Origin of the sequence: Rhodococcus mengyinensis, from assembly GCF_048381435.1 — a bacterium.
GTDB lineage: Bacteria > Actinomycetota > Actinomycetes > Mycobacteriales > Mycobacteriaceae > Rhodococcus_F > Rhodococcus_F opacus_D.
In genome coordinates this window covers 3,874-59,741 of the sequence record NZ_JBLWIT010000059.1, presented here as the reverse complement: position 1 = coordinate 59,741, position 55,868 = coordinate 3,874, and the positions used below count along the sequence as shown (strand labels likewise).

The following is a 55,868-nucleotide window of genomic DNA, read 5'->3' as shown; positions in this document are numbered from 1 at the left end:
GCGGCAACGACGACCCGGCCCTGCCTCTCGTCGCGTGCTCCACCGACGGTCAGGCCGTGTACCTGCTCGAACCGGCGATCATCGACGGACAGGAGATCGCCGACGCGACGTCCGGCTACAACTCCCAGCAGTCGCGGCACGAGGTGAGCCTGACGTTCAAGTCCGAGGGCAGCAACACCTGGGCCACGTTCACGTCGCAGAACATCGGCAAGCAGGCCGCGTTCACGCTCGACTCCAAGGTGGTGAGCGCACCGGTCGTCCAGGGCGCGACACCCGCAGGCAGTTCGACGTCGATCACCGGCTCGTTCACCGCGGAAAGCGCGAAGGAACTCGCGAACACCCTGAAGTACGGCTCGCTGCCGCTGTCGTTCGCGGCGTCGGAGGCGGAGACCGTGTCGGCGACGCTGGGTCTCGCCTCGCTGGAGGCCGGTCTCATCGCCGGACTGGTGGGTCTGGTCCTGGTGCTGCTCTACTGCCTGCTCTACTACCGCATGCTCGGCGTGCTGACGGCGCTGTCGCTGGTGCTGTCCGGTGTGATGGTCTACGCGATCATGGTGCTGCTCGGCCGGTACATCAATTTCACCCTCGACCTCGCGGGCATCGCCGGTCTGATCATCGGTATCGGTATGACCGCCGACTCGTTCGTGGTGTTCTTCGAGAGAATCAAGGACGAGATGCGGGAGGGACGCAGTTTCCGGTCCGCGGTTCCGCGCGGCTGGGCCCGTGCGCGCCGGACCATCCTGTCCGGCAACGCGGTCAGCTTCATCGCCGCCGCGGTGCTGTACATCCTCGCGGTCGGGCAGGTGCGCGGCTTCGCGTTCACCCTCGGCCTGACCACCATCCTCGATGTCGTCGTGGTGTTCCTGGTGACGTGGCCGCTGGTCCACCTGGCCTCGAAGTCGCCGTTCTGGTCGAAGCCCGGCGTCAACGGGCTGGGTGCCGTGCAGCAGATCGCCAAGGAACGCAAGGCTGCCGCAGCGTCGGCGAAGGAGTCACGAGTATGAGCGAATCGACCACGTCCCAGTCTGTGTCGCAGACGGACCCCGAGTCTTCGCTGTCCGATTCGGGCGTCAACCAGTCGTCGATGCCCCAGCACAGCCTGCTGTCGCGGCTGTACACCGGAACCGGCGCCTTCGAGGTCGTCGGGCGTCGCCGCTTCTACTACATCCTGACCGGCACGATCGTGCTGATCTCGTTGCTGAGCATCCTCGTCCGCGGGTTCACGCTCGGTATCGACTTCGAGGGTGGATCGCGGATCCAGTTCCCCGCCGGCGACGGGGTGGAGACCGCACAGGTGGAGGAGGTCTACTCCGAGGCGCTCGGCATGGACCCCGTCTCGGTGCAGACGGTGGGCTCGGGGTCGAGCGCGACCGTGCAGATCCGCTCCGAGGCACTCGACGCGGCGCAGGTGGTGACGCTTCAGGACGCGTTGTACGACGAGTTCCAGCCGAAGGACAGTGACGGCAACGTCAGCAAGAACGTGATCAGCGTCGCCGACGTCAGCGAGACGTGGGGCGGGCAGATCACCCAGAAGGCGCTGATCGCACTGCTTGTGTTCCTGGTGATCGTGAGCGTGTACATCGCCGTCCGGTTCGAGCGGGACATGGCCATCGCCGCGATCGTCGCGCTGTTCTTCGACATCGCGGTCACCGCCGGCGTGTATTCGCTGGTCGGCTTCGAGGTGACCCCGGCGACCGTCATCGGCCTGCTGACGATTCTCGGTTTCTCGCTCTACGACTCGGTGGTGGTGTTCGACAAGGTCGAGGAGAACACGCGCGGGATTCTGCACCTGACCCGTCGCACCTACGCGGAGCAGGCGAACCTGGCGATCAACCAGACGCTGATGCGGTCCATCAACACCACCCTGATCAGCGTGTTGCCGGTGCTCGCGCTGATGGTGGTCGCGGTCTGGATGCTCGGTGTCGGAACGCTGAAGGACCTGGCGCTGGTGCAGCTCGTGGGCATCATCGTCGGCGCCTACTCGTCGATCTTCTTCGCGACGCCCCTGCTGGTCACGCTGAAGGAGCGGTGGGGTCCGGTCGCCGCGCACACACGCAAGGTCCTCGCTCGCCGCGCGACCCTGGCACAGGGCGGTGCGCAGAAGGCCGGTACCCCGGCCGCCGAGGTCGCCGCGTCCACGGCGGACACCGCCGTCCCGCGCCGCCGGTCGGCGGCGACCGCACCCACACCGGGCTCACGTCCCACCGGGAAGCGCAACAAGAAGAGGCACTGACATGCCCGCATCGCACAGCACCCGGCGCGGTGCGCAGACCCGACACGGCCGTACGGCGGCCGTGTCGGGTGCCGGCCTTCTCGCGACCGTGCTCCTCGCCGGCTCGCTCGCCGGATGTTCCGAGGAAGGTGAGCAGATCCCGTCGATCGGGTACGCCATCGACAACACCGTCACCACCTACAACGCCAACAGCGTCGCGGGTGCGGTGTCGGGGGCGCGTCAGGCGTTCGCGCGGGTGTTGCCCGGGTTCAACTACACCGGACCGGAAGGCGGACCGGTGGCCGACACGGACATCGGCACCGCCAACGCGATGCCCGGGGATGCCCTGACGATCCAGTACAAGCTCAATCCCAACTCCGTCTACTCCGACGGTGTGCCGATGTCCTGCGACGATCTGGTGCTGACGTGGGCGGCGAACAGTGGCCGTTTCCCGATGTTCGATGCGGCGAGTACGGCCGGCTACTCGGACATCGACCGGATCGACTGCCAGACCGGCGCGAAGGATGCCGTCGTCACGTTCAAGGCGGGACGCAATGTCACCGACTGGAAGTCGCTGTTCGGCGCGACGTCGATGATGCCGGCGCACGTGGTCGCCGGCGCTGCCGGCGTGCCCGACGTCGTGGCCGCCGTGCAGAATTCGGACGCGGATGCATTGACGCGCGTCGCGGACTTCTGGAACAACGGATGGACGATGGCGCCCGGCGACCTCGACCTCGCCAAGTTCCCCGCGTCCGGCCCCTACAAGGTCGAATCGTTCTCCGAGGACGAGGGCCTCGTGCTGGTGGCCAACGACCGGTGGTGGGGGAATCGTCCCGCCACCTCGCGGATCGTGGTGTGGCCCAAGTCTTCCGACGTGAGCGCGCGGATCGGTGACGGTTCGGTCGAGGTGGTCGACGTCGCCGCGGGATCGGCGCCCGATCTGGACCTCGGCGGGTTCGACGTGACGGAGGTGCCGTCGCGCAGCGTCGAGCAGTTCGTCCTGTCCACCTCGGGCCTGTTCGAGAACGCAGCCGGACGGCGGGCGTTCGCAGCGTGCCTGCCCCGGGAGGAGCTGGCGTCGAAGTTCGGGATCGCCGCGGAGTCGGACGAGGCAGGTGCGGCGTCCGGTGGCCCGGTCGACACCCGGGTCACCGCCCCTGACAGCCTCGTTCACCAGTCGGTGGCCGGTGCCGTCGGCGGCCGGTACGAGACGGCGGACACCGCAGCGGCGGCGGACGCACTGGCCGACACCGGCAACACGTCCGCGACGGTCCGCGTCGGATATCTGGGACCGAACCCGCGCCGCGCCGAGATCGTGGCGGCCGTGGCGGCGGCGTGTGCCCCGGCCGGTATCACCGTGCAGGACGTCGCGTCGCCCGAGTTCACCCCGACCATGCTGCGCGACGGGCAGGTGGACGTGGTCCTCGCGGGCACGGCCTCCGCTCCCGGCGCCGCGGGCACCGCGGCGGCCACGACCGCGATGTACGCCCTCCGCAGCGGAATCCGATCGAACTTCGGGGACTACAGCAACGGCCGCGTCGACCAGATCGTCGACCAACTCGCGGTCGACAGCTCCACCGCCACCCAGCTGTCGCTGTCGACCGAGGCCGAGAACATCCTGTGGTCGGACGTGCCCACGGTGCCGCTGTTCGATCAGCCGCGGACCGTCGCGTTCGCAACAGGTTTGCAGGCGGGAGCAGTCAATCCGACGCGATCAGGCGCCGGCTGGAACATGGACAGGTGGGTTCTGCGCAGGTGATCGACCATTCTCCGGCCCGTGACGCCGTCACCCGGCTCACCCGATGGGCCGACGACTTTCCGCAACCCGGGGTGCGGTTCGCCGACCTGACGCCGGTCTTCTCCGACGCGGACGGTTTCCGTGTCGTCGTCGACGCGCTCGCCGCCTGCGCCCCGGAGGCGGATGTGATTGCCGCCGTCGACGCACGAGGGTTCCTCCTCGGTGGCGGCGTCGCCCGGGAACTGGGCTCCGGTGTGGTGGCCGTGCGGAAGTCGGGCAAATTGCCGCCGCCGGTGCTGTCGCAGTCGTACACCCTCGAGTACGGAACGGCCACGCTGGAGATTCCGGCCGGCTCGATCGGTCTGGACGGGCGCTCCGTGCTCGTCGTCGACGACGTCCTGGCCACCGGTGGAACCCTCGACGCCACGGCGCGACTGGTGGAATCCGCAGGTGCCCGGGTGATCGGTGTCGCCGTGGTCCTGGAGATCGCCGCGCTGGGCGGCCGAGAGCGGCTCGGAAAGTACCCGCTCACGTCCCTCGTCACGGTCTGAGTACTAAAGTTGTGCCTGGTGGTCGTCACGGCCACCGGGGCGCATGCCCGAGACCAACCAGGGCCGCACGGCCCGAGCCATTTCAGTGGTAGGAGGTGACGGCATGACTTCGAATCTTGATCGGTCGCAGAACACGGGATCAACCTCGTCTGCGCAATCCGATGCCGAGTCACCTGCAGCGAACCCGGCTTCCGGTAACAACCGTGGAGCACAGGGATTCGCCGTTCCGGCGTCCGCATCGCGCCGGGTACGAGCGCGACTCGCCCGGCGCATCACGGGTCAGCGGAACACGACCATCCGGCCGGTTCTCGAACCCCTCGTCAGCCTGCATCGCGAGCTGTATCCCAAGGCGGACCTGGCGCTTCTGCAGCGCGCCTACGACGTCGCGGAGGAGCGGCACGCCAGCCAGCGCCGCAAGTCGGGCGACCCGTACATCACGCATCCGCTCGCCGTCGCCAGCATCCTCGCGGAACTGGGAATGGACACGACCACGCTCGTGGCGGCCCTGCTCCACGACACCGTCGAAGACACCGGGTACTCCCTCGAGCAGTTGACCGACGAGTTCGGCGAAGAGGTAGCCCACCTCGTCGACGGCGTCACCAAACTCGACAAGGTGGTCCTCGGCAACGCCGCCGAGGGCGAGACCATCCGCAAGATGATCATCGCGATGGCCCGCGACCCCCGCGTGCTGGTGATCAAGGTGGCCGACCGGCTCCACAACATGCGGACCATGCGGTTCCTGCCGCCCGAGAAGCAGGCCCGCAAGGCCCGCGAAACCCTCGAGGTGATCGCGCCCCTGGCCCACCGGCTGGGCATGGCGACCGTGAAGTGGGAACTCGAGGACCTGTCCTTCGCGATCCTGCATCCCAAGAAGTACGACGAGATCGTGCGGCTCGTCGCCGACCGGGCGCCGTCCCGCGACACCTACCTCGCGAAGGTGCGTGCGGAGATCAACGCGACCCTGACGGCGTCCCGCATCAACGCCGTCGTCGAGGGCAGACCCAAGCACTACTGGTCGATCTACCAGAAGATGATCGTCAAGGGCCGCGACTTCGACGACATCCACGACCTGGTCGGCGTGCGGATTTTGTGCGACGAGGTCCGGGACTGTTACGCGGCCGTCGGCGTCGTCCACTCGCTGTGGCAGCCGATGGCGGGCCGGTTCAAGGACTACATCGCGCAGCCGCGTTACGGCGTGTACCAGTCGCTGCACACCACCGTGGTCGGACCGGAGGGCAAACCCCTCGAGGTGCAGATCCGCACCCACGACATGCACCGGACCGCCGAGTTCGGTATCGCCGCGCACTGGCGGTACAAGGAGACCAAGGGCAGGCACTCCGGTGACGTCGCCGAGGTCGACGACATGGCGTGGATGCGTCAGCTCCTCGACTGGCAGCGTGAGGCCGCCGACCCGGGGGAGTTCCTCGAGTCGCTCCGCTACGACCTCGCGGTCAAGGAGATCTTCGTCTTCACCCCCAAGGGCGACGTGGTGACGCTGCCCGCCGGGTCGACACCCGTCGACTTCGCGTACGCCGTGCACACGGAGGTCGGGCACCGATGTATCGGCGCCCGGGTCAACGGCAGGCTGGTGGCGCTCGAACGCAAGCTCGAGAACGGCGAGGTGGTGGAGGTCTTCACCTCCAAGGCCGTCAACGCCGGCCCGAGCCGCGACTGGCAGACGTTCGTCGTCTCCCCGCGCGCCAAGACGAAGATCCGGCAATGGTTCGCCAAGGAACGCCGTGAAGAGGCGCTCGAGACGGGCAAGGACGCCATCGCGAAGGAGGTGCGGCGGGTCGGCCTGCCGCTGCAGCGCCTGATGAACGCCGAATCGATGGCGTCCATCGCGCACGAACTGCACTACACCGACGTGTCGATGCTGTACACGGCCGTCGGCGAGAGCCACGTGTCGGCGCAGCACGTCGTCCAGCGTCTGGTGGCACATCTGGGCGGCGTCGGCGACGTCGAGGAGGAGCTGGCCGAGCGGTCGACTCCGTCCACGATGCCGATGCGGCCGAGGAGCACCGGCGACGCAGGTGTGCTGGTACCCGGCGCGGAGGGCACGGTCGCCAAGCTGGCCAAATGCTGCACACCGGTACCCGGCGACGAGATCATGGGCTTCGTGACCCGGGGCGGCGCGGTCAGCGTGCACCGCACCGACTGCACCAACGCGGGCTCCCTGCAGGAGCAGTCCGAGCGCATCATCGAGGTCAAGTGGGCGCCGTCGCCGTCGTCGGTGTTCCTGGTGGCCATCCAGATCGAGGCGCTCGATCGGCACCGGCTGCTGTCGGACGTGACGAAGGCGCTCGCCGACGAGAAGGTCAACATCCTGTCGGCGTCCGTGACGACGTCCGGTGACCGGGTGGCGATCAGCAAGTTCACGTTCGAGATGGGCGACCCGAAGCACCTCGGGCACGTGCTCAACGTGGTCCGCAACGTCGAGGGTGTGTACGACGTGTACCGGGTGACGTCCGCCGCGTAGCACCGACGAACGGGACGGTCGCTCGATCTGTTCGAACGACCGTCCCGTTCGTGTAGCCGGGGGAGTGAGGTCAGCCGACCTTCGCGGTCTCGATCTGCACCGGGGTGTTGGGCTTGCCGCCGCCCGCGGACATGGATCCGTCGTCGCCGTCCGCCGCGATCTTCTCGACCGTCGCGAGGCCCTCCTCGGAGATCGTCCCGAACACGGTGTAGTTGGGCGGGAGCACCGAGTCGGCGTACACGAGGAAGAACTGGCTGCCGTTACTGCCGGGTGTCCCGCTGTTCGCCATCGCGACCGTGCCGCGCGGGTAGACCACCGGATTCGCGAGTGCCGGATCGTTCGGCGCGAACGCGGTCTCCGGGTACTCGGTGGTGAAGCCGTAGCCCGGTCCGCCGGTGCCCTTCCCGCTGGGATCGCCGCACTGCAGGACCTGCAGACCCAGCTCCGTCGTCAGCCGGTGGCAGGGCGTGTCGTCGAAGTAGCCCTGCTGGGCCAGGCTCGTGAAGCTGTTGACCGTGCACGGGGCCTCGGCGCGGTCGAGGACCAGGCCGATCGGTCCGGCGCTCGTCTGGAGGTCGACCGGGACGGTGCCCTCGGTGGAGACCCCGGACGTGGGCGGTGGGGTGACGTCCTTGGCAGCGGGCTGCCCTGCCGGATAGGTGCAGTCCACGGTGGCCGCGGCCGGTGCGGGGACCGGCGGCAGCGTGCCGAATTTGGACAGATCGAGCGACTGTTCCGCCGCGCTCGTGGGGGCCGCCTTCGACGAGGTGCCGGTCGACGAGCCGCCGGAGTCGGACGAATCCGAACAGCCGGCGAGGAGGACCGCGAGGCTCACGCCTGCGACGAGGATCGAGGTGCGTTTCATCGGTCCATCCTCACACGAGACCTCAGTCCATCCGGACGGATGTGATGTCGATGGGCAGGTTGGGCTTGCCGCCGCCCGCCTGCATCGATCCGTCGTCGCCGGCAACCGCCACCTTCTCGATGGTCGCCAGACCCGTCTCGTCGACCTTCCCGAACGCGGTGTACTGCGGGGGCAGCTGCGAATCGGCGTAGACGAGGAAGAACTGGCTGCCGTTGCTGTCGGGCTGGCCGCTGTTGGCCATCGCGATGGTGCCGCGCGGGTACGTCACCGGCACCTGCAGCGACGGATCCGACGCCTCGTACTGGTCGGTGGGGAATTCGTTCGCGAAGCCGTAACCGGGGCCGCCGGTGCCTGCGCCCGTGGGATCACCGCACTGCAGGACCTTCAACCCCTCGGACGTGACCAGCCGGTGGCACGGGGTGTTGTCGAAGTAGTTCTGGCTCGCCAGGCTCAGGAAGTTGTTGACGGTGCACGGGGAGTCGGCGTTGTCCAGGATCAGGCCGATGTTGCCCTGCGTCGTCTGCATGCTGACGCTGACTTCCTGGAGCGTGGTGTCGATGTCGTCGGTGCGCGGCGGGTTCACCTGCTTCGCCGGCGGCTGAGTGCTGGGGGTGTACGTGCAGGACACCTTCTCGGGCAGCGGTTCGGACCGGCCCGCCGGCATCACACCGGGCGACTGCGGCGACGCCGACACCGACTCGGCCGCCGACGCTTCCGTCGCGTCGTCGTCGCCGCTGGTGAGGGCGAAGACGACGGCGCCCGCCGTCACCACGAGCACGACACCGAGCACCGAACCGGCGATCGTCAGCTGCTTACGCTTGCGTGCTCTGTCGGCGCGGCGTTCGAGCTGACGCTCGAGCTTTCGTTTGGCTGCTTCCCGGCGCTGCTCGTTGCTCGGCACTGCGGTGGTCCTCCCGTATCGGTCTGTCTGGCAGTCGGTCGATATAGCAGTTGGCCGGTGCGAACTACCCCCGGCACACGACCTCCAGAGTCTGCCATCCGAACCTGAGAACATCCTGGCGGGGCGGCGGCTTAGGCTGTAGCGACTGCAATGTCCACTCGAACAGGAGCCTCACAGGTGCTCGTCACAGGATTCCCGGCCGGGATGTTTCAGACCAACTGCTACATCCTCGCGCAGGACGATGCCCAGGAATGCGTCGTCGTCGACCCAGGACAGGACGCCGCCGAACCGCTGTTCGAGTTCCTGGACCAGTCGAATCTCACGCCGACCGCGGTGCTCCTGACCCACGGTCACCTCGACCACGTCTGGAACGCCTACGACGTCTGCGAGAAGTTCGGGATCCCCGCGTACATCCATCCCGAGGACCGGTACATGCTGTCGGATCCCGGCCGCGGCATCGGCCCGACGATGAAGCCGTTCATCGAGGGCATGACGTTCGTCGAGCCCGGCGAGGTGATCGCGCTGGCCGACGGCGACGTGATCGAGCAGGCCGGGATGTCGTTCGCCGTCGACCACACCCCGGGCCACACACAGGGGTCCGTGGTCTTCCGGACCCGGGTCGCCACCGAGAACGGTCCCGTCGAGATCGCCCTCACCGGTGACACCCTGTTCCAGGGGTCGATCGGTCGCAGCGACCTGCCCGGCGGCAACCACGAACAGCTGTTGCAGTCCATCGCCGACAAGCTTCTGATCCTCGCCGACGACACGGCGGTCCTCCCCGGGCACGGCGGGTCGAGCACCGTCGGCGCCGAACGTGGGTCGAACCCGTTCCTCGTTGGACTCTCGGGATCGAAATAAGGAAAAGTAACGACAGTGAGCAAAGCCAGCACCTTCTCCGCCCCCAAGGGCGTCCCCGATTACGTCCCGCCGCAGTCGTCCGAGTTCGTCGCGGTCCGTGACGGACTCACGCGCGCTGCGCGACTGGCCGGATACGGCCACATCGAACTTCCCATCTTCGAGGACACCGGGCTGTTCGCCCGCGGTGTCGGCGAGTCCACCGACGTCGTCAGCAAGGAGATGTACACGTTCGCCGACCGCGGTGATCGTTCGGTGACCCTGCGGCCCGAGGGCACGGCGGGCGTCATGCGGGCCGTGATCGAACACGGCCTGGACCGCGGCCAGTTGCCGGTGAAGCTGAGCTACGCCGGACCGTTCTTCCGCTACGAGCGACCGCAGGCTGGTCGTTACCGCCAGCTGCAGCAAGTCGGGGTGGAGGCCATCGGCGTCGACGACCCCGCCCTCGACGCCGAGGTCATCGCCATCGCCGACGCCGGGTTCCGCGGCCTCGGCCTCGACGGGTTCCGGTTGGAGATCACCTCCCTCGGTGACGACACGTGCCGGCCGCAGTACCGGGAACGGTTGCAGGAGTTCCTGTTCGCCCTTCCCCTCGACGAAGAGACGCGCCGGCGGGCGGAGATCAACCCGCTGCGGGTTCTCGACGACAAGCGCAAGGAGGTGCGCGAGATGACGGCGGACGCACCGCTCATGCTCGACCACCTCTCGGACACGGCGAAGGCGCACTTCGACGAGGTCCTCGCACACCTCGACGCACTGGGTGTGCCGTACGTGGTGAACCCGCGAATGGTCCGCGGCCTCGACTACTACACGAAGACGACGTTCGAATTCGTCCACGACGGTCTCGGCGCCCAGTCGGGTATCGGCGGCGGCGGACGGTACGACGGTCTGATGGCGCAGCTCGGCGGTCAGCCGTTGTCCGGCATCGGTTTCGGGCTCGGTGTCGACCGGACCGTCCTGGCGCTCGCTGCCGAGGGCAAGACCGCAGGCTCGACTGCGCGCTGTGAGGTCTTCGGCGTTCCGCTGGGCGACGAGGCGAAGGCGAAGCTGGTGGTGATCGCTCAGCAGTTGCGCGCCGAGGGGATTCGAGTCGACCTCGCGTACGGCAACCGCGGGGTGAAGGGCGCGATGAAGGCCGCGGACCGATCCGGCGCCGCGCTGGCACTTGTGCTCGGCGACCGCGACATCGCCGACGGGACGGTGGGAATCAAGAATCTCGCCACCGGAGACCAGGAATCGGTCTCCTCGGCGGATGTCGTCGCACGCGTCGGAGCCATCCTTGGCGCGTGACGACACCGCGCCGGTGTCACTCGACCTCGTTCCGATCGAGTTGATCGCACCGCGGCTCAAGCGGGTCGCGGCGATCGCCGTGCTGATCGGTGTGGTGGTCGGCGTCATCGTCGGGTTCTTCGGTCCCGTGTGGGTCGGTGTGACGGTCGGGGCCGTGATCGCGGTCCCGACCGCCGCCTCCGCGCTCCTCACGTTGCGGCGACGAATCGCACTGCAGACCGGGCGAATCCGGTCGACGGGGGGACTGCGCAGCAGGCACGTCGACGTCACGAGGGCGGTCGCGGCGGAATTGGTGGTCCGTTCGGCTCGCGTCAGCGAGGTGAGCGTCCGGATCACGGACCCCGACGGGAGCCTCGCGATACCGCTCGCCCTCTACACGACCGACGGCGGCCGTGAACTCGAGATCCTCGGGCTCCGCAGGCTGGCCGACGCCCTGACGACGAGCGAACTGGTGCCGGCCGCCGCGATCGCGTCGGTGCTCATCGAGCAGCTACGTGCGGAGGCCCGCGGCGCGGCCCTTCCCGAACGCCCCCTGTTCCGGGCCGTGGAACTGGTGCGTTCGGAAGGCCGCGTGCCCACCACCACGCTCACCGATCACGAGGTGGCAGCGCTCCTCGACTGAGCGATCAGCTCTGGTCGCCGAACGGAGTGTCGTCGAGATCCTCGCCGCCGATCACGGCGGGCGCGACCATCGGGAGGTCGCCGGCGAACGCGTTGTTCTCGCCGGCGTTGACGAGGTAGCTGGGTGTGGACCGGCCGCTCAGCTGGTCGTCGCCCCCGCGCCCGGCACCCGCCATCCCGGCGCCGCCCATCCCGCCCATCCCGCCCATGGCTCCGCCGGGTGCGAGAGGGGACGAGGCAGCGGCCGGAGCGGCGCCGGGTGTGGGAGTGGTCCCCGGTGTCGCCGGGGGAACCACCGGCCCGTTGACCGTTCCGCGGGGTACGGAACCGCTACCCGCGGAGACGCTTCCGCCCGCGCCGCCGCCGTACATGCCCGTGCCCGCGCCGCCGGCGATGCCCACTGCACCCGGAACTCCGCCCGACGCCCCGTGTGCGGGGGTGACGGCGGATTTCGCCGACAGGGCGTCGGCAGGCAGATCGGACGAGGAGACACTCGCCGCCTGGGTGCTCGCCGACACCAGGTCGCCGACACTGTCGGTGACGGTGGAGATCATCGGTTTGCCCACACCCTCGATCACGGTGGACGCGATGGCGAACGGTGACGCCGGTGCGGCTCCCGACACGGCTCCGGGCGCCGGGGGCGGCGGTACCGGAACCGGCGCGGCCAGACCGTTCATCGTGAGGGTCTGTTCGTTGAGTTCGGTGCGCGTCTGCGTCACGACCCCGAGGGCCGCCTTCAGGTGCTCGGCGGCGGACGCGAGCAGCATCGCCTGCCCGGGCGGCGTCATCACCATCGGCGCGGCAGCGACCGCGGTGGCCGCGAACGACTCCGAAATCGTCATGAGGTTCGCGTTGCCCCGCGCCACGGACGCCGCGGCGGTCTGCGTGGTCGCCGAGATCTCCGTGCCGCGTTCGCTCAGTTCCGTGCCGCTCGTCTGAGCCTGCAGGCCCTGCGACTGCGCTGCCTGCGCTGCCTGGCTCTGCCAGATCTGGTCGAGCACCTTCAGCCCCGACAGGCTCATCGACATCGCCTGGTCGACCATGCCCGAGGACATGTCGAGCAGCGACGTCGGATCGAATGAGCCGAACGTGCCGGTGCCGAAACTCCCGGCGAGATCGGTGAGCGGCTTGAACAATTCGTCCACACCCGGCAGTCCGGGCAGCCCGTGCCCCTGCAGCAGCGCCTCCACCGGGTTCGGCGGCAGTGGAGGCAGCGGCGGAAGGGCCGGTAGCGGCGGCAGGTCACCGAGCGGCGCATCGAGGAACGGGCCGAGCGGAGAGTTCTGCAGGGCCTCGAGCGGAGTGCTCGGCAGTGGCGTCGCGAGGGCGTCGCCGACGGGCGTTCCCTGGATCAGGTCGAGGATCGATCCGTGCTCCACAGGGTGCCCGGCGGGTTCGGGGGACGTCATGCGAGGCCCCCGATTCCGTCGCGGACGCCGCCGAGCGCAGCGCCGTTGGCGCCGTCGACGGAGTCGTAGGAATCGGCGGTGGCATGCGCCGCGATCGCGGTCTGCGCGTAGTGAGACGCGAGTTCGGCGACCGACCTGGCGTGATTTGCCTGTGCGGCGGCGAACGACGCGAGGAAGTCGGCGCCGATCGGGCCGAATACGGGCGCGAGTGCCGCGAGATTCGCGCCGAGATCGAGTGCGGCGGCGCTGCTGATCTGTTCGGCGGCCTGCGCAGCGGTGGCGCCGTAATTCCTGATGCCGTCCGTGACGACAAAGACATCGCTCAAGATAACCCCCCCAGTGATAAGCGTTCGCCAGACTTTATCTCACGGGCCCGACGTGCACGGCTAGAGGCGAAGGGGTGTTCCGCCCGCCGTCTCGGCGAGCAGTGCCCGCGACTTCGCCCGGATTTCGTCCATCGGCTTCGTCCATCCGAGGGCGCGGAGGCAGGCGTCGGCGAGGAGTCCGGCGGCACCCTCGTTCTCGGGCCCGGGAAGCAGTCCGCGTTCGATGTCGGCGCGGGTTGCGATGGCGCTCTCGACTATTCGGAACGGCAGGTCGGTCAGGGCGGGGGAGGTGTCACCTGAATCGTCGGTGATTTCCGTGAGGGCCTGGTCCGCCAGCTGCCGGTAGTGCCGGCGCAGCAGGGTTCGCTGGGCGCGGAACGGCTCGAATCGATCGGTCAGCAGTTCCGGAAGAAGATACAGCGCACCGAGGTTCCATGTGGTGGCGGTGAGTTGCGTGACGTCGTAGGTGGCCAGCGCGTGCAGGCGCACCGTGGCGGGCGCGGCGGCGTCGGCGAGCCGCCCCGCCGCGGCGAGCGCGGGGGACACCGTCTCCTCGAGGAGCGCCACCAGGATCTCCTCCTTGTTGGGGAAGTGGTGGTAGAGCGATGCCTGCCGGATACCGACCATCTCGGCGATCTGCCGGGTCGAGGTGGCCGCGAAACCCTTGGTGGTGAACAACTCTCCGGCGGCGTCGAGTATCTCCTCGGGAGTGGTCTGCCCTGGTCTGCGCTGACTGGTCAGTCGGGGTCGTCCCGGCCCTGTGGTCACCGCTCCATGATGTCAGGTCGCTCTCGGGATCGACGGTCTCCACCCGCAGTGAGGGTTTCGTCATGCTCCCGAAACGTAGGCAACGATGCTGTTACGGCCGGCGGCGATCTGGATACGCGGGCGTCACCCATCGAGGCCCTTCCGCGAGAAAACTATCGAGCGACAGATATTGCTCTCGCCGAAGGAGTAAGCCCTTGAGTACACCCACAAGGATTGCGCAAGTGCTGACCGCGCCGGCCGCACCTCCCCGCCCGTCCGGCGGAACCGGCGTCGACGACACGGGCGACCTCGGCGAATTCGGCTACGAGCAGCAACTTCACCGTTCCCTGGGTAAGTTCGCGTCGTTCGCCGCCGGCTTCTCGTTCGTCTCCATCCTCACCACCATCTTCCAGCTCTTCGGGCTCGGATTCGGATTCGCCGGACCCGCCTTCTTCTGGACGTGGCCGGTGGTGTTCGTCGGCCAGTTCATGGTGGCGCTCAACTTCGCCGAACTGGCCGCCAGGTACCCCATCTCGGGGGCGATCTACCAGTGGTCACGCCGGATGGGCGGCGAGGTGGTCGGCTGGTTCGCCGGATGGTTCATGATCCTCGCGCAGATGGTGACGGCATCCGCCGCGGCCATCGCGCTGCAGGTCGTGGTTCCGAATGTGTGGAGCGGATTCCAGATCATCGGTGAGGACAGCACGCTGACGTCCGCGAGTGGCGCCGCCAACGCGGTGCTGCTGGGTTCCGTCCTCCTCGTGATGACCACGTTCATCAACTGCATCGGCGTCAACTGGATGTCCAGGATCAACAACATCGGCGTGACCTGCGAGATCGTCGGCGTCATCGCGGTGATCGGCATGTTCCTCACCCACGCCCAGCGCGGACCGGAGGTCGTGTTCGACACCGGCACCGCCGGGGCGTCACCCGGGTACGGATGGGCGTGGATCGTGTCGGGTCTGATGGCGGCCTACGTCATGGTCGGATTCGGCTCCGCGGGCGAACTCGCCGAGGAGACGCGGAACCCGCGCCGGGTCGCGCCGCGCACGATCCGCCTCGCGCTGTCCGTGTCGGCGCTCGGCGGTGGACTGATGATCATCGGCGCGCTGATGGCCGCACCGAGCCTGACCGACGGCCGGCTCGCCGCCGAGGGCCTGCCGTACGTGCTCTCGTCGATCCTCAGCTCGCCCTGGGGCACACTCCTGCTCGTCGACGTCGCGATCGCCGTGTTCGTCTGCACGCTCGCCATCCAGACGGCGGCGTCCAGGCTGGTGTTCTCGATGGCACGCGACGGACGGCTGCCCGCCTCGCAGATTCTGTCGACGGTGAACACCCGCACCGGAACACCCATCGCGCCCTCCGTCCTGATCGGCCTGGTCTGCATCGGCATCCTCGCGGTCAACGTCGGGAACTCCGCCATCTTCGCGACCCTCTCGAGTGTCTGCATCATCCTGATCTACCTCGCCTACCTGATGGTCACGGTGCCGCTCCTGCTGCGCAGGCTGAAAGGCTGGCCGCACGGAGGACCGCAGGTCGACGCGGACGGACGGAAGCTGTACTCGCTCGGACGGTTCGGCCTTCCCGTCAACATCCTGGCCGTCGGCTACGGCGCGCTGATGGTCGTCAACCTGTCCTGGCCGCGCGCGGAGATCTTCGACCCCAGCGGCGACTACCCCCTCCTGCGGTGGGCCGCCCCCGTCACCGTCGCCGCCGTGGTCGCGCTCGGAGTCGCGTGCTTCCCGCGCGGCCGCACGACCCCCAACCCCGTCACGATCGGAGCCTGACATGACCTCAGCGGACACCTCGACCACCAGTGCCGCGAAGGAACACGCGCGTGCCCAGTCGGGAGTGGTCACCGACTCGATGCCGGTGGTCCCGGCGTCGTCCTGGCCCACCCCACCGTCCGACATCGATCCGGCACTGCTCACGTGGGCGGAGACGGTTCCCGGTGGCCGGTACACCACGAAGGTGCTGGGCCGCGGCACGCGACTGCGACTGCGTGACCTCGACGGCCGGGCCTGCGCCCACCTGCTGCTGTACCGGGTGGACGCGCCGTGGGAGCGGCTCAACGTCGCCGACACCGTCAAGGTGCCGTGGCAGGCGTACCTGGGGGCGGGACATCCGCTGCTCTCCGATCAGGGGCGGGTGCTCGCGACGCTCGTGTCGGACGGGTCCGGGCGGCACGACGCCCTCTGCGGCACCACGTCGCTCGCCTCGAACACCGCGAAATACGGTGACGGCAGCCTGCATTCGGCATCCCCCGCCGGCCGTGAACTCTTCACGGTGGCGGCGGCGAAGCACGGACTCGGGCGGCGCGACCTGCCGCCGTCGCTGTCGTTCTTCCACGGGGTGCGGGTGGGGGAGGACGGGGCGCTGAGCAGCATCGGGTCCGCCGGCGCGGACACCGCGGTCGACCTCGTGATCCACCTCCCGGTGATCGTCCTGATCGCCAACACGGCGCACCCGCTCGATCCGTCGCCGACGTACGGCACGACCTCGCTCGAAGTGCTCGCCTGGACCGGCGTCGACGTGGCCGAGCCTGTCGACGCCGACCCGGAGTACCACCGAGCCTTTCTCAACACCGAAGACGTCTGGGCTGCAGCGCAGCGCCAGGGACGGGAGCAGGCATGACCACCACCATCGAGACCGCACCGCTGGTACCGGGAACGGTGATCCTGGACGAGGAAGTCGGCGCCCGCGGCCCCTGGTCGGCCGTCGTCGTGGCCGGTGACGTCCTGACCATCGTCGACCTGTGCGGCAACCAGGCCGTGGACACCCTGATCTACGCGGCCGACGACCACCGGCAGCGCTACTCGGCCGCCGCCACGGTGTCGGCGCAGCGAAACCTGTTCCTGACCACGGGAAGTGTCCTCCGCACCGACGATCACGACGCCCTGATGACGCTCGTCGCCGACGAGGTCGGCTCGCACGACACGGTGGGCGGCGCCTGCTCGCAGGAGTCGAACACCCTGCGGTACGGCCACCACACCAAGCACCAGCACGCCTGCGTCGAGAACTTCCTCGCCGAAGGATCCCGGTGGGGGATCGGCAAGCGCGACCTGGTGTCGAACATCAACTTCTTCATGAACGTTCCCGTCGACGCCGACGGCACGCTCGGCATCGTCGACGGCCTGTCCGCGCCGGGCCGCCGCCTGGCGCTCCGCGCGGAGCGCGACGTTCTGGTACTGGTGTCCAATTGCCCGCAGATCAACAACCCCTGCAACGGTTTCGACCCGACCCCGGTGCGGATGATCGTGACCCGGCCGACGGGAGCGCAGGCATGAGCGCCAAGATCACCGTGCACCGGCCCGGCATGCTCACCACGGTGCAGGACTTCCCCGGACGGACCGGGTACTGGCACGTCGGCGTGCCGCCGTCGGGGCCGATGGACGACCTGTCGTTCCGGCTCGGCAACACCGCGCTCGGCAACGACGAGGGCGCCGCCGGTATCGAATGCGCCATGTCCGGTCCCGCACTGCAGTTCGACGAGGACACGGTGGTGTGTGTGACGGGCGCGCCCGCACCGGTCACGGTCGACGGAGTGCTGCAGGCGCAGTGGCGTCCGGTCCGGGTGCCGGCAGGCGCAGTCCTGGACGTCGGCGCGGTGGCAGGACCCGGCCTCCGCATCTACGTACTCGTCCAGGGCGGGCTCGACGTCGACGACTTCCTCGGCAGCGCCTCGACGTTCACGCTCGGCAAGTTCGGCGGACATCAGGGCCGCACGCTGCGGCAGGGCGATGTTCTCGCGGTCGGCGAGCACACCGGCGCCCGCACGGCCGCCGTCCCCGCCGAATACGTTCCGGCCCTGTGCCGTCGCTGGGAGATCGCGGTCACCGAGGGCCCGCACGGCGCACCCGAATTCTTCACCCGCGCCGACATCGACACGCTGTACCGGACCGACTACGAGGTGCACTTCAACTCGGACCGCACCGGGGTGCGGTTGATCGGACCCAAGCCCGACTGGGCCCGCACGGACGGCGGCGAGGCGGGACTGCATCCGTCCAACATTCACGACAACGCGTATTCGGTCGGCGCCCTGGACTTCACGGGGGACACCCCGATCCTCCTGGGCCCGGACGGACCGAGCCTCGGTGGGTTCGTGTGCCCCGTCACCGTCGTCGCGGCGGAACGCTGGAAGCTCGGACAACTGGCGCCCGGCGATGCGGTGCGCTTCGTGCCGATCAGGGCCGACCGGGCCGCGTCCACGCGGGCACTGGGGCCCGCGCGGCGGGCGGCGCACTCGACGGTCTTCTCCACCACCGGTGACCGCGACGACGGCGTGATCGCCCGGCGCGACGGCGAGACCGCCGTGACGTACCGGCGGTCCGGCGACGACAACGTCCTGGTCGAATACGGCGACATGACCCTCGACCTCGCACTGCGGGCCCGCGCCCACGCGTTGCACCAGCGACTCGAGGTCGAGAAGCCGGCCGGGCTCCTCGACCTGACACCGGGCATCCGCTCGCTGCAGGTCCGGGTCGACCCCGACGTGCTGCCGATCCCGAAGCTCATGGGGCTGCTTGGCGAGGCGGAGGACGCACTGCCCGCGGCGAACGAACTCGTGGTGCCGAGCCGGTCCGTGCGGATGCCGCTGTCGTGGGACGACCCCTCGACTCGTGAGGCGATCCAGCGCTACATGCACGGTGTCCGTTCCGACGCACCGTGGTGCCCGTGGAACATCGAGTTCATCCGCCGCATGAACGGGCTCGGCAGCATCGACGACGTCTTCGACACGGTCTTCGGAGCGGAGTACATGGTGCTCGGGCTCGGTGACGTCTACCTCGGCGCACCCGTCGCGACACCGCTCGACCCGCGGCATCGGCTGGTCACCACGAAGTACAACCCGGCCCGAACGTGGACGCCGGAGAACGCGGTCGGTATCGGTGGCGCGTACCTGTGCATCTACGGAATGGAGGGCCCGGGCGGCTACCAGTTCGTCGGCCGAACCACCCAGGTGTGGAACCATCGGCATCCCGAGAAGTCGGGACCGTTCGAGGACGGCACCCCCTGGCTGCTGCGCTTCTTCGACCGGATCTCCTGGTACCCCGTCGAACCGGACGAGCTGATGGACCTGCGATCCGAGGTCGCAGCCGGCCGCGGCGGCGGTATCGACATCACCGAGGGCACGTTCTCGCTCGCCGAGCACCAGCAGTTCCTCACGGCAAATGCCGATTCGATCGGCGACTTCCGAGCCGAGCAGGCCGTCGCGTTCGCCGCCGAGCGGCAACGATGGTCCGCGGCAGGGGAGTTCGCGGCGGTGGGCTGACCGTGTTTACGCGAGCATGTCGGTGAAGCTGTCCGGCCTGAGTGCGGCCGCTCGTTCCCGGGGCACCTAATGCGCTTCGACGACCCCGTTGCCGTACGACTCGGTGCCCACCAGTTCGAGGTCACGCTGGTCGGAGATCTCCGAGAACCAGGAGGCGCCCCGGTGACACGACCGGATAGACGAAGGGATAGAACTCGTCCACCAGAGCCAGCGCGAGGACCGATCGCGCAAAGGACGATCCGCCGGACAGGTGAATGTCCTTGTCCGGCTGTCTCTTCAGCTCCTCGAGGTAGGTTGCGAGCTCATCGTCGGTGGCCACGATGACCTGTTCGTTGTCGGCCTCCTCCGTTACGCCTGTCGCTCGGCCAGTTCGGCGAGCTGCTCCGTGACGGTGCCCCAGCCGTCGTAGAAGCCCATTTCCTCGTGGGTGTTGCGGTCGGCGTTGTCCTTGTGCATCACGTGGGCGACGTACTCCGTGCCCGTCGGATGGTCGTTCAACGTGATGATCGCGGTCATGAACGGCTGTTCGGCGGGTCGCCAGCCGCCGACCAGCGAGTTGGTGAACACGATGCGTTCGAGTTCGTCGACGGCGAGGAAGCAGCCACTGATGTGTGGTGCGAATTCACCCCCGTCCTCACTGATCTGGGTCGTGAACGCCCCGCCCGGGCGTAGTTCCATGTCGACGACCCGGCACCGAGACGGCGCGGGGACCCACCATTGCTCGAAGCTGGCGGGGTCGGTCCAGGCGCGCCACACGACCGGACGGGGTGCCCGGATGATGCGCGAAATCGTGAGGTCGAGATCGGGTCTCGCAGTGTCGGTCATTGCGGTGTGTCCTTTGCGGGTGTCGTGACGGTGTGTTCGGTGGCGAATTGTTCGAGTCGGTCGGTGCGGCTCTCCCACAGTTCCTGTTGCTCCGCGAGCCACGCCTCGACGGCCGTGAACGGTTCCTTCTCGATCGCGCACGTCCGTACGCGGCCCTCCTTGTGCGTCCGGATCCATCCGCTGTCCTCGAGGAAGTGGATGTGCTTCATGAAGGAGGGCAGGGCCATGTCGAACGGTTTCGCCAGTTCGCTGACCGTCGCCGGGCCCCGGCTCAGGCGGCCCAGCACGGCCCGCCGCGTGGGGTCGGCGAGCGCTTGGAAGATGTCGTTCAGCTGCTCCGGATACTGAGCCATAAGGCAAAGTATTCACAGCAACAATGGTTAGCGCAAGAGCTAACTGATGTGGGTGGTGTCAGCCGAGCTTGCCGTGGCCGGGGGTGAGCGGGACGTCCAGGGCGTCGTAGAGCCCCGGCGCGGCCGTCCGCAGCCACGGGATCGCGTTGACCAGGCGCCCCACCGCGGTGGCGTTGCCGCCGGCCGCTCGATTGCCGCCCTCGTCGGTAGCCCCCACGTTCACCTCGATGCGTGGCCGGCCCTCGATGATCACCTTGTGCGCGCCGTCCCCGCCGTCCGGCGGCACGGGCCAGTCCGGGGCGCACGACGGGTGGATCCGCGTGACGTGCTCGATGACGATCAGAGGCTCGCCGCCCACGATGCCCTGCACCTCGAAACGCAGCGCCCCCTGGGTGCCGGCCTCGAACTCGCCCATGAGATCGGTGGTGATCGTCTCGTCCAGCGGCCGGCGCAGCAGCGTCTCCCGGATCTCGTCGAGCTCCACACCGAGGGCCCGGGCGACGAGCCGAATTTGGCCGCCCCACACCATCGTCGGCACGGTCGCCGCGACCATCGGCGGTTCGTAGTCCATCGGCTGGCCCATGCCGACGAGGTATCGCACAGAATTGTGCTGGTCGTAGGTGGTGTAGTCGAAGATCTCCTGGCAACGGATCTGATCGATCGTGCCGGCCAGGCCCGTCATCAGGATCGGCAGGATGTCGTTGCCCCATCCCGGATCGACGCCCGACACGAACAGGGCGCCGCCGCCGGACTTCGCGGCCGCCTCGATCGGGTCGCGCAACTCGGCCGGCGCGTTGCGCTGGTCGTAGAGCGCATAGATCGACGGGGTCACGACGACGGCCCCGGCGGAGAGTGCGCGGATGATGTCCGCCGCCGCATCGTCCGGGCGAATTTCGCCCGACGCGGCGTAGACGACAGCGCCCGGTGAGGTCGCGAGCACGGCATCGGCGTCGTCCGTTGCGGCCACCCCCAGCGAGCGGCCCAGGCGGGCCAGGTCGCCGGCATCGCGTCCCACCTTCTCCGGGTTGGCCACGATCACCGCCGTCAGCTCGAGTCCGGGGTGTGCATCGATCGCGCGGATCGCGGCCCGCCCCACATTCCCGGTGCCCCACACCACGGTCCGGATCTTCCCCTGGTCAGCCATGGAATCGGACCCTACCCAGTGCGTGAGGTGGGTAGTGCCCGAATGGGGCAACATCGGGCCGTGGAACCTCCACGCGAGGGGCGGCGATCGTGGGTGGGCACGATTTCTCGACGAACTGGTGGGTCGTCAGCTGTGCGGGGGTCGGTAGACCTCTGCGAGTTCGTCGATGAACGGGGGTGCGAAAAGGCAATTCTCGAGTATTCGCCAGAGTGCCTCGACGAAGCGGTCCGTGGACATTCCGAATCTGACGAAGATCTCTTCGTCGGGTGCTCCGCCGTAGGGTGCCCAGACATGTGCGAACTCGATGACCGCGTCGGTGTCACTGTGCCCGGAATGCCAGTCGTGGGTTCGTCGGCGAAGGCGTTGGCTGCGTTGTCGCAGTTGCCGGTATAGGGATATGTCTTCGTCCGGTGTGCGCGGTGGGTGGGTTGCCCCTGGCGTGGGTGTGCGGCCGTGCAGTGGAGGGAACTGGTGCGCGGGGTGCTCAGTCATGCGTGATCACTCAATCGTCGGGGTTGCCGGGGCTGAATGCAGTGGCGGTGTTCGGGTGATGCCTCGCCGTTCCTGCGCGGCGGAACGAACCTCCTGTGGCTTGTACAGTACAGTCCATACCACTGAGGGGTTGACTTCGCAGCAGGTTGCTGTGCAGCAGAACGTTCGGAGGGCAGTGTGGCAAATACGGTGGAGGGTTCAGCGGCGGCCGAGCCCGAGACGACCGGCAAGATCCTCGACGCAGCACAGGCGCTTTTCTTGCGGGACGGATACGCGGGGGTCAACCTCGATCGGATCGCGAAGTCGGCGGGAGTGGCGCGCCAGACGTTATACAACCGCTTCGGCAGCAAGGAATCCGTCTTCCGCTCGATGCTGGATCGGCACTGGTCGAAGTTGTTGCAGACCGGGCGCATCGACGATCTGGTGGACGGTGCGCCGCAGTCGGCGGAAGCAGTACTGAGGCGCTTCGCCCAGGCGATCCTCGCGTTCGTGGCCGAGACCGACCAAGTGAGCTTCATCCGCCTGGTGGTGGCCGAATCTCGGCGACTGCCGTGGATAGCCGAGGAGTTCTACCGGGCCGGCAAGGAGCCTCTGCTGAAGGCGCTGGTCGGCCAACTCGACCGATTGGTCACCGACGGACACATCGAATGCCGCTCGACCGAGTTGGCCGCCCACCAGTTCTTCGGGCTACTCCAGGAAGTGACGTTGTGGCCTCAGGTCATGGGCATCGTCGAGTTCGTCACGGATCTCCCGCCCGCCGACGAGATTGTCGAGGAGTCGGTCGCCACCTTCATGGCGCGGTACGCGCCCGCTGCGGGATAACTGCCGCCGATGCGTCACCGGGCGAGATCTCCTCGAGGGTCCGCCCGGTGGTGGCAACACCGAACCCCACGGTGACGACCGCAGCAACCGCCAGGGCTGCGGCGACGAGGGTGAATACCGCTCCGGCACCGCTGTGTTCGAGCATGGGGATCAGATAGAGCGGCGCGGCGGCGGTCGACAGGCGTCCCAGTGAATAGAGCCGGCCCGTGGCGGTGGTCCGGATGGCGGTCGGGTATTGCTCGAGCTGATACACGTGGGTGACATTCGACATCAGGTTCGCGATCACCGTGAACGTGAAACCCCACAGCACGATCCACACCGGTGTGACGGCATTTCCGTAGGCCAGGCCGAGCGCGGCCATCACGACCAGCGAGCCACCGAGAAGCCATTTGCGCTCGAACCTGTCCATGACGAGCATCGAGAGCAGTGAGCCGACCGGGTATCCGACGAAGGCGAGCGAGACATACAGCAGGGAATTGGTGACACTGATTCCCTTCCCCGTCAATACGAGCGTCGCAACGCTACTGAATCCGTGGTACCCGACGACGGCCAGAATCCAGACGATCGCCATCGTGATGGTGCGGCGCAACAGCGGCTTCCGCAGCATCGCGGACGCGCTCACCGGTCCGGTGCTCACGGGAGAGATTGCCTCGTCCTCGGCCGGGGCGGCCCAGCCCTCCGTACGTGCGGCATCCTCGAGTTCGCGGGTGACGGCTTCGGCTTCGTCTGTCCGGCCGACGGATTCGAGCCAGCGCGGCGACTCGGGTAGGTGCCGCCGCAGGACGAAGGTGATCAGGGCGCCGAGCGCACCCAGGGCGAACATCCATCGCCAGCCGTCGATCCCGAGCGGGCTGGCATCGACAACGATCATGCCGACGAACCCGACGACGGGGACCGCAGTGTACGAAAGCGTGAAGGCCCACGCCACGAAGTAGCCGCGTCGTTTCGACGGCAGGATGTCGCCGAGGAAGGAGTCGGTGACGGGCAGTTCGCCGCCGAGTCCGACGCCCGCGATGAAGCGGCACAGCACCAGCATCCACAGATCGGTGGAGAAGGCGGCTAACAGCGTGAACACCGAGTACAAGCCAAGGGTGATCATGTACGCGCGCCGGCGGCCGAGACGATCAGCGATCCGGCCGATCAGGACGGCGCCGACGAAGGCGCCGACGAACGCCGAGGCCAGCACCAGCGACAGGTCGAAGCCGGTGAGCGCGAACTTGGTCTTCAAGGTGGCCGCCAGTACACCGGCGAGGAACAGTTCGTAGATCTCGAAGAAGTTGCCCAACGCAATGATGGCGATGATCTTCTTGTGCCGCCGGGTGACCGGGAGGCGATTCAGCCGGGCGGCGATGGTCAAGGGAACGCCGGGGCTGGGGGTATGTGTATCCATGGCTCCTCGATGGGGTTCGTGCGGAAACGTCAGCGATTGGCCATTGCCGGCCTGGGCTCTGTCGACCGCTACCGATAGGGGTGTACTGTACAGTCCAACCTAACTTTGGTCGAGGCTTGACAGCGTTATGGAGGACGAGGGCGACATGGAGTACTCCTGGGAGAAGATGACCGCGGAGCAATTGCGAGAGCGGGCGGGACTGGACGGTCTGGTGCTGCTCCCGGTCGGATCGATCGAGCAGCACGGCCCGCACCTGCCCACCGGGGTGGACGCGCTGCTCGCCACCGAGGCGGCGAACAGAGTCGCAGCCCAACTGGCGGAGAGCCTTTCCGTCGTCGTCGCACCGACACTGTGGTGGGGTCTGGCGGAACACCACATGCGTTTCGGCGGCACGCTGACCCTGAGCCTGCCCACCTACCACGCCGTGCTCCGGGACGTCTGCCGGTCGATCATGCGCGCCGGGTTCACCCGGATCGCGATAGTGAACGGGCACGGCGGGAACATCTCGGCGCTCAATGCCATCGTCAACGAACTGACCGCGGAACTGCCCGTCACTATCGCCGTGACGACGTACCTGACCGCGGCGGCGGACGACGTCGCGGACATCCTGGAGGGGCAGAGCGGCGTGATGCACGCGTGTGAGGGGGAGACGTCGATGATGCTCGCCGCGCACCCCGAGCTAGTGGTCCTGGGCCGCCTCTCCGACGCACACGGCCCCGAATGCGGACTGCAATCCGACAACGTCCCCGTGTACCTCTGGCGCTCGTTCGAGGAGATCACCGAATCCGGTGTGGCCGGCGACGCACGACTCGCCACGGCCGACAAGGGCGAGAAACTGTTGGCGGTGTGCGCACAGCGACTCGCTGATCTGCTCGCGGCGCCGGAAACCTGGCACCGGAACGCCACCATCGACCGCCAGGCTGCCGCAACGAGCGTAGGGAGCTGATCGTGTCCGGAACATCAGCGCACTGGACGGTAGGGGACGCGACCATCGGTCGCGTCGACGAAGTCGTACTCGAAGGGCAAGGCAGTTGGCTCCTGCCCGACGCGACAGCCGAACTCGTTGCCGGCCAACCGTGGCTGGACCCGTCGGCCACCGACGACGGAGGTGACATCCGCCTGTCGGTGCACAGTTTCGTGGTGGACATCGCCGGAACCCGCATCGTCATCGACACCGGTGTCGGTAACGGCAAGGTCCGGGACAACCCGGCGTGGAACAACCTCGACGGCGATTACCTGCCGCGACTGGGCGACGCCGGGTTCGACCCGGATTCGGTCGACCTCGTGATCAACACGCACATCCACCGCGATCACGTCGGGTGGAACACCACCCTGCGAGAGGGGGTGTGGGAGCCGACCTTCCCGAATGCCCGCTACCTCGTCGCCCGCACCGAATGGGACTACTGGTCGGCGGCAGCGTTGAGCGAAGACCAGCAGCGAATGTTCGCCGATTCGATCACCCCGATCCGCCAGGCCGGTCAATACGAACTCGTCGACGCCGAGACACCTGTCGAGGTCGCCGACGGAGTCGAACTGCTCCCCACTCCTGGACACACCCCGGGGCACGTGTCGGTCCGGATCAGCTCCGCGGGCGAGACCGCACTGGTGACCGGGGACTTCCTCCACCACCCCATCCAGCTCGCCCACCCACGCCTGTGCTGCGGAGTGGACATCGATCCGGCTGTGTCGGAACGCACACGAGAGACTACGCTGTCGAGCATCGCCGACACTGAAACCCTGCTGCTCGGAAGCCATTTCACCCACCCCACCGCCGGACGCGTGCGCAGCACCGCAACAGGTTTCGTGCTCGTTTCAGCCGCTGCGATCCCGTAGGCATTTCACCCACAACCAAGGATTTCTCCGTGACCACACATTCCGAACACCGAAATCGCGAGCTGGCCGCAGCCGTGGCGGCCACTGTCATGGGGATCCGCGGTGTCCTGAGCGCTCTCGATGACGTCGAATACGCGGAGACTCCGCCGGCGTTCTCCTTCGTCGCGCTCACTCAGCCACAGAACGGAACACCCGATGCAACCGCATGAATTGGACCTCACCGCCGCTGCCGACGCCATCTCCCGCCGAGAACTCTCACCGGTCGAACTGATCGACTCCGCGCTCGATCACCTCGACCGCGTCGACCCGCACCTGTCCGCCTTCGTGACTGTGACGGCCGACGCGGCGCGGGAGGAGGCGAAGATTGCCGAATCGGACATCGCCGCAGGCCGATATCGCGGACCGCTGCACGGCATTCCGATCGCGATCAAAGATCTCTTCGATACTGCCGGGGTTCTCACCACGTCCAGTTCTGCGGTGCGGGCAACTCACGTTCCCGACCGCGACGCGACCGCAGTGCGGAAGTTGCAGTCGGCAGGCGCGATCTCGCTGGGCAAAACCCACACGCACGAGTTCGCCTTCGGAACGATCACACCGCAGAGCAGGAATCCGTGGGCTGTCGACCGCGTGCCCGGTGGCTCGAGCGGCGGATCGGCCATTGCGGTCAGCGCGGGGATCGTGGGTATCGCGCTCGGCAGTGACACCGGAGGTTCGATCCGGATTCCGTCCGCGCTCTGCGGGGTTGTCGGGCTCAAGCCCACATTCGGCTTGGTCTCCCGCGCAGGCGTCACCCCACTGTCGTGGTCGTTGGATCACGTCGGCCCGATCGCCCGCACCGTGCGTGATGCGGCGGTCGCACTCGATGCACTCGCCGGGTACGACGACAACGACCCCGCCAGCCTGCGGCACAACGAGGGGAGCTACGTTCCCGATTCCGGGAGGGACCTGACGAACGTCCGAATAGGTGTCCCCACGAACTACTACTTCGACAACGTCGAACCCGAGGTGCAAGCGCGCGTTCTGGAGGCGATAGACGTACTCGCCGGGCTCGGTGCGACGCTCGTCGAGGTGGAAGTCCCGCTCACCCACCTCGTGCACGCCACGCAATGGGGTCTGATGGTTCCGGAAGCCACGACCTACCATCAGGATTCGCTGAACCGCCATCCCGAGCTGTATTCGGACGACGTCCGTATTCTCCTCGAAGCTGGGCAGCACCTCCTCGCGACCGACTACCTCCGGGCGCAACGGTCCCGCGCGCTGATCCGTCAGGCCTGGGCGAGCCTGTTCGACGACATCGACGTGCTCGCCGCACCGGCCGTGACGTCGGTAGCCGCGCGGGCGGGTCAGGAGACCATCGGCTGGCCCGACGGCACCAGCGAAGGCATCAGCGACACCTACGTCCGTCTCTCCGCTCCGGCGAACCTCACCGGTCTGCCGGCGTTGTCCGTGCCGGTCCGCGTGTCGTCCGATGGGCTGCCGATCGGAATGCAACTCATCGGACGGCCACTGTCCGAGGCAACACTGCTTCAGGTGGGCGCGTCCTACGAGCTCGTCCGCGGGCAAGTGAGAAAGCCGGGATGGAGCTGGCTCCCCACCGGCGTCTGAAGTGGTGGGGCTGTCTGCTGATCGACTCGTGGGAGAACAAAGATTCGGCGACGAACGATCGGGCGTCGGGCGATCCGCTGTGCTCGTTCCACGGCTGAAGGCGGCCGCGTCGTCGGGCCATCGTTCGGCAACAATGTTGCTCCTATCGGCCGACAGGAGTCGGCCCGCCCGGGCGACGGTGCTTCGCACGGGCGGGCCATCCCCCGACACGCACCGGTCGACGGTGCGTCCTTGGGGTGCAGCACTGGTCCCTCATAAGGGGGCGCAAGTTGCCTGTCTGCGCGGGGTGTGCTGCCTGCATGATTGCGAGTGAAGTTGTGGGTCGGAAGCTTTGTCCGGCGGCCTCCTTGCTGTGGGTCGGCGTATCGGGTTGGTCACAATTGTGGGTTGACCTGCGAGCTTTCGCATGGGTCGTTCGGCGTATGTGGGTACCTGTCTTCTCGGGTTGCCTCCAGGTCCGGTCACGTTGAGGTGGACAATGGGAAGATGCACCCGCACGGGACGCTCCCCGGCTCGGGACAAGGTCTGAGCAGAGCCGAACTGCTGGCCGCGGTATCGCTGGCGATCGATCTCGGTCTGGGTCAACCGATGGAACACATGCTTCGGTCGTCCTTGATCGCGACACGGATAGCGGAGCGGATGGGACTCGACCCCCAGCAGCGAGCGACCGTGTACTACGCCAATCTGGTCGGGTGGATCGGCTGTCACGCAGACTCCCACGAACTCTCGGCGCTCTTCGGCGACGACATCGCCTTCCGGGCCGACACCTACGCGGTGGACATGACCGGTCTGCCGTTTCTGCGGCTGATGACGAGTCACGTGGGACGCGGCCTGCCGGGCTGGGAGCGCGGCATCCGGGCCGCTGTTTTTCTGGTCGCAGCGCGTAGCCAGGTCGCCACGCTGATCCATTCACATTGCAGTTCCGCCGGGGTTCTGTCCGATCGGATGGGCTTGGACGGGCAGGTCGGAAAGGCGCTCGCCTACGTCTTCGAGCGTTGGGACGGCCGGGGGTTGCCCAACGGTTGTCGCGGAGAGGGTATCCCGGTCGAGATCCACATCTCCCACGTGGCGGACGTCGCCGAGGTGCACCTGCGGACGGGTGGGCTGGGGCACGCGAAGGACGTTCTCCGTTCCCGGCGTGGCAGTCAGTTCAGCCCGGCAGTGGTGGAGGTGTTCGAACGTGACGCGGCGGCGATCGTGGACGGGTTGTTCGAAACGGACGTCTGGGTCGCAGCGTTGGCTCGGGCTCCGGATCGCGACCGAACCCTGAGGGCCGAGGAGAGCGACGAGTTACTCGGGGCCATGGCTGATTTCGTCGATCTCAAGTCTCCGTTCACCCTGGGGCATTCGCGTGGCGTCGCGAATCTGGTGGCCGGGGCGGCCCGGCACCTGGGCATGTCGCCGTCGGACATCACTCATCTCTACCGCGCAGGCCTCGTGCACAGCCTCGGCAAAATGGGGGTGTCCAACCAGATCTGGGAGAAGAAGGGTCCGCTCACCACGGCTGAATGGGAACGGGTGCGAATGTATCCGGATCTGACCGGCCGGATACTGAGCCGAGTCAACGGCTTGGAGTCGGTGGTGTCCGTCGCAATGAAGCACCGGGAACGGATCGACGGGTCCGGCTTTCCCCGGGGGATCGCCGGCGCGGAGTTGACCGCGCAGGATCGGCTGCTTGCCGCGGCGGATGCCTATCAGCGACTGCTCGAGCCGCGTCCGCACCGGCCGGCGCTCGATCCTCGCGGCGCTGCCGATCGGTTGAAAGAGGAGGCGCGCACCGGACGCCTCGACGCCGAGTCGGTGGCGGCCGTGCTGGCGGCGGCGGGGCAACGGGTGTCGCGGCGGACGCCTTGGCCCGCCGGGCTGACCGACCGCGAGGTGGAGATCCTGCGTCTCGTCGCGCAGGGCCGGTCGAACCGAGAAATCGCCGCCGACCTGTTCATCGCCGAGAAAACGGCACGCAACCACGTCGAGCGTGTCTACGCCAAGCTCGGGGTGAACAACCGCACGCAGGCCAGTCTCGCCGCGATCGACCGGGGTCTGGTGGGCTTCCCGGTCAATGCGGTCGTGGGGAAGTGAAGCATCCGCCTTCTGGCGGGACCGGCCGTGCGGGCGGTCATCGACGGGATGCGCCGGGCCGGGACCGCCGGTCCAGTACCCACACGGTGGCCAGCATGAGAGCGACGGCAAATGAGGCCAGCGCGATGAGACTGGCACCGGTGCCTCCGCGGAAGGTGTCGCCGTAGGCGGACATGGCCGGCAGAGTGGCGCTGTACCGGTCGAGATCCAGGTCGCGACCCAAGGCTTCGAATGCGTGGCGGTTGGATAGGCCGAGGCTCATCAGGCGTCCCGGGAGGGCCATCTCGTCAACCGGGACGATGGCTCCGCCGAACAGAACCTGAGGGAAGCAGAGCATCGGCAGGGCGAGGGCGGCCTGCGCGGCGTTGGAGACCGCGGCCGAGGCGAGCAAGCCGAGGGCCAGCGCCGAGGTCGCCTCGATCACGATCGTCACGAACAGGACCGCCGACACGTCCCATCCGACGGCGGGGAGCCGACCGAGCGCCCGCAGCACACCGAGCAGCAGCGCGCTCACTCCAGCCAGCACCGGAAGCAGCGCTGTCACCTTGGAGGCCACGTAGGCGCCGACACTGAGCCCGGCCAGGCGCTCCTGCCGGAAGACAGACATCTCCCCGACGATCTGGAGCAGGCCGTACGTGAGGCCGAAGAAGAAGCCTGCGAATGCGATCCAGAAGACGATCTGGGCGGGGCCGAGGTCGGCCGCGCCATGCGGATCGAACGCGCCGCGCTGGAACAGCGTCGCCATCATCGCCGTGACCAGCACCGGTGAGCCGAGCAGCACCGCCAGGGTCAGCCGGTTGCGAAGGAGGACATCGACATTGCGTTGTGTGAGTAGCCACCATTGCCGCACCATGCCGGTGCGTCCCACGTCGGACCGGGTGGCGGGGACGGGCGGGATGGGCGGTAGCGCCGAGCCGGGCAGGGATTCCGACGTCCCACCGCTGTCCGCGAATCGCTCCGCCCAGACCTGGGGGGTGTCCTCACGAGCCAGCCGGTCGTACACGTCGGCGAGGTCCTCCACACCGAAGTAGCGCCGAACCTCGGTCGGGCTGCCGGTGAAGGCCAGGTGGCCGTCGCGAGCCAGGAACACCACCCGGTCGCACCGATCGATGCCGGCCGGCTCGTGCGTCGTGAGGACGACTGTGACCCCGCGCCGGCTGAGTCAGCGCAGTAGGCGCATCACGTCGGCTGCGGTCGACGGGTCGAGCCCGGAGGTGGGTTCGTCGAGGAAGAAGAGGTGTGGCCGGGTCAGTAGCTCCACGGCGATACTCGCCCGCTTGCGCTGGCCGCCGGACAGCGCACGGACCGGCACCTCGGCTCGATCGGCCAGGTCGAGGTCCTGCATGGTCTTCTCGACTATCCGGTCCGCTTCGGCCGCCGATGTGCCCGCGGGCAACCGGAGCCGCGCGGCGTAGCGCAGCGTGCGGCGCAGGGGCATCTCGAGGTGGATGATGTCGTCCTGGGGGACGTAGCCGATGCGCGAATCGGCACTGACTCGGGCACCGCGAACGACGCCGTCGTGCCGGACCTCCCCGGCGGACGGTGGTTGCAGTCCCGCGAGGATCTCCAGCAATGTGCTCTTTCCTGCTCCACTGCCGCCGGCGATGGCGACCAACTCGCCCGGCTCGACCGACAGCGACAGCTCCTGAAGGATCTGCCGTGCCCCGACATGCCGGCTCACGTCGACCGCGTCGACGCGCCCGACGGTCGGTGATTCGACGGTCGATCCGGTCATGACCGGTGATTCCTGAACTCGCTTTGTCATGCCCTGATCATCGGTCGACCGCTTATGTCGTCGCATGGGGCGTTTGCCTCAAATCGGGCGCCGGAAACCGATCCAAGTCGAAGCAGATGAGGCAAGCTTCCATCAGACGACAGTGGAGGCTTGGATTGGGGAGCGGGGTGTCACAGACATTCGCGGGACGCCGAATCGTCGCGGTGTTGGCGATCTCGATGACCGGACTCGTGGGGTGCGGTGAGTCGGCAGTGCAACCGGCCGTGCCCGACGCACAGCTCGACGCCACGATTCCGGGGGCGATGGAGCACGCCGCGATTCCCGGGGCCATCGTCGGTGTCTGGCAGGACGGGGCCGCACCCTACGTCCAGGCGTTCGGGGTGGGCGACACGGCCTCCGGCGACCCCATGGCACCCGACCTGTTCATGCGCATTGGCAGCGTAACCAAGACCTTCACCACCACCGCCGTGCTGCAACTGGTCGATCAGGGAAAGGTCGGCCTCGATGATCCGATCGACAGGTATGTGCCCGACGTCCCCAACGGGGACACGATCACCATCCGCCAGTTGGCGGCCATGCGCAGTGGGCTTCCGGACTACTCGGAGGTGGTGATCCCGGCGCTCCCGAGTCAGCCGCAGCGCCAATGGACGCCTCAGGAACTGCTCGAGATCAGCTTCAGCCGTCCACCGCTGTTCGCACCGGGCACCGAGTTCGACTACTCCAACACCAATACCGCGCTCCTCGGCCTCGTGGTCGAGAAGGTCTCCGGCCAGCCGCTGAACGCGTATATCGACGAGTACATCGCGCGACCCGAGAATCTCGGCCACACCTCGGTCCCGACCGATGCGGCACTTCCGTCACCGCACGCTCACGGATACACGAAAACACCTGACGGCGAATCGGTGGACGCGACCGACTGGAACCCGTCCTGGGGATTCGGTGCGGGAAACATGATTTCCACGCTCGACGACCTGCGTGTGTGGGTGCGCGACTTGGCCACCGGAACGTTGCTCTCGCCGGCAACACAGCGCGAGCGGGAGCAGTTTCAGCTGGCACCGTCGGAAGGTGCGGGTTCGCTGTATGGACTTGGTGTCGAGTACCAGAACGGCTGGATCGGCCACAACGGAAATATCGCGGGCTACCAGACCTACGCGTATTACCTTCCGCCTGAGGGTAAGACGGTGGTAATGCTGGTCAACACGAACGTCGACCCGCTGGGCGTGTGGAACTTCTTCGCCGAGATCGTGAAGATCATCAGCCCCGATCATCCCTGGCCGGCGCCTCCGTCGTAGAGATCAGATGATAAGAGGTGCCGCGTCATGACCAGGTGTCCTGGTTGTGGGCGGCGGTGGGGACGTGGCATTTTCTCGATGAATCGCAGGGCGACAACCTCATGTAGGCGCCACTGCAGCAGATCTCCGGCGCCGCTCAGGGTTTCGGGCATGAGTACAACGTTGATCTTCACCGGTTCCAGTCCGGCGGCGACGGCGGCGCGGATTCCGGTGAGTACCGACGGCAGTCGGTCCCGGCGGGAAGGACGCGAAGTGCGCGCGGTCGATGGTATCGAGTGAGACGTTGACTCGGGTCAGTCCCGCATCGGCGAGCCGGTGTGCGCGATGTTCGAGGCCGACGGCGTTGGCGGTCATCGCGAGGGGAATGCCCGGTAACCCGTTGTGAACAACCGGCGATGATCTGGTCGAGGTCCGCGCTCGCTCGTTGGCTCATTACCCGGCACGAGCGTGCGCACGCCTGGACCATCGCCGGTGCGCGAAGTCGGCAGAGCCGAATCGCACACCGATCGGCCTTTGACACGTGATTCACGATCGGACCGGATCGTGGCTGTCGGTGAAGTCGAGGAAGCGGGGAATCACCTGCTCGGGATTCGCCCACAACAGGTCGTGCCCGATGCCCGGATAGATCTCGACCTCGACCGACGGGATGTGCTCACGGGCGCGGGCGGGTCCCAGCTCCGGATCGCCGCAATCGAACAGCCGGCGACGCAGGTGTTCGGTGTCTTCCGACATTGTCCATTCCAACACTCTTCGGGAAACGGCAGGTCCTACTGGGACGGCAAGTCCTATTGGGACAGCGGTGCGCCGACGACCGATGACCGCGGCGTAGACCTTAGCGGGCACCGCCAACCGCCCCCACACCGTGCTACCGGCATGGGCGGGCCCACACGCTGCGTAGTGAACGTTCCTGGCCTGGACAATGCGCAAATGCCCTTTAGTAGCTGGAGTAGTCGTTGGCTCCCGCGACCATCGCGATCGTCAGGACGTAGAACGCGATCAACATCGTGTTGAGGATGATGAAAATCCATAGGGCCGTCTTGCCGAGGCGCTTCGTCCGGTGGGAGGCATACGCCGCGCCCAGGTAGTCGCCGGTCGCCCACAGCGGATACACCCGGGAGGAGTGGTTGAACGCGGCGAACGCGAGCGGCCAGAAGAAGATGATGGCTGCGGCGGCCCAGCCGGCGTTCGATTTTGGCGGCGCGGGCTGGGGCGCCCCATAGGTCGGCATGGACTGGGCGGGGAACGACTGGCCGGACATGGGCGACGATGTCGGGTACATAGTTGGGAGCTCCTTCAACGGGCTGTCGAATTCGTGCTGTTATTAGTGAGATGCGTTCGAAGACGCGAAAGTTCCCACAAGTTCGGGGAACACCTCGGACTAATTGCGGTGGTCGCGGATGACGGGTTCGTCGCGGTGGTCGCGGACGACCGGACCCGTGGGCTCGTCGCGGTGGTCGCGGATGACGGGTTCGTCGCGGTGGTCGCGGATCACCGGCGGCTCTGCGACCGGCGGCTCTGCGACCGGCGGGTCGGCGACGGGTGGTTCTTCGACCGGCGGGTCGGCGACGGGTGGTTCTTCGACCGGCGGGTCGGCAACGGGTGGTTCTTCGACCGGCGAATCGACAACGGGTGGCTCCGCGACCGGCGGATCGGCGACCGGCGGGGATGGGGGCGAACCGGGATCCGCGGGGGCCGGGCCGACGATCGTGCCCGGGTTCACAGGGGCTGGGCCGGGGTTCGCGGCGCCGTCACCGGACGGGTCAGCCCCGACGGCTCCTCCCGCAGTCGCGCTACCGTCGGGCCCGACGGTAGCGGGAAAGTTGCCGGGGAATTGCGTCCGCGCGTCCGCGATGTCTCTGCCGGTCTGTGGTGCGCTTCCAGGGACGACCTGCACTGTGGTGCCCTGTTCCCGGCCGGGAAGCGGAATGCCGCGCAGATCGTCGTCCGCGAGGACGATGGCAGTCGTCGCGGCCAGGGAGATTGACAGCGCCGCGAGGGCGCCGATCGCGATGCGGGCGCCGGTGTTTCGAGCCATGAAGTGCCTCCAACAGGGGGTACGGGATGGGATGACAGGCCTTATCCTGCGGCCCCGACGGACGACGGGACAGGCACCCGAGGGTCACTGTCGCCCACCCCGATGGGGCGCCCCGATACCCCATCGGGATGGGCGACAGCGCCCCGGCGTTGGTTAACTCTTTGACATCCTGCGTGAATGTCCGCGTGCGGGTTTCCACTGAATAGGGGTTGAACACGTGATTGTGATCGGGAGCGAGGCCAACGAGCACATCGCGTTGTCGCTCGGGGCCCACGCCCGGCCCTGACGAGCTGTTCCGGCGTTCGCCAGGGTGCCGATCGCGATCCAGGTGGGGGTTCACCGGTGATCTGACCGCGGAACTGATCCTGAGCGAATTCGTCGCTTTCCGGGACGGGCTACAGCAGGTCTACGAGACCCTGGCTGGACAGCGACCCTCGCCGGCTCGATCACACTCGTAGTGCACCTGAGAGCCGCGGCACCAAGCCCCATCGGACCCGCCGACCTGCTATGGATGCCGTACCGGCAAGGCGCACGGTTGAGTTCAGCGTTAATGCGCGTCGCGGTGCGCCGGCTCCTGGACAACCCTGGCGACCTCGCGGGCGATCTAAAGATCGTTGCGCCGGTGCACGACCTGTGACCGCCACCGCCCACCGTCCGGGTCGATGTCGCCTCGACGACGAACTCCTCATGCACGTCGACGCCCTCGCCGACCGGCTCGGCTCGGACCGCCAGGAGCTGGTGTATCTGGCGGCCAAACGCATCCCCCGGTTCCGCGGCAACATCGAGAACTGGAGGCTCGACGAAATGTTCCGCGGCCCGAAAAACCGTAAGCACATGCTGGCCAAACCTGCCCGCCGCGAGAAGATCCGTCGGATGGACCGCGGCAGCGACACCTGACCTGCGAGAATGGACGGTGGGTCGGGCCCGCACCACCGGAGGACCCATGTGTCGGTTTCTGCGCCTCACCCTCGCCGCGGCGGCAACAGCGGCTGCAGCGATGTCCCTAACCGCAGCACCCGCACACGCAGCACCGCCCGTCCCGAGTGGATGCGCATGGCAGAGTTTCGTCATTGGCGGGCTGTCGACGTGTGCACCGAGTTCGGTGAAATCCCATCAGGTGGAGGTGTTGTGCCATCTGCTCGGAGGATTCCCCTATATGGACTTTTCCGTGTGGGGGCCGGCGGTGCCCACCTCCCTGCCGTCGATCGCGCTGTGCCCGCCGCTTCACGTTGGACTCGGCGGCACTGTGCACACCCGATAGCGCAGGCGCGGCTTCCCGCACCGCCCACGCTGCAAGTGACCTCGGGAAATGGCATTGCCCGCTTTACCGGCGTGAACGCGGTCAACCACACCGGTTGGCCTCGGCCACCATGAGCCGCAGAGTCAGCTAAGCATGTGCGGCGACCGCTGCAGCCGCTGCGGCGGCTCCGGCGAAGAGGGTGGCGGCGAGCGAGGGTCAGACGAAAAGGGGGATCCGCCACAGTTCGGTGACCCGGAGCTGCCGTCGGACGGCGGCAGTCCATGACAGCCGACTGCTTCGGCGGTGTTCTCGATCTTGGATGGTGGTCGGGTCGCGTACCGGGTCGGGTGGTGCTTATGCTCGATTTCGGGAGTTTCGCCGAGCGAAGAGGTGTGTCAGCATGGCCCGAGACAGTGGCAACCGGCCGGTAGGTGGCCCGGAGTTGACGGTTGGTGTCCGGGTGCTGGTCCGCCGGAGTTCCGGGGCCGATCTCACCGGTGAGGTTGTCGAGGATTACGCGGCGGTGACTGATCCGGGCGGTGGTGGGCATGAGTGGGCGCCGGTGCATCGGTGGGCGGTCGCGCTCGACGACGGGCGGCTGGTCTTCGCCGACACCGAGGACCTGACCATCGATCCGGGCTCCTACCGTTCCGCCCCGAACCCGGATTCGGCTGCGCGGACACCCGGCCGTCACCGGGGAGAATGATCGGCGGCAGCCGCTTCGTGGCCAGTTCTGGTCGGCGTCAACCTCGTGCACACGAATTGCGCTAGCAGCCAGTCGATTACATGAATCACGTGGATGAGGTCCTGAAGGGGACGTCGATCTCACCGCATGATCGGTCGGGGTATGCCTCAGTCGTGGCATAGCCGCACCGGATGTGTTTTGCGCTGTGGTGTTGTTCGGAACTGAGGCTTCCGGTTTACCGTGTCGGGTATGAGACGTGATGAGGCTCGCGTGGCTCGGGACTTCGCGGGGTGGTTATCGTCTCAGGGGTGGACGGTCCGCACCGATACGGATGTCGTCGACATCGTTGCCGACAAGGACGGACGCCGGCTCTATGTCGAGGTCAAGGGTGCGAGCTCCGCGCCGGGGTTGGATGTCGATACCGCCATCGGGCAGCTCGTGCGGCGGATGCCGAGCGAACCGGATCAGTCGGTGTCGTTTGCTCTGGTCGTGCGTGATGAGCCGCGATCGGTGGAAGCGGCGGTGCGGGCACACCACAACGGATTCTCGATCTGTTGGGGATGGCGCTGTATGCCGTTGATGACAACGGTGGGGTGCGGCAGCTCTTTGGCCGCGTGTGAAGACCTTCCCCCGGAGCGTGAGCGGGGACGGTCGGCGGTGTGGAGATACCGTCGCCAGGTCCCGCGAGAGTGGGGTAGTGCAGTGATGGGGCGGTAGCTCGGTCGGTTAGAGCCGTGGACTCGTAATCGGTTGGTCGCGGGTTCGAGCCCCGCCCGCCCCACCTCGTGTCGCCTGCGAGGCCGCAGGGAGGTCCGTGGAGGGCGAATCAGGCCGTGGCGGCGGCGATCGAGGGTGTGCGATGCGGGCCAATCTGAGGGCGGCCGCGCTTCTCGGTCGGTCCGACCGTGTTCAGGCGCAGTCGCGGCAGAGTTGTTGCGCGGCGTCGGCGAGGCGGCTGCGGTGGTGGACGAGGAAGCAACTGGTGCAGGTGAATTCGTCCGGCTGCTTGGGGATGACGCGGACGGTGAGTTCTGGGTCTTCGGACCCGTCAGATTAGAGGGTCCGGTGCCGCGACATGCGCTCGGGGGCAGAATGTGCTGTGGACTCAACCGCTTCGGTCGGTGGGTGGTCGTGAGCGCGGTCCGGTTGCGTGGTGCGTGTCTCCCATTGTCGTTCTCTGGTAGGTGATATGACCTTCCGGGGTCGAGCCCAGTGGGTGGCCGGGACCCGTTCTGCGGCAGCAGGTGGGATTGGGTCCGCAGCCGGGTGTCCAGTCCTACCGGGCGTGCTACTCGCGACCAGTGGTCGCCCATGTCATTCGAACGAATGACACCGGAGCATCGGGGCGTGGGGATGCGCGTGTCGACAGCGCGGCACTGGACTGAATGGGCACTGCACGTCTCCGGCCGGAGCTGAGGATCGAGCCGCACGGTTACCAATGTCGGCTTGAGTTTTTCACTGCCGACATGTACAACAAAATCTATAGGCGTAGACATAGATAAGTTCGCTTCGACGAGCCAGACCGTCAAGGAGAACCGATGACCGCACACTCTCCGCGCCCCGCTCCCCGCGACCGCGAGGTCCTCGTTCTCCGCGCAGGCAGTGGCGGAGCCATCGCCGGGGATTGATCGTCACACTGGCCCTCAGTGCGCTGACTCTCCTCTCGTCCCTACCTACCTGACCAGCAGTGACGCCACGCCCCGCCGCCTGCACGCCGTCACGTCGCGCATGACCACCACGAAGGTTTGTGTGGGGCGACGACCGGTATCTGGACGTTTGTGCAGATCGCTGGTTGCTGCCGGTGTGCTAGAACTGATCACGCATCGTCAGTGACGTGGCTCACATTCACGTCACGGTCGGGATGGTTGTCGGCACACCGGCACGTTCCGGTCGATGCACGAGAGCAAAGGACACATCACATGATCGAGGACACCGCAGAATCACCCCGCACCCCGGTTCCGAGCCCGACGCGCCTTCTTGCCCGCCGGCGCCCCGACGGTCGCGAACTTCTCGCCAGCGCGAAGGGCATCCTGATGGCCGCCCGCGGCTGCAGCGACGCCCAGGCATTCGACGAACTCCTCGACGTCTCCCGCCGTCATCACCTGACCGTCCTCGGTGCCGCCCGGAATTTGGTCGACCTCGCCGCCGGATCCCCGACCCGTCGGCGGACACCGGACGCCGTCCGGTTCGACGAATGGGAGCAACTACTCACCCAACTCCCACAGCGGCACGCCCACGCCAGCTGAAGCAAAGCGGGAACACACCTCAGCGGAATCAAAGGATGCGATCGACACCCCTTCCGGAAACTGGTCAGGGCCAACCGATCTGGCTTGATTCAGTCCCTCGACACGGGGAGCGCGGTCGACGACGCCCGGCTCCGGCGTCCGCGGAAATGCTGACTCGGCACCGCCACCCAGCGGTCCGGCAACGGGGCGAAGTCGGTTCGGTGGTTCTACACTGAGTGCCACGGAGGTGTCCCGGTGGACAACCGTTCCGCTCGGTGGCCGTTGCGGGTGCTCGCGGCGGCGCCCCGGCGGTGGGGAGGGTGGCATTGACCTCACCGCCGCCGGTTTCCTCTCGGCGCCGCCATGCTGGCCGGTGCGCTCGGGGCCAACGCAGGGTCCATGATCCCGGCCGCGTGGCCAACCTGGTGCGCCATGGTCGGTGCCGATGTGTCCATACGGTCAGCGATCCGTGCGGCGCTCGCGCTCGCCCTCACTCGCTCTGATCGCCGCCGGAACTGGAGACCTCGTGCCATGCAACAACTTCTCGCCGACCACGAAGATATTGTCAACGTTGTGATGGTCATGGTTGTCGTAGCGCTCGCCGCTGCCGCGGTGTGGACGATCTTCCGTTGACCGGTCACGGTGCCGGGTCTGCTGGTGCAGCTCGAGTTCCACGCACGGTGGTCGTTGCTTCCCTGCGACCCCCACGCTGTGTCTCTTGCGTGTGCGATGGTTGCGGCGGGCGAGGTGGCCCACCAACCGGAGTGAGCGCCCAACGGTCACCGCAGCTGGTGGGCCCTACCACCCGAATCGCTGTGTGTCCGAACGAACTCGGGAGGTAGCGTCAGTAGAGTATCCGCCGACGTGGCCATCGAAACCCAGAGGGCTTATGCCTCGGAAACGGTGCTGTTCGGGTGTTCAGGGCCAGAACAGTGCGCCCCATTCGGTGCGGGCCGCGCGGGCGGCGGTGGGCTCGGGCAACTCGTTGCCGCTGGCGAGGGCGACCAGGGCCTCGGCGAGGGTGAAGACGGACAGCCGTGACGGCGGGCCGCATTCACCAGTTCGTCGAAAGCGTCTGCGGTCCTGATCCGGCGGATCCCGATGAGCACCCCCTCGGCGGTGTCGAGGGCGCGGGTACGATCTCCCGGACCGCGGGGATTGGTTGTGGTCTGACTGTGCAATGCTGCCATCGACGACACCTCCGCCGAAATCTTGGGAATGGGTTCCTCTCGGTCGTGCCCGGTCGGGTCCGAACTCACACTTTTACGCCTCCACCAGCTGCTGGACCCGGCGACGGAATCGCTTACGATCTCTATCCTGACCAGCGCTGACGGAGTAGTTTCGACGTCACCGCGGACAGGTAGATGATCCGCGACGGAGAAAAGCGCTCACGAGGAAGCACTGCGCCGGCGTCGGCGAAGCCCCGACGTTAATGCATAAGTGTTCGCGGTCGCGCGGGCACTAAAACGCCGACACGATCCGCCGATGGGACGAGGTCAGTTTCGATGCGGTGGTCGTGGTGTCGAGGCAGTTCCGGCACTACAGCGGACGCGACATCCTGATCGCGTGGAACCACTATTTCGGGTGGTCGTTGGGAATCGAGGGTCGCGCTGCGATCGTGTCCTGATCATTTCCGGGCTCGGGATCGGCCGTCGCCCGCAACCCGAGAACATCGCCGACCGAACTGACGAGCTCGTCGCCGACCTGCTGCACCGCGAATATCGAGCCCGGACAGTTTTCCGGTTCCCACTGTCGTCTACCGGCTCGGTACCGGCCCCGCCGCGCACGGGCCGTTCTGGCGGTGACGGACCGCCGGTTCCCGGTTGGGGGAGCGGTGCCTCGGCGAGGTCGGGATGCGCCGGCTGCGCACGGAAGTCGGGCGCTGGCGATTTGTCGGTGGCAGGGCCCGGACAGGAGAGGACGCCGGGGGCATGACGACGAGGCCGCGATCCGACCGTGGGTGCAGTCCGTACCCGTGGACATCGGTCCCCGGCGCCCACGGCGGCGGGGGTGGTCCTGGGCGACTGCGGCGAGCACGAGGATCCGGAAACCGCGGGCCTCGTCAGACAGTGAGACGGGCTCGGACCCGAGATCGGCGCCGGTGAGCAACTCGAACCCGCACGACACTTCGTTGTTGTCGGCTCCGAGCGGACGCGCAGCAGAGACCCGTACTCCCCGACCAGCGAGATCATCACCGAGCGGAATGGGGCGGTGCGCAGGCCACCCGCACGTCTGCGTGACCGCCGCCGACAGGTTCCGTTCGCCGACCTCCTGCAGGCGCTGCCCCCCGATCCGGGACTGCGGCCGACCACAAGAATGTCGCTGGGGTGTGCGGGTCTACTCGTGGGGTTGGGGGTGTTCGGCGAGTTCTTGGAGGCGGTCGCGCATCTCGTGTGGGCTGATGGTGGTGAGGTGGGTGAGGATTCGGGTGCCGGTGCAGGTGGTGTCGGCGAGGAGGGCGAGGAGGAGGTGTTCGGTGCCGATGGTGTCGTGTCCGAGTAGGGAGGCTTCCCGCAGGCTTTGGGCGAGGGTCTTTTTCAGGGTCGGGGTGAAGGGGGGACCGGCACATCCGGGGTCGGTGTTCGGGTAGGCGGGGATCTCGTCGAGAGCGGTGTCGAGGTGGGGGCCGGTGATTCCCCAGGGTGGCACCGGTGGGGCCGCCGGCGGCGTGGATGCCGGTGAGGAGGTGTTCGCCGAGGTGGTTGTGTGGTGGTGGGTGCGGGCCGCGTCGGAGGCGAGCACGACGACGTGGCGTGCTTGGTCGCTGAATTTGTCGAACACCGTTTGATCACTCCCTCGGCGAGTGCCCTGCGCGGGGGTGGAGAGCTGGCGCCCTTCCAGTCTCCGTGTGGGGGCGCTGAGCCTGCAACGATGAGTCGCCTCGGTGAGGATGGGTCGTCGCTCGGTTGCGGCCCCGGGTGATCTCGGAGCGCATGCAGGCGTGGGCCGCGCAGCGCGGGCTACGTGGAACAGCCCGGACCTGCGTCCACAGGTCCGGCGAATTTCGCACCGGGCCACACCGGGAGCTGCGCACCACATGGGGTAGCCGCGCCCCGCCGGGCTCTTGAAACGGTCCTCGCGGGCTGACCGGGTGCCGGACGTCTTGGTCCGTGCCGATGAGCGTTGCTTCCGTTGCGCGGCACCGGGTCCGGGGGTGACCGACCGGAAATCACGGCGGTGGTCTTCATGGGGGTGTCGGCGAGATTCGGGTCGGGCGTCGTTCGCTTTCGGACGGGGATCGGATCAGTCCTTGTTTGTTATGTGGGGCGGCTACCGTGGGGGTTTGTGGCAGCAGGTATTCCGGGGCCGTCGCCCAAGATGACGCCGAGCCCCGAGGTTGGGCTCGACTTCGCTCGGGAGTGGGTGGAGTTCCTCGATCCCGACGACGCCGAGCATCTCATCGCCGCGGACATGACGTGGCTGCTCTCGCACTGGACCTGCGTGTTCGGCACCCCGGCCTGCCAGGGCATCATCGCGGGTCGACCCGACGACGGTTGCTGCTCGCACGGCGCGTTCTTCTCGGACGAGGAGGATGTCGCGAGGTTGCACGAGTCGGTGAAGCTGCTCAGACCCGAGGACTGGCAGTTCATGAAGCAGGGTCTCGGGAAGAAGGGGTACATCGAGGAGGACGAGCTCGACGACGAGCCGGCGCTGCGGACCCGCCGATACAAGGGTGCATGCATCTTCCTCAACCGTCCCGGCTTCGAGGGTGGCATCGGGTGCGCGCTGCACTCGATGGCACTCGAGCGCGGCATCGAGCCGCTCGAGGTCAAACCCGACGTGTGCTGGCAGCTGCCGATCCGGCGCACCCAGGAATGGGTGGAGCGACCCGACGGCGAGCAGGTCCTGAAGACGACGATCAGCGAGTACGACCGGCGCGGGTGGGGTGCGGGCGGCGCGGATCTGGACTGGTACTGCTCCGGCTCGCCGGACGCGCACGTCGGCGCGAAGGCGGTGTGGCAGTCGTATGCGCCGGAGCTGACCGAGTTGCTCGGTGAGGCCGCGTATCGGGAGCTGGCTCGGCTCTGCAAGCGACGCCAAGGCCTCGGCCTGGTCGCCGTGCACCCGGCGACCGCGGTCGCCGCGAAGAAACCCCGGTAGCGGAGTGGCGGTCCCTGAACGTCGACCCCGGTGACAGAGTTATGGGCGTCTACGGCGCAAGAGTCGGGTATCGCTGCGATTCGCAGGCGGCAGCGTGGTTGCCAAGTAGGCTCTCCGATCCCGACTAGTGTCGGTGTTCGGTTAGGGGCCCTCGAATGTAGTGCCGTGAGATGGACGTGATCAGGGAGCAGCTTTGCGCCGGTGGCGCTGGCCCGGTCCTACGACGCCGACAGCACTCCAACTCGCAAACTCGCACACTCGCACACTCGCACACTCGCACCAGGGTGACACTGACGGCAGGTCCTCTGAGGATCACGGCTGAGAAGTCGCCGAGGCGCATCAGCTGGTGGCCCGACTGATCGCCAAGTCCCCGGAACTGCGCGGTATCAGGCGACCGTCCGGCCGGTGACCGGAATCGTGAATCAGGTGCGGCGGGGTGTCGATAGAGGTGCGATCACCGCCAGGTTCACGGTGGTCATGCTGGCGGGTAACCCGATCTGCGGCCGCTCGGCGGTCAGGGTCACCGTCCGTACCGGTGGCGGGACGGGCAGCCAATACAGCGGCTCGCTGCGGTAGGTGCAGATCCCGGTGGCGGTGGCCTGCAGATCCGGGCGGGGCAAGGTATGGGTCCGCGACCGCGAGGTCGGCGGTTCCGGCCCACACGTTCAGAGAGGACCACCGGGCCGACGGGACCGCGAGGTCGGTCAGCGGCCGGGTCTGGTGCAGGGCGCGTCGTGCCGGTCGACCGGTCGCGGTCAGGGCCAGCTGCACCGGGAGCCCGGACGGGTACGCCGTGATCCGCACCAGTTCCAGGGTCAGGTGGGTGTGTGCGCTCAGCTGTCGGTGACCGTGCACCCGGTCACCGGCGCACGGCGGTGGGGCGGTCGAGGGCCAGCGTGGACTGCGCAAGAAGTGATGGTGCACCACCACCGGGAACCTGGCAAGAGCGGCGAGACGAACCAAAACGGTTGTACCGGTGAGTAACCGGCGATGGTCGGAGGGGTCGGGTTTTCGGGTCGCCTGCTGGAGGTGAGGGTGCTTATGCTCCAACCCCGGGTTCACCGAGCACCGAGGTGCAGCAGATGGCCCACAGAAGCGGTAGCAGGCTGGTTCGCGGCCCGGAGTTGACGATCGGTGCCCGGGTGTTGGTCCGCAGGAGGGCTGAAGCGGACGTCACCGGTGAGGTCGTCGAGGACTTCGCGGTGCTGACCGAATCCGGGGGCCACTGGTTGCGAGTGGGCGCCGGCGCATCGGTGGGCGGTCGCGCTCGACGACGGTCGCCTGATCTTCGCCGACTCCGAGGACCTCACCATCGATCCCAGCTCCGGCCGCCCTGCGGAACCGGAGTTGGCGCCCAAGCCGGTCACATCCCCGGGGGAGTGAGAGGGGGACAGACAGGCCCGCGACCTGTTCAGGCGGACGATCGGTGGGTACTTCCGGTCGGACAGGATCGGCGGCGTCGTCGATCTCGGCGATGGTGAAGTGGGGCGAAAGGCTATGAATTTGGTGAGCGGTACGGTACGGGTGGCGACCGGAGCGGGTGAGGCTGCGACGGCCACCCTCGGCGCGGTCGGTGGAGCTGCGGTCGGCGGTCTGGTCGGCAGCATGAAGGGTGCGGCCGTCGGGGCTGCGGAGGGTGCCCGGCGTGGAAGTCATTCGACGCCTGCGGCCGTGTTGACCATGGGTGCGGTCGCGGTGACCGTTGTGGTGCAGTGGCCGATCGTGGCCGCGGTCGGCGGGACGGCGCTGGTCCTCGATCAACTCAAACTCGGCACCAGACCGGATAAGCAAGGGACCGGCGAGCCGTCGACCGGACCCGGAACCGCGGCCGAAGCGAAGACTCCCACCCCTGCGGCGAAGCCGGTGCGGGGACGCCGGACGCCGGCGAAGACACCGCCCTCGTCGACACCGTGACGGTGGGCCCGACGCGGACGTCGCCGGCCTACCTACCTCCACTGCTACGGAATGTCGGACACGGTGGCGCCGCCGGGCACCGTGGTTGCGGTGCTCGACGGCGCGACCGTGGGGTCTAGATGTTGTTCGCCGTCCGCGGGGTGTGGTTGCGGGCCTCGATGGCCGCGACGGTCTTGTCGAACGCCTTTCCCAGGACGCGGCTGCCGAAGACGCCGAGCACGGCCCCGAGCGCTCGTCCTTTGAGGTTCTTGCCGTCGCGGACCACGACGGCGTCGACGTCGGTGGTCCCGTCGGGGCGCGGGGTGAGGGTGTAGGTGTGGCCGGAGTTGCCGCCCCACAGGTTGGAGTCGGTGGTCGTCATGACGATGCGGTGGGGGTCGGTCCAGTCGTAGCGCAGGCGTTCCCAGGCCCCGCCCGAGCCCTCGGTGACGTCGGCCTGAGTGGTGCCGAGTTCGTGTACCTGGAGGTAGTTGTCGGCGCTGTTGCCGAAGACCGCCTCGCGGCCGGGCCCGAAGTCGGTGAGTGCGTCGAGGAATTGTTCGGGTGTCGCGGTGGTGGTCTGGTGCAGGTGGATCGTGGACATGACGTTCTCCTTGGTGGGTGGTGCAGGGGTGACGGGTTGATCGGTGGGTGGTGTCGAGGGCGGTTAGCGGGGCGGCTCCGTCCCCGCCTGTTCGGCGACCATGTAGGCGGCGTACCAGTGGGGCCAGTTCGGGTCCGCTGAACCAGTGCGCTTCTCGTGTTCGCCGTGAGCGATCGCTGCGCGAATCAGCGCACCGGTCAGGTCGGCGGTTCTGCCGAATGTTGTTGCCGTGCTGGTGTTCGTCTCGGTGGTGCGGGTGTCGATGGTGCTCATGGTTGCCTCTCGCCGGTTTCTCAAAACAGTGGTGACGTCGGATGTCAGGCCGTCAGGCCCTGATGGGGGAGCAGCTGGTCGCCGCTGGCACCCCCGGGATAGGCGGCTGCTACAGCTGGGAGCTGCCGCTGTTCCAGCCGGCCAGAATCTCGTCGAGGACGATGGTTTCGGCGCGACGGTCCTGCCGCTGGTCACGCTGGCGGTCGTGCTGGCGTTGCTGCTGGATGTCGTTGTCGCGGTCGAGCGGGCTGTCGTGGGTGACGGCTGCGGCGACGGGTTGCGCGGCGTTCGAGGGTGCGGTGGTGGCGGCGGCGGCGCCCACCGGGACGAGGCCGAGTGCGACGGTCGCGGCGGCGACGGCAGCCAGTCGCTTCCAGGAGGAGGTGCTGGTGGCGGAGCGGGTGATCGGGTGAAGCTGTGTGGCGATCATGGTGGGTGGTCCTCATTCGAGTGCCGCGGGCCCAGCGTCTGCGGCTACTCGAACGGTGTCGGGGAGGGCCGGAAGCGTTACACCAGCCAACCTCAGATCTGTGTGACGTGTGTCACTTCCGGTGTTACCGCCGTGGATGGTGACGGACCTCGCTGCGGGTCACCGCGCTGCTGACGTGACGGCATCCCGGGGTCAGCAGCATCGTCGATAGGACCGACAGGGCGACGGTAACGGGGTAGGTCCCGACCTCGCGAAGTCCGTCAGGTCCGTGAATCGCTGCTGGAACGGCAACGTCAGCAGGTACCCGGTGAGCAGTTGCACGCCGGTCCGCACGACGGGGAGTTCCTGGAGCAGCGCCGCCCAGTTTCGGTCGAGTCGTTGGGTTTCCGCCTCGTGGCGGGCGCGGTAGTTCCACTCGTCGTCGTCCCGCGCCCGATCGTCACTGCCGTCCGACATCTCCCACCCGCTGTTCTCGGTATGGATCGGTCACCCGTGGCTGGGACGCGAGGTGCCGCGATCAGGATGGGCCTGGATCGAGGTACTTGCCGCCCGGCCGGTACTGGACACTGCCCACCTGGTGTTCCCGAAATGTCCGTTTCTCACATCCCTGTCCGGGCGGCCTCCGCGCCGAGGCGCGAGATCTGCCCGGCTGAATGGCCCGCCCGCGACCCCGACGGTGATGCACCGTCGTCGGCTCCGGGCATGGGCGGGCGCGGGTCGGGCGACGCCCGGTACCGGAGTGTGTCGGTCCGCAAACGACGGGCCACCGCACCCTCGCCGGTGCGCACCGCGGAACGCGGATCAGGTGGCGAGCCGGGCGGCGTCGTCGCGGGCACGTCGGGCGGCCTGCAGCTCGAGCCCGTAGAGCAGCCCGAAGGTGAACCCGTTCTCGCCGTCGGTGCTCCCGGCGCGGGCCCCGAGGGTGCGGAGGGCGCCCAGGGCCACCACGCTGTCCTGGTGCTCCCCGAGAACCTTCTGGACCTTCTTGTATGCGGCGACCCGCTTCTTGCCCTTCTTCTTCCCGACCAGCCCGCGGGTGAGCTCGGCGGCGTAGCGGGCCCGCTTCGCGGCCTTCCGGGCGCGGTGTAGGGCCGCGTCGTCGCCGTCGTCGAGGGCGGCGGCCAACCTCTTGTCGGCCTTGCGGCGGGCCTTGCGGGCGGCCTTCTTCAGCACCCGGGCCCCGGCGGTTGCGTCCTCGGTCAGCGGCGGTGCGGTGCGCCACCGCGCCAGCGCGGCGAGCACCGCCCGGTACCGGTCGCCGTCGACGGTTTCCATGACCTCGGCCCGGTATCGGAGTTGTTCGGCGAGCAGGTCGTTCTCGATGCGGGCGGCGACCGGACCGAGTACCAGCTCGTCGGGTAGGTCGGTGACCGCGGCGGCGAACCGGGCGCGTTGGACCTGCCGGTCCCGGACCTCACCGAGCACCCCGGCGTACCAGGACAGTTCCTCGTCGAGCCGGGTCCGGGCGGCGGGGTCCAGCATTTTCTTGAACACCCGCAGGGTGCTGCGGAACCGTCGGATGCCGACCCGGGTGGCGTGGATCGGGTCCAACCCGCGGCGCAGCCACACGTCGCCGCCGACGATCGCCTGGACCTGGGTGTCGAGGTAGGCGGTCAACAGCTCCCGGACCGCCTCCGCGCCGGAGTCGTCGTCGGCGGGGCTCGGATCGTTCGGGTTCAGCGCCCGGGACAGTTTCGACGGGTACCGGGACGGGTGGGCGTCGTCCCGGGTCAGTCGTTTGCCGATCGCCTCGAGTAGTGTCCCGTCGCCTCTCTCGCCCAGTTCGACCTCCACCTCGCGCCAGTCGCTGGCGACCGCGCCGTCCCCGGCCGAGGCGGCGGCCGCGGTGGCCCGGACCGTGTCGTCGGCGACCTCGGTGAGCAGGTTCCCGTCCGAGTCGAGCATCCGGCGGCGGCGCCGGACGGTCGAGATCGTCGCCACCGGGTGCACCGGTTTGCCCAAGGCCACCCCCGAGATCAGTGTGGCCAGCTCGTCCGGCATCGAGTCGTCCGCGGTGAGCGGTACCCGGATTTCGGTGCGCGCCTTGCGGTCGGGCACCTTCAGCTGCCAGCCCGCGTCGGTGTCCCCGGATCGGCGCCGCAACGTGACGTGCTGGCGGAGCAGGTCCCGGTCCGTGGTGTCGAAGTATTCGTTGTCGAGGGTGACGGTGTCTTCCTCGAGCCGACCGCCCGGTGGGACGAGGTCGTCCAGGTTCGGTACCGCGAAGTCGGCGCCGACGTCGTACTTGTCTTCCCGTTCTTGCTGCGCCGTGCTCATGAATCCAGACTGCCCGCCAGGCCCGTCGAATAATCAGGACCACGTTGACCGAGGTCCCGCTGCGGTGCTGCGCTGGCCCTGGGCGGGGCGTCAACTGTCGCCCACCCCGAGCGTCCTACTCGTGGTACCGGGTTGCGCCGGAAATGGTGTGTCACCCTCTTTTCGTTTTTGCCGACGCGGGAATCGACCGATGGTGCGGACGCGGATTGAACATGCTCGGTCGGCGGTGCTAACAACGGTTGAACAGTGGCCCGGCCCGGGCTGCCGTCGGCCTCGGCGGGGTACGCGGCCAGGGTGCAACCGTCCATGCCATCAACTCCGAAGGGGCACACCCGCATGAGCACACCCGACACGACCACCCTGCTTGCCCAGCTGCGCACGGTCCTCGATCTCACCCACACCGAAATCCAGGTCGCCGAAACCCGCATCGTCCAGGCCCGCACCGACGCGGTACGCCGAGAACTGTCGGAGAACGCCGCCAACAGCCGCTCCCGGGCCGAGGCCATCGACGCCGCAATCCGCCAACTCGGCGGTGTCCCCGAGCTGATCGGCCCGTTCCTCGGCCGCGCCGCCGCCGTGGTCAAGGCCCTGACCGAGCAGGCCCAACCATTCGACGAAGCGCTGTTCGGCGATCTGGCCCTCGAACACCAGCTCCTCGACCGTGCCCGCTACATCAAGGCCCTCGCCGTCGCCGCCGGGGAGAGCGACATCGAAAACCTTGCGTCCCGGTTGATCGCCGCCCACTCCGCCACCGTGGATTGGTTGACCACCGTGCTCGCCGAAGACGCCCTCGGTGGCCCGGAGGCGTTGCGCCGCACCCCGTTGCAGGCCGCCGCCGGCGCCGCGGTGCGGCTGGTCAACGTGCCCGTCACCTGGTCCGCGCGCGGCCTGGACCGCGCCCTCGACACCGTCCGCACCACCCCACCCGCCCTGAACGAGCTCCTCAGCCGCGGCGCCCGGGCCGGGGACGTCGCGGTCAGGACCCTGACAGCCTCCCGCGACGCGGCCCTCGAGACCGCCGAACAGGTCACCCGCCGGGAGGGCGCCGGTGGTGTCGCCGGGGTCATCCACTCCGCCCGCACCGCCACCGGTGTCCTCGAGCCCGGGGAGCTGCCGATCGACGACTACGACGAACTCAGCGTCACGAAGGCGGTCGCCGCGATCCAGGACCTCACCGAGCCGGGCGACGTGCGGGCGATCGTGGCGTACGAGGAGGCGCACAAGAACCGGCACAGCGTCGTCTCCACCGCCCAGACCAGGCTGGCCGCCATCGCGCAGGAGGTGGTCGGCATCGACTAGGCGACGCCACCAATCAGAGGGAATCCCCGCGCACCCGGTGTGCGGGGATTTCCGCTTGTCGGCGGGCCGGGCCCGCACTCGGTCCGGCGCCGCGACGTGACGGATTGACGGGGCGACCGGGGGCGCGCAGGCTTTGGGTATGAACTCCGCGGAGGAAGAACGCCAGCTTTCGCAGGTCACCGTACGGTTGCTGAACAAGTTCCCGGCCGCGTCGCGGGAGATGGTCGGGACCGCGGTAGGGGAGGCGGTCGCCTACTTCGTCGGATGCCCGATTCGGGATTTCGTACCGTTGCTCGTCGAGCGTGCGGCGACCGCGAAGCTCGGCGCGTTGCTCGACGCATGACTTTCGACGCGGTGGCGCGGCACCAATGTGGCGGAGGCGCGATCTTCCCTTGGCCAACTCGCCGAATGCGCTGGGGTGGCCACTGCCTCGCCACCGGTTGCGCGCCGAGCTGTATGAATTGCACTGACCATGAACGTGCTCGTCGCCGTGCGCACGTGTGCAGATATGTGCGGCCCGCTCGACGCGACTCGCGCGGAAGGGGCCGCCGGATTTGCCCCGACGGCCCTCCGCAACCCGGCACCCGGCCGTGCGGCTACCTCATACCTAGTTGAGTTTCTGCGGCACACCGTATGTCATGACGGTGTCACCGTTTTCGGTGACGGCCTTCGCGTATGGCCGGATGGTGACGGCTCCGATGGCGCCGGAGATGGACCCGTGAACGCCCTGCATCCGCACCAGCGCCTCGGGTCCGTCGAACTCCTGATCCTCGAGCAGCGGGACCTCGGTGATACCGCCCGGCTCCAGGTCGATGTCCAGCTCCTGCGACGGGATGATGTCACCGGCCAGCTCGGCGTTGGTCCCCGCGCTCAGATCGAGGGTGAAGTCGGGGACGAGCCCCAGGTCGATGCCGGTGTCCGACCCGATCGCGAATCCGAGGCCGGGCGAATTGAGGACGATGGTCGCGCCGGCCAGCGCGATCGGGTAGCCGATCTGGTAGCCGACGGTGAGCTTGGTGCCCTCGAAGTCGGCGGCGTCGGGGCCGCTGATGTTCACCGCGGCGTAGCCGTTGTGGAAGAATTCGACGCTGGTCGGTACGCCGTCGAGTGGCGGGACGGCATGGTACTGGGTGTCGCCCTGCAGGACCTCGATGCGGTTGCCGTCCGCGTCGATGACGGAGCTGGAGTTGTCGACTCCTGCCGAGGCGGTGCCGTTACCCATCACCATGGCAAGTACGGCGATACCTGCGACCGCCGCCAGGCGGGTGAAGGGTTTGTATCCGGGTCGAGCTGTGCTGATGTTCGTCATGCGAATCCCCATTCAGTCCGTACTGCAACCGAAACGAAAAAGCATGCAGAGCTTAACCATTCGGGTCGAATGATGTCCTTGTGTTGATCAGATCTTCACGTGAGCTTCGTGTGTATATTCGACGACCGGCTCCCGCTCGGCATCCGGGTGAGTTGCTCGGGGCTCCGGTGAGGTCGCACGGCCCGCCCGCGATCGTGGACCCGGTGCGCGGCCGGCCGACTGACCGGCGAGGTGGTGCAGATGGTTGGCGACGCCCTCGCCATCGTGATCGACGATCGTCGAGGCGGTGCGCGGGAGGCGGCCACCGAGTGCGGCGGCGCTGCGCGTGCGGGACTGGACCGGCGATGACGTGCTCGCCGACCAGCTCGACGCCGCGTTGGGGACGTCCCCGACACCGTTGCTCCGGCCACTTGCGGGCGACCTCGACAAACTCACATCGGTGCTCGAGGGAGACCCCGTCGACGGGGGCGACCGGATCGATTTGAAGACGCCGACACGTGGCCGGCGATGATCGCGGACGACCCCGACCGCTGGCTGTCCGTGCACTGCGCCCGATCGCGGGCGAGTCACCGTGACATGGCGTCGTTCATTGACTGGTCGCCAACTCGGCTCCTGCACCGTGACCTGGCCCGATCCGTCGGCACCGCGCGCCGGCGCGGCTGGCCCGCCCATCCCACACACGGAGCAGCGATGTAGGACAGCCGTCGGTGCCGACCTGCGCGACACCGGGGCGGGTGATGGGACTTCACAGCATCGCGTTCAGTGCCGTTCGCGCAGTTCGCTATGCGGGATTTGCACGTCAGACCGAGGTTGTCATCGACTGCCCCAACCGCGGGAGCCCACTTCACCTCGGGAACCACCCACAGACCGGCACGTCCTTTCCTCACTCGGACGCGACGCTTCGACCAGCGCCCATACTTCCTGAACCGGATAGCTACTTCTCCGAGACCCTCTACCCCTGCCCACCCGGCAGCGGGGAACCTACCGTGAACTTCGCCCCGAACGGATCGGTGACATCCGCGGTCCGCCCGTACGGCATGTCCGTCGGGTCCTGCGCGGTGCCCCCGTTGGCCCGGGCGGCGGCAACGGCCGCGTTCGCATCGGCAACCTGGAAGAGCGTGCCCCAGGAGGACTCCGCGGCGGCCGGGTCGCCCACGATGCCACCGATCTCATGCCCATCCGGCCTGCGCAGAAAGGTGAAGTCCACTCCGGGCAGGTCGTCGTTCCCGTCCAGCGTGAAGTCGAACACCGCCGCGTAGAAGTCCCGCGCCGGACCGGGATTCGGGGTCACCAAGTCGTTGCGCAACAACGTGTTCGGCTCGTTCACGAGCTCGCAGCCGACGTGCGCCCGCCCCTGCCACAGGCCGAACTGCGCACCGGACGGATCCCGCACCATCGCCATCCGACCCTGGTCGGCGATGTCCATGGGCTCCATCAGCACCGTGCCGCCCGCGTCTGCGGACCGAGCGACCGTCGCATCGAGATCGTCGGTCGCCAGGTAAACGTTCCACCAGAACTCGGTGGCGTTATCGTCGGGATTCGGCATCAGCGCGGCGACCTTCCTGCCGCCGAGCAGACACATCGTGTACCGCCCGTACTCCTCGGGCCCCACGTCGAACTCCCAGCCAAAGACCGCCCCGTAGAAGGTCATCGCCCGGTCGAGGTCGGGAATGCCCAGGTCGATCCAGGTGGGGGTGCCGAGTGGTTGATTCGTCGTGACCGCGCTCATCGCTGCTCCTCAGCTGCCGGGTACCCACTCGACGCTAGCCTGCGGAACCGACATTCGACGGCAGAGCCGCGATTCGCTGGCCGCTCCGCGAACCCACTCTGCAATCGACAGGACGGCGTCCTGAAGGTGCAGGGCGGCCGATGCCCGGTAGTCACCTCGCCGAGGCGTCCTTCCGGCCACCGACAGCGGGGTACCGGGCAATCAGTGGGCCGACCATCCGACGCGCCTCGAACGGTTGCTCCTGAAGCGCCGGAACCTCCGCCCGGGGACCTTCGGCCGGGACGTACACATCGTCGCCCAGTGCTCGCCTTCCGCGCGTTCGGCGGCGTCGGCGGTCTCCTCCTTCTGGTGCGCCACCCCCCAGCGTGTGCGGGAGCTCGACATGCTCACGCTGGGCATCGCCACAGCGTGAGCGACCTGCCCAGGCGGTGGTGACAGGGTTCAGGCCGGGCCGGTGCTCTGGGGGCGTGGGCTGCATTGGTGGAATCGTGCCCGTTGCTGGCCCAGAAGGATCACGCCCTCGTGGATCCGCCGTTGGTGGCGGGCGATGGTGACTCGGACGGCGGCGGTATGCCGGCGCGGGGTGGGAATTAGCAGGCGCGGGCGGGCGGGCGGAGCGGGGGTGGGTTAGAGCATGCGGTGTGGGCGGGTGAGGGCCTTGGCGCGGCGCACCGAGATCCGTGACCACACCGCCTGCTGCAGACTGAGCGTGGCCCATCCGGCCAGTGCCATCCCGGTCAGGTTCAGCAATAGCTGCAGGGTGCTGCCCCAGATCGCCGAGCCGACTCCGAACGCCGCCCCGAGCGCGATGTTCCCCGCGGCGGGGACGGTGGTGACCGAGATGAACACGCCCGTCAGTCCGCCGACCTTGGCGGAGGTCAGGGAGAGCACGCCGGCAGCCGCGGCGACAACAGCCACGATGAACGACCATTTGTCGGGGGTGTAGATGAAGGCGGTGCCGGGCCGCGGCCCGATCACGTCGTCGAGGGTGATCCATCCCAGCGCCCGCCCCAGCAGTGCCAGGACGGTGGTGATGAGGATCGCGACGGTGAAGCCGATCAGGAGGGTGCGAACGGCGACGGTCAACAGCACGAACCGCCGGCGCACCAGGGCCACGCCGAGGGCGGCGATCGCCCCGAACTCCGGGCCCAGGACCATCGCACCGATGACCAGGATCTGCGAGTCGACGACGATGGCGATGCCGGCGATCAGGGTGGCCAGTGTCATGAAACTCAGGTACGTCCAGTTGAGTTCGGTTTCGTCGTAGGAGCGTTGGGCGACGTCGGCCCACACCACGCTGTCGGCGCTGCTGCCGGGGGTGGCCAGTTCGGCCTCGAAGCCGGTGCGGGAGAGCCAGGTGCGGACCGGTTCGATCTCGATGCTGCCCAGGCGGTGCAACCCGATGCCGCGGAGCCGGTCGATGACGTCGTTCGCGGCTTCTCGGGCGACGTCGGCAAGGATGACGTCACCCGGTGGGCGGAGCGAGGCTCCTTTCATCCTGGCGAGCCCGCTCACGGCGGGATCGTGTTCGAGGATGTCGACCACATCGTCGGTCAGTGTGGTCGGTGTCAGGATCCGCAGGTGCAACATGCACATAGTGTGCCGTGCCCGGGCGGAGCGGGCGGGTGCGTTCGCGCTGCACCCGTACTGATTCCGGGAAGAATCGGCCGGGTGCCTTCTTACTGGATGTGACCGGTCGATGCCGACTTGGTTCAGTTGGTCATCACGGTGTGAAGGGAAGCAAGTACGCGGGCCACAGGTCACCCGAAACAAACCGAATGATCGGCGGACATCGTGTGTGTGAGGTGATTATCGGGGAGGGAGGCGTGCTGGTCTGCGCAGGGGTCGTGGGAGGGTCGACACGAGTGTGGTCATGAGCAGCCGGTCCTCGTCGCCGGTATGACCTTCCAGTCGGCGCCACGACCTGGGCTATATGGACCACGTGGAGCACGACGGTCGTGTCGTGGTCTGCGGGTCGGAATCCGGAGAGCTGGCGGTTCACCGATGTGGTCGGGGTGGGTGCGCTCGGTGGGCAGGGACCGGAGCACCGTCCTCGTCGAGGAACAGGGCTCGCGCACTGTCCCTGGATGCCGTCGATCGGGTGCTGCATCTGATCGGTTTCCGGGAAGCGAATGCCGGGATTGCCGTGACCGGGCGGGAATCGAGTCGAGGCAGCGGTGATGAACCCGTTGCCGGTTCCCACCCTGCCGACGGGTGTGGGCCTTGGGTGACGGTGTGGAATCGATGAGTGTCGGTGCGTACCGGCGCCGCTCGGCTGGTTCTGCGAGTCCGAGAGACACGCGATGACGGATTCGAGCGCGAAAACCGCGCGGGTCTCGTTGCGGACGCTGCTGTGGGTGGCTATCGGCATTCTGGTGACGCTGTTCGTGGTGTCCACGGCCTTCTCGGTGTACGGGCGATTGGCGGCCACGAAGGGCGAATCGGTGCGGCTGAAGGTCAAGAGGATCGCCCAGCGGATCAACCTGCAGGCGAATTGCACGCTGCGTATTTGCCGCGGTGGTTCAGAGGTCAGGGTGGGCGCGTCCTGGCCGAGGTGCGCGATCGCGGCATGCCGGGTTCCGCGCGTGCGGATGGCGCGGGTGATGTGTGGCCACGGGCTCGGCCCGTGGAAGGCGGTCCCCATAGTCAAAACGGTAGCGGGCGGGAACGCCCGGTTGGGTGGATACGGGATCGGCGGCCCACGGATAATGTCCGGATGCAGGCTGCTGAACTGCGAAGAGGACATGTCCCTTCTCGCAAGAACTGATGCGCGAAGTCCGTTACAGGTGTGAAGCGGTTGCTGTCACGGGCGACGGCCCGGTCGAATTCGGTTCGGCTGCTCGGTACCACGCGTGCGCCCCGAGGCCGGTCCATGAGAAACCGAGGTTCGGATGCACGGACGTAGGTGTGTCGGATACGGCATGGCTGAAGTGGC

General features: G+C 67.8%; 50 protein-coding genes, 1 tRNA gene and 7 pseudogenes (1 of these 58 running past the window's edge). 30 read left to right on the top strand and 28 right to left on the bottom strand.

Going from position 1 to position 55,868, the window contains the following annotated elements:
* From secD to ACNJ7E_RS12275, 5 genes are all read left to right on the top strand, one after another.
* On the top strand, positions 1-1,004 hold the 3' portion of the coding sequence (gene secD, locus ACNJ7E_RS12295; RefSeq protein ID WP_280783824.1) for a protein translocase subunit SecD. 655 nt of this gene lie to the left of the window's left edge; only the last 1,004 of its 1,659 coding nucleotides appear in the window; its start codon lies off the left edge, out of view; its stop codon occupies positions 1,002-1,004.
* Positions 1,001-2,233: a protein translocase subunit SecF gene (secF, locus tag ACNJ7E_RS12290; RefSeq protein WP_418340012.1), complete on the top strand. Its 1,233-nt coding sequence runs from the start codon at positions 1,001-1,003 to the stop codon at positions 2,231-2,233. The genes secD and secF overlap by 4 nt, the downstream gene beginning before the upstream one ends.
* A gap of 1 nt (position 2,234) precedes the next feature.
* Positions 2,235-3,971 (top strand): ABC transporter substrate-binding protein, encoded by a 1,737-nt coding sequence (locus tag ACNJ7E_RS12285; RefSeq protein ID WP_280783822.1) that lies wholly within the window; start codon positions 2,235-2,237, stop codon positions 3,969-3,971.
* On the top strand, positions 3,968-4,501 hold the full coding sequence (locus ACNJ7E_RS12280; protein WP_105419926.1) for an adenine phosphoribosyltransferase: 534 nt from the start codon (positions 3,968-3,970) through the stop codon (positions 4,499-4,501). Before ACNJ7E_RS12285 ends, ACNJ7E_RS12280 begins: the two co-directional genes overlap by 4 nt.
* A gap of 103 nt (positions 4,502-4,604) precedes the next feature.
* Entirely contained in the window at positions 4,605-6,980 is a 2,376-nt protein-coding gene (locus ACNJ7E_RS12275) for a RelA/SpoT family protein (RefSeq protein ID WP_280783821.1), read from the top strand.
* Between the two features lie 70 nt (positions 6,981-7,050).
* On the opposite strand, the gene ACNJ7E_RS12270 is transcribed toward ACNJ7E_RS12275, so the two are convergent.
* Together ACNJ7E_RS12270 and ACNJ7E_RS12265 are read right to left on the bottom strand one after the other, a co-directional pair.
* Entirely contained in the window at positions 7,051-7,845 is a 795-nt protein-coding gene (locus ACNJ7E_RS12270) for a peptidylprolyl isomerase (RefSeq protein ID WP_247253442.1), read from the bottom strand.
* A 22-nt stretch (positions 7,846-7,867) separates the two neighbouring features.
* Entirely contained in the window at positions 7,868-8,746 is an 879-nt protein-coding gene (locus tag ACNJ7E_RS12265) for a peptidylprolyl isomerase (protein ID WP_418340011.1), read from the bottom strand.
* A 177-nt stretch (positions 8,747-8,923) separates the two neighbouring features.
* Here ACNJ7E_RS12265 and ACNJ7E_RS12260 point away from each other — a divergent pair, with 177 nt between their 5' ends.
* From ACNJ7E_RS12260 to ACNJ7E_RS12250, 3 genes are read left to right on the top strand one after another with little or no spacing between them, the layout of a single operon-like run.
* Positions 8,924-9,604, top strand: a complete 681-nt coding sequence (locus ACNJ7E_RS12260) for an MBL fold metallo-hydrolase (protein ID WP_005566972.1) — start codon at positions 8,924-8,926, stop codon at positions 9,602-9,604.
* 15 nt (positions 9,605-9,619) lie between these two features.
* Positions 9,620-10,891, top strand: coding sequence for a histidine--tRNA ligase (gene hisS / locus ACNJ7E_RS12255; RefSeq protein ID WP_280783818.1), 1,272 nt, complete (start codon positions 9,620-9,622; stop codon positions 10,889-10,891).
* A complete protein-coding gene (locus ACNJ7E_RS12250; protein WP_280783817.1) occupies positions 10,854-11,513 on the top strand; it encodes a hypothetical protein in 660 nt (219 codons plus the stop codon). The genes hisS and ACNJ7E_RS12250 overlap by 38 nt, the downstream gene beginning before the upstream one ends.
* A gap of 4 nt (positions 11,514-11,517) precedes the next feature.
* Here ACNJ7E_RS12250 and ACNJ7E_RS12245 read toward each other — a convergent pair whose 3' ends face one another.
* The 3 genes from ACNJ7E_RS12245 to ACNJ7E_RS12235 are packed head-to-tail and all read right to left on the bottom strand — an operon-like array spanning position 11,518 to position 14,015.
* Positions 11,518-12,921, bottom strand: a complete 1,404-nt coding sequence (locus tag ACNJ7E_RS12245) for a hypothetical protein (protein ID WP_418340010.1) — start codon at positions 12,919-12,921, stop codon at positions 11,518-11,520.
* Positions 12,918-13,247, bottom strand: a complete 330-nt coding sequence (locus ACNJ7E_RS12240; RefSeq protein ID WP_317567454.1) for a type VII secretion target — start codon at positions 13,245-13,247, stop codon at positions 12,918-12,920. Before ACNJ7E_RS12240 ends, ACNJ7E_RS12245 begins: the two co-directional genes overlap by 4 nt.
* 60 nt (positions 13,248-13,307) lie before the next feature.
* Positions 13,308-14,015, bottom strand: a complete 708-nt coding sequence (locus ACNJ7E_RS12235; protein WP_283354350.1) for a TetR/AcrR family transcriptional regulator — start codon at positions 14,013-14,015, stop codon at positions 13,308-13,310.
* Positions 14,016-14,236: 221 nt separating this feature from the next.
* On the opposite strand from ACNJ7E_RS12235, the gene ACNJ7E_RS12230 reads away from it, so the two are divergent.
* Genes ACNJ7E_RS12230 through ACNJ7E_RS12215 form a run of 4 tightly spaced genes read left to right on the top strand, consistent with a single transcriptional unit; the run spans position 14,237 to position 19,263 of the window.
* Positions 14,237-15,781 carry an amino acid permease gene (locus ACNJ7E_RS12230; protein ID WP_418340019.1) on the top strand — a complete coding sequence of 515 codons (1,545 nt, stop codon included), beginning with the start codon at positions 14,237-14,239 and terminating at the stop codon, positions 15,779-15,781.
* A 1-nt stretch (position 15,782) separates the two neighbouring features.
* The gene (locus tag ACNJ7E_RS12225) at positions 15,783-16,628 is read left to right on the top strand and encodes an urea amidolyase associated protein UAAP1 (protein WP_418340009.1); all 846 of its coding nucleotides are present in this window, start codon (positions 15,783-15,785) and stop codon (positions 16,626-16,628) included.
* On the top strand, positions 16,625-17,281 hold the full coding sequence (locus ACNJ7E_RS12220; RefSeq protein WP_011598658.1) for an urea amidolyase associated protein UAAP2: 657 nt from the start codon (positions 16,625-16,627) through the stop codon (positions 17,279-17,281). Before ACNJ7E_RS12225 ends, ACNJ7E_RS12220 begins: the two co-directional genes overlap by 4 nt.
* Positions 17,278-19,263 (top strand): 5-oxoprolinase/urea amidolyase family protein, encoded by a 1,986-nt coding sequence (locus ACNJ7E_RS12215; RefSeq protein WP_280783813.1) that lies wholly within the window; start codon positions 17,278-17,280, stop codon positions 19,261-19,263. Before ACNJ7E_RS12220 ends, ACNJ7E_RS12215 begins: the two co-directional genes overlap by 4 nt.
* Before the next feature lie 121 nt (positions 19,264-19,384).
* Here ACNJ7E_RS12215 and ACNJ7E_RS12210 read toward each other — a convergent pair whose 3' ends face one another.
* The 4 genes from ACNJ7E_RS12210 to ACNJ7E_RS12195 are packed head-to-tail and all read right to left on the bottom strand — an operon-like array spanning position 19,385 to position 21,585.
* Positions 19,385-19,582, bottom strand: coding sequence for a dihydrofolate reductase family protein (locus ACNJ7E_RS12210; RefSeq protein WP_280783812.1), 198 nt, complete (start codon positions 19,580-19,582; stop codon positions 19,385-19,387).
* Between the two features lie 29 nt (positions 19,583-19,611).
* Complete coding sequence (locus ACNJ7E_RS12205) at positions 19,612-20,088, bottom strand: SRPBCC family protein (protein ID WP_418340008.1); 477 nt, start codon at positions 20,086-20,088, stop codon at positions 19,612-19,614.
* On the bottom strand, positions 20,085-20,441 hold the full coding sequence (locus tag ACNJ7E_RS12200) for an ArsR/SmtB family transcription factor (RefSeq protein ID WP_418340007.1): 357 nt from the start codon (positions 20,439-20,441) through the stop codon (positions 20,085-20,087). The genes ACNJ7E_RS12205 and ACNJ7E_RS12200 overlap by 4 nt, the downstream gene beginning before the upstream one ends.
* Positions 20,442-20,499: 58 nt before the next feature.
* Positions 20,500-21,585 (bottom strand): NAD(P)H-dependent amine dehydrogenase family protein, encoded by a 1,086-nt coding sequence (locus ACNJ7E_RS12195; RefSeq protein WP_418340006.1) that lies wholly within the window; start codon positions 21,583-21,585, stop codon positions 20,500-20,502.
* Positions 21,586-22,254: 669 nt separating this feature from the next.
* On the opposite strand from ACNJ7E_RS12195, the gene ACNJ7E_RS12190 reads away from it, so the two are divergent.
* The gene (locus tag ACNJ7E_RS12190) at positions 22,255-22,899 is read left to right on the top strand and encodes a TetR/AcrR family transcriptional regulator (protein ID WP_280783808.1); all 645 of its coding nucleotides are present in this window, start codon (positions 22,255-22,257) and stop codon (positions 22,897-22,899) included.
* Here the strand turns inward: ACNJ7E_RS12190 and ACNJ7E_RS12185 are convergent.
* The gene (locus ACNJ7E_RS12185; protein ID WP_418340005.1) at positions 22,868-24,289 is read right to left on the bottom strand and encodes an MFS transporter; all 1,422 of its coding nucleotides are present in this window, start codon (positions 24,287-24,289) and stop codon (positions 22,868-22,870) included. The genes ACNJ7E_RS12190 and ACNJ7E_RS12185 overlap by 32 nt on opposite strands.
* A gap of 127 nt (positions 24,290-24,416) precedes the next feature.
* On the opposite strand from ACNJ7E_RS12185, the gene ACNJ7E_RS12180 reads away from it, so the two are divergent.
* From ACNJ7E_RS12180 to ACNJ7E_RS12160, 5 genes are all read left to right on the top strand, one after another.
* The gene (locus tag ACNJ7E_RS12180) at positions 24,417-25,235 is read left to right on the top strand and encodes a creatininase family protein (RefSeq protein WP_280783806.1); all 819 of its coding nucleotides are present in this window, start codon (positions 24,417-24,419) and stop codon (positions 25,233-25,235) included.
* Positions 25,236-25,237: 2 nt separating this feature from the next.
* Positions 25,238-26,122, top strand: coding sequence for an MBL fold metallo-hydrolase (locus tag ACNJ7E_RS12175; protein WP_280783805.1), 885 nt, complete (start codon positions 25,238-25,240; stop codon positions 26,120-26,122).
* A gap of 29 nt (positions 26,123-26,151) precedes the next feature.
* Positions 26,152-26,331, top strand: coding sequence for a hypothetical protein (locus tag ACNJ7E_RS12170; protein ID WP_418340004.1), 180 nt, complete (start codon positions 26,152-26,154; stop codon positions 26,329-26,331).
* Complete coding sequence (locus ACNJ7E_RS12165; protein ID WP_418340003.1) at positions 26,318-27,727, top strand: amidase; 1,410 nt, start codon at positions 26,318-26,320, stop codon at positions 27,725-27,727. Before ACNJ7E_RS12170 ends, ACNJ7E_RS12165 begins: the two co-directional genes overlap by 14 nt.
* Positions 27,728-28,213: 486 nt before the next feature.
* A complete protein-coding gene (locus ACNJ7E_RS12160; RefSeq protein WP_418340002.1) occupies positions 28,214-29,806 on the top strand; it encodes an HD domain-containing phosphohydrolase in 1,593 nt (530 codons plus the stop codon).
* Between the two features lie 37 nt (positions 29,807-29,843).
* Here ACNJ7E_RS12160 and ACNJ7E_RS12155 read toward each other — a convergent pair.
* A pseudogene (locus ACNJ7E_RS12155) lies at positions 29,844-31,571 on the bottom strand (ABC transporter ATP-binding protein/permease).
* Between the two features lie 188 nt (positions 31,572-31,759).
* Between ACNJ7E_RS12155 and ACNJ7E_RS12150 the strand changes: the two are divergent.
* Positions 31,760-32,833 carry a serine hydrolase domain-containing protein gene (locus ACNJ7E_RS12150; protein ID WP_418340018.1) on the top strand — a complete coding sequence of 358 codons (1,074 nt, stop codon included), beginning with the start codon at positions 31,760-31,762 and terminating at the stop codon, positions 32,831-32,833.
* Between the two features lie 65 nt (positions 32,834-32,898).
* On the opposite strand, the pseudogene ACNJ7E_RS12145 reads toward ACNJ7E_RS12150, so the two are convergent.
* The 4 genes and pseudogenes from ACNJ7E_RS12145 to ACNJ7E_RS12130 form a co-directional block, all read right to left on the bottom strand.
* Positions 32,899-33,245, bottom strand: a pseudogene (locus ACNJ7E_RS12145) (radical SAM protein); the annotation flags it as partial.
* A gap of 113 nt (positions 33,246-33,358) precedes the next feature.
* Positions 33,359-33,565, bottom strand: coding sequence for an alpha/beta fold hydrolase (locus ACNJ7E_RS12140; protein ID WP_418340001.1), 207 nt, complete (start codon positions 33,563-33,565; stop codon positions 33,359-33,361).
* A 202-nt stretch (positions 33,566-33,767) separates the two neighbouring features.
* Positions 33,768-34,112: a CD225/dispanin family protein gene (locus tag ACNJ7E_RS12135; RefSeq protein ID WP_348539665.1), complete on the bottom strand. Its 345-nt coding sequence runs from the start codon at positions 34,110-34,112 to the stop codon at positions 33,768-33,770.
* A gap of 99 nt (positions 34,113-34,211) precedes the next feature.
* Entirely contained in the window at positions 34,212-34,868 is a 657-nt protein-coding gene (locus ACNJ7E_RS12130) for a hypothetical protein (RefSeq protein ID WP_418340000.1), read from the bottom strand.
* Positions 34,869-35,501: 633 nt separating this feature from the next.
* Between ACNJ7E_RS12130 and ACNJ7E_RS12125 the strand changes: the two genes are divergently transcribed.
* The 4 genes and pseudogenes from ACNJ7E_RS12125 (at position 35,502) to ACNJ7E_RS12110 (ending at position 37,574) form a co-directional block, all read left to right on the top strand.
* A complete protein-coding gene (locus ACNJ7E_RS12125) occupies positions 35,502-35,765 on the top strand; it encodes a hypothetical protein (protein ID WP_280783797.1) in 264 nt (87 codons plus the stop codon).
* Between the two features lie 743 nt (positions 35,766-36,508).
* Positions 36,509-36,814: a hypothetical protein gene (locus ACNJ7E_RS12120; RefSeq protein WP_280783796.1), complete on the top strand. Its 306-nt coding sequence runs from the start codon at positions 36,509-36,511 to the stop codon at positions 36,812-36,814.
* A gap of 249 nt (positions 36,815-37,063) precedes the next feature.
* Positions 37,064-37,413: pseudogene (locus ACNJ7E_RS12115) on the top strand (hypothetical protein).
* An 87-nt stretch (positions 37,414-37,500) separates the two neighbouring features.
* Positions 37,501-37,574: transfer RNA gene (locus ACNJ7E_RS12110), tRNA-Thr, on the top strand.
* A gap of 128 nt (positions 37,575-37,702) precedes the next feature.
* Here the strand turns inward: ACNJ7E_RS12110 and ACNJ7E_RS12105 are convergent.
* Positions 37,703-37,825, bottom strand: a pseudogene (locus ACNJ7E_RS12105) (DUF4193 family protein); the annotation flags it as partial.
* Positions 37,826-38,712: 887 nt separating this feature from the next.
* Between ACNJ7E_RS12105 and ACNJ7E_RS12100 the strand changes: the two are divergent.
* Complete coding sequence (locus tag ACNJ7E_RS12100; protein ID WP_418339999.1) at positions 38,713-39,039, top strand: ANTAR domain-containing protein; 327 nt, start codon at positions 38,713-38,715, stop codon at positions 39,037-39,039.
* A 438-nt stretch (positions 39,040-39,477) separates the two neighbouring features.
* On the opposite strand, the gene ACNJ7E_RS12095 is transcribed toward ACNJ7E_RS12100, so the two are convergent.
* Complete coding sequence (locus tag ACNJ7E_RS12095) at positions 39,478-39,693, bottom strand: hypothetical protein (protein ID WP_280783793.1); 216 nt, start codon at positions 39,691-39,693, stop codon at positions 39,478-39,480.
* 1,662 nt (positions 39,694-41,355) lie between these two features.
* Positions 41,356-41,799: a Clp protease N-terminal domain-containing protein gene (locus tag ACNJ7E_RS12090; protein WP_418339998.1), complete on the bottom strand. Its 444-nt coding sequence runs from the start codon at positions 41,797-41,799 to the stop codon at positions 41,356-41,358.
* Positions 41,800-42,336: 537 nt separating this feature from the next.
* Between ACNJ7E_RS12090 and ACNJ7E_RS12085 the strand changes: the two genes are divergently transcribed.
* On the top strand, positions 42,337-43,119 hold the full coding sequence (locus ACNJ7E_RS12085; protein ID WP_418340017.1) for a DUF3109 family protein: 783 nt from the start codon (positions 42,337-42,339) through the stop codon (positions 43,117-43,119).
* Positions 43,120-43,541: 422 nt separating this feature from the next.
* Here ACNJ7E_RS12085 and ACNJ7E_RS12080 read toward each other — a convergent pair whose 3' ends face one another.
* Entirely contained in the window at positions 43,542-43,739 is a 198-nt protein-coding gene (locus ACNJ7E_RS12080) for a hypothetical protein (RefSeq protein WP_280783789.1), read from the bottom strand.
* 462 nt (positions 43,740-44,201) lie between these two features.
* Between ACNJ7E_RS12080 and ACNJ7E_RS12075 the strand changes: the two are divergent.
* Positions 44,202-44,502: pseudogene (locus tag ACNJ7E_RS12075) on the top strand (hypothetical protein).
* Between the two features lie 114 nt (positions 44,503-44,616).
* The gene (locus ACNJ7E_RS12070) at positions 44,617-45,033 is read left to right on the top strand and encodes a hypothetical protein (RefSeq protein ID WP_418339997.1); all 417 of its coding nucleotides are present in this window, start codon (positions 44,617-44,619) and stop codon (positions 45,031-45,033) included.
* A gap of 115 nt (positions 45,034-45,148) precedes the next feature.
* Here ACNJ7E_RS12070 and ACNJ7E_RS12065 read toward each other — a convergent pair whose 3' ends face one another.
* The 5 genes and pseudogenes from ACNJ7E_RS12065 to ACNJ7E_RS12045 form a co-directional block, all read right to left on the bottom strand.
* Positions 45,149-45,616: an SRPBCC family protein gene (locus tag ACNJ7E_RS12065; RefSeq protein WP_280783787.1), complete on the bottom strand. Its 468-nt coding sequence runs from the start codon at positions 45,614-45,616 to the stop codon at positions 45,149-45,151.
* 63 nt (positions 45,617-45,679) lie between these two features.
* Positions 45,680-45,889, bottom strand: a complete 210-nt coding sequence (locus tag ACNJ7E_RS12060; RefSeq protein ID WP_280783786.1) for a glyoxalase — start codon at positions 45,887-45,889, stop codon at positions 45,680-45,682.
* Positions 45,890-45,998: 109 nt separating this feature from the next.
* Entirely contained in the window at positions 45,999-46,319 is a 321-nt protein-coding gene (locus ACNJ7E_RS12055; protein ID WP_418339996.1) for a hypothetical protein, read from the bottom strand.
* A 193-nt stretch (positions 46,320-46,512) separates the two neighbouring features.
* Positions 46,513-46,775 (bottom strand): annotated as a pseudogene (locus tag ACNJ7E_RS12050) (DUF6328 family protein); the annotation flags it as partial.
* Positions 46,776-47,120: 345 nt separating this feature from the next.
* Positions 47,121-48,596, bottom strand: a complete 1,476-nt coding sequence (locus ACNJ7E_RS12045) for a CYTH and CHAD domain-containing protein (RefSeq protein ID WP_418339995.1) — start codon at positions 48,594-48,596, stop codon at positions 47,121-47,123.
* 336 nt (positions 48,597-48,932) lie between these two features.
* Between ACNJ7E_RS12045 and ACNJ7E_RS12040 the strand changes: the two genes are divergently transcribed.
* Positions 48,933-49,895, top strand: coding sequence for a ferritin-like domain-containing protein (locus tag ACNJ7E_RS12040; protein WP_418339994.1), 963 nt, complete (start codon positions 48,933-48,935; stop codon positions 49,893-49,895).
* Positions 49,896-50,034: 139 nt separating this feature from the next.
* Entirely contained in the window at positions 50,035-50,238 is a 204-nt protein-coding gene (locus ACNJ7E_RS12035; RefSeq protein WP_280783782.1) for a three-helix bundle dimerization domain-containing protein, read from the top strand.
* A 264-nt stretch (positions 50,239-50,502) separates the two neighbouring features.
* Here the strand turns inward: ACNJ7E_RS12035 and ACNJ7E_RS12030 are convergent, their stop codons facing one another.
* Positions 50,503-51,204 carry an MspA family porin gene (locus ACNJ7E_RS12030; protein ID WP_283354079.1) on the bottom strand — a complete coding sequence of 234 codons (702 nt, stop codon included), beginning with the start codon at positions 51,202-51,204 and terminating at the stop codon, positions 50,503-50,505.
* A gap of 286 nt (positions 51,205-51,490) precedes the next feature.
* On the opposite strand from ACNJ7E_RS12030, the gene ACNJ7E_RS12025 reads away from it, so the two are divergent.
* Entirely contained in the window at positions 51,491-51,715 is a 225-nt protein-coding gene (locus ACNJ7E_RS12025; RefSeq protein ID WP_418339993.1) for a hypothetical protein, read from the top strand.
* A 441-nt stretch (positions 51,716-52,156) separates the two neighbouring features.
* Here ACNJ7E_RS12025 and ACNJ7E_RS12020 read toward each other — a convergent pair whose 3' ends face one another.
* The 3 genes and pseudogenes from ACNJ7E_RS12020 to ACNJ7E_RS12010 form a co-directional block, all read right to left on the bottom strand.
* Positions 52,157-52,933, bottom strand: coding sequence for a VOC family protein (locus tag ACNJ7E_RS12020; protein ID WP_418339992.1), 777 nt, complete (start codon positions 52,931-52,933; stop codon positions 52,157-52,159).
* A 627-nt stretch (positions 52,934-53,560) separates the two neighbouring features.
* Complete coding sequence (locus tag ACNJ7E_RS12015) at positions 53,561-54,523, bottom strand: DUF389 domain-containing protein (RefSeq protein WP_418339991.1); 963 nt, start codon at positions 54,521-54,523, stop codon at positions 53,561-53,563.
* Positions 54,524-55,463: 940 nt separating this feature from the next.
* A pseudogene (locus tag ACNJ7E_RS12010) lies at positions 55,464-55,577 on the bottom strand (phosphatidylserine/phosphatidylglycerophosphate/cardiolipin synthase family protein); the annotation flags it as partial.
* Between the last annotated feature and the right edge of the window lie 291 nt (positions 55,578-55,868).

What these genes read in the sequence shown, in the direction of transcription:
- secF (WP_418340012.1), top strand. Translation starts at nt 1,001, where the DNA reads ATGAGCGAATCGACCACGTCCCAGTCTGTGTCGCAGACGGACCCCGAG.
- ACNJ7E_RS12285 (WP_280783822.1), top strand. Translation starts at nt 2,235, where the DNA reads ATGCCCGCATCGCACAGCACCCGGCGCGGTGCGCAGACCCGACACGGC.
- ACNJ7E_RS12275 (WP_280783821.1), top strand. Translation starts at nt 4,605, where the DNA reads ATGACTTCGAATCTTGATCGGTCGCAGAACACGGGATCAACCTCGTCT.
- ACNJ7E_RS12270 (WP_247253442.1), bottom strand. Translation starts at nt 7,845, where the DNA reads ATGAAACGCACCTCGATCCTCGTCGCAGGCGTGAGCCTCGCGGTCCTC.
- ACNJ7E_RS12250 (WP_280783817.1), top strand. Translation starts at nt 10,854, where the DNA reads ATGTCGTCGCACGCGTCGGAGCCATCCTTGGCGCGTGACGACACCGCG.
- ACNJ7E_RS12245 (WP_418340010.1), bottom strand. Translation starts at nt 12,921, where the DNA reads ATGACGTCCCCCGAACCCGCCGGGCACCCTGTGGAGCACGGATCGATC.
- ACNJ7E_RS12225 (WP_418340009.1), top strand. Translation starts at nt 15,783, where the DNA reads ATGACCTCAGCGGACACCTCGACCACCAGTGCCGCGAAGGAACACGCG.
- ACNJ7E_RS12220 (WP_011598658.1), top strand. Translation starts at nt 16,625, where the DNA reads ATGACCACCACCATCGAGACCGCACCGCTGGTACCGGGAACGGTGATC.
- ACNJ7E_RS12215 (WP_280783813.1), top strand. Translation starts at nt 17,278, where the DNA reads ATGAGCGCCAAGATCACCGTGCACCGGCCCGGCATGCTCACCACGGTG.
- ACNJ7E_RS12205 (WP_418340008.1), bottom strand. Translation starts at nt 20,088, where the DNA reads ATGACCGACACTGCGAGACCCGATCTCGACCTCACGATTTCGCGCATC.
- ACNJ7E_RS12200 (WP_418340007.1), bottom strand. Translation starts at nt 20,441, where the DNA reads ATGGCTCAGTATCCGGAGCAGCTGAACGACATCTTCCAAGCGCTCGCC.
- ACNJ7E_RS12195 (WP_418340006.1), bottom strand. Translation starts at nt 21,585, where the DNA reads ATGGCTGACCAGGGGAAGATCCGGACCGTGGTGTGGGGCACCGGGAAT.
- ACNJ7E_RS12185 (WP_418340005.1), bottom strand. Translation starts at nt 24,289, where the DNA reads ATGGATACACATACCCCCAGCCCCGGCGTTCCCTTGACCATCGCCGCC.
- ACNJ7E_RS12180 (WP_280783806.1), top strand. Translation starts at nt 24,417, where the DNA reads ATGGAGGACGAGGGCGACATGGAGTACTCCTGGGAGAAGATGACCGCG.
- ACNJ7E_RS12165 (WP_418340003.1), top strand. Translation starts at nt 26,318, where the DNA reads ATGCAACCGCATGAATTGGACCTCACCGCCGCTGCCGACGCCATCTCC.
- ACNJ7E_RS12160 (WP_418340002.1), top strand. Translation starts at nt 28,214, where the DNA reads ATGCACCCGCACGGGACGCTCCCCGGCTCGGGACAAGGTCTGAGCAGA.
- ACNJ7E_RS12150 (WP_418340018.1), top strand. Translation starts at nt 31,760, where the DNA reads ATGACCGGACTCGTGGGGTGCGGTGAGTCGGCAGTGCAACCGGCCGTG.
- ACNJ7E_RS12140 (WP_418340001.1), bottom strand. Translation starts at nt 33,565, where the DNA reads ATGTCGGAAGACACCGAACACCTGCGTCGCCGGCTGTTCGATTGCGGC.
- ACNJ7E_RS12135 (WP_348539665.1), bottom strand. Translation starts at nt 34,112, where the DNA reads ATGTACCCGACATCGTCGCCCATGTCCGGCCAGTCGTTCCCCGCCCAG.
- ACNJ7E_RS12130 (WP_418340000.1), bottom strand. Translation starts at nt 34,868, where the DNA reads ATGGCTCGAAACACCGGCGCCCGCATCGCGATCGGCGCCCTCGCGGCG.
- ACNJ7E_RS12120 (WP_280783796.1), top strand. Translation starts at nt 36,509, where the DNA reads ATGGCCCGAGACAGTGGCAACCGGCCGGTAGGTGGCCCGGAGTTGACG.
- ACNJ7E_RS12100 (WP_418339999.1), top strand. Translation starts at nt 38,713, where the DNA reads ATGATCGAGGACACCGCAGAATCACCCCGCACCCCGGTTCCGAGCCCG.
- ACNJ7E_RS12085 (WP_418340017.1), top strand. Translation starts at nt 42,337, where the DNA reads ATGACGCCGAGCCCCGAGGTTGGGCTCGACTTCGCTCGGGAGTGGGTG.
- ACNJ7E_RS12070 (WP_418339997.1), top strand. Translation starts at nt 44,617, where the DNA reads ATGAATTTGGTGAGCGGTACGGTACGGGTGGCGACCGGAGCGGGTGAG.
- ACNJ7E_RS12065 (WP_280783787.1), bottom strand. Translation starts at nt 45,616, where the DNA reads ATGTCCACGATCCACCTGCACCAGACCACCACCGCGACACCCGAACAA.
- ACNJ7E_RS12060 (WP_280783786.1), bottom strand. Translation starts at nt 45,889, where the DNA reads ATGAGCACCATCGACACCCGCACCACCGAGACGAACACCAGCACGGCA.
- ACNJ7E_RS12055 (WP_418339996.1), bottom strand. Translation starts at nt 46,319, where the DNA reads ATGATCGCCACACAGCTTCACCCGATCACCCGCTCCGCCACCAGCACC.
- ACNJ7E_RS12045 (WP_418339995.1), bottom strand. Translation starts at nt 48,596, where the DNA reads ATGAGCACGGCGCAGCAAGAACGGGAAGACAAGTACGACGTCGGCGCC.
- ACNJ7E_RS12040 (WP_418339994.1), top strand. Translation starts at nt 48,933, where the DNA reads ATGAGCACACCCGACACGACCACCCTGCTTGCCCAGCTGCGCACGGTC.
- ACNJ7E_RS12035 (WP_280783782.1), top strand. Translation starts at nt 50,035, where the DNA reads ATGAACTCCGCGGAGGAAGAACGCCAGCTTTCGCAGGTCACCGTACGG.
- ACNJ7E_RS12030 (WP_283354079.1), bottom strand. Translation starts at nt 51,204, where the DNA reads ATGACGAACATCAGCACAGCTCGACCCGGATACAAACCCTTCACCCGC.
- ACNJ7E_RS12020 (WP_418339992.1), bottom strand. Translation starts at nt 52,933, where the DNA reads ATGAGCGCGGTCACGACGAATCAACCACTCGGCACCCCCACCTGGATC.
- ACNJ7E_RS12015 (WP_418339991.1), bottom strand. Translation starts at nt 54,523, where the DNA reads ATGTTGCACCTGCGGATCCTGACACCGACCACACTGACCGACGATGTG.